Consider the following 57,373-nt stretch of genomic DNA (forward strand, 5'->3'; position numbering starts at 1 on the left):
TGCAAGTCGATCGTGACGGGCATCCTGGTCTCGGCCGGCGAAGCCCGCGGCGAGGGATCGGCGCCAACGACGGTGGCCGCCTTCCTGACCGCGCTGGTCGAGGAATGGCGCAACGCGCGCTCAGCGCGCACGCTCTACTTCACCAACACCTTCGGCGAGGACGTCGCGATCGTCTCCGACATCGCGCTCAAGCAGGTGATCTTCAACGTGCTCGACAATGCCTACGAAGTCTCGCGCGACTGGGTCGAGCTTTTGGCCGAGCGGGAGGGCGACCAGCTCGTGCTGTCGATCAGCGACCGCGGCCCGGGCTTTGCACCGGAGATGCTGGCGCAGCTCGGAAAGCCCTATCAGTCGAGCAAGGGCCGCGCCGGCGGGGGCTTGGGCCTCTTCCTAGTGATGAATGTCGTGCGCAAGCTCGGGGGCACGGTGACCGCGGAGAACCACAGGAAGCGCGGCGCCACCGTGCGGCTCGTGCTGCCGCTCTCCACGCTTGCCATCGGAGGCGGTTTTGACGCCTGAGCAGTCCCTGATCATCGTTGAGGACGATTCCGGCTTTGCCCGCACGCTGAAGCGCTCGTTCGAGCGCCGCGGCTATTCCGTCGTGATCGCGGCCTCGATCGAAGAGGTCCGCAAAGAGCTCGAGGACAAATCATTCGGCCGCGCCGTCGTCGATCTCAAGCTCGGCGGTGCCTCGGGGCTTGCCTGCGTCGAGCTGCTGCACACCAGCAATCCCGACATGCTGATCGTGGTGCTCACCGGCTTTGCCAGCATCGCCACCGCGGTGGAGGCGATCAAGCTCGGGGCCTGCCACTATCTCGCAAAGCCCTCCAACACCGACGACATCGAAGCCGCCTTTCAGAAGGCCGAAGGCAATGCCGAGGTCGCGCTGGATGCGCGCCCCACCTCGATCAAGACGCTGGAATGGGAACGCATCCACCAGACGCTGATCGAGACGGATTTCAACATCTCGGAAGCCGCACGGCGGCTCGGCATGCACCGCCGCACGCTGGCACGGAAGCTCGAGAAGCGGCCGGTGAAGTGAGGGCGCCTCGATCGCCGTGGTTGGCGGGTTACGCTTCGCTAACCACCCTACGCACACATCAATAAGAAAAGCCCGGCACGAAGCCGGGCTTGAGTTGCGGGAACGATGAATGCCGCTGTGAATTCGGTGCAGCGCGATCAATACTTCGCGACCACCGGCCCGCCGAATTGGTACGCCAATCCGACCGACACGGCGTGGGTCTTCACGCTCTGGGTCATGAAGACGGAATCGATCGTCCGCGGGAAGAACTCGTGGTCGACATGTCCGAAATCGGCGTAGCGATATTCGACCCGCGCAAGCCAGTTGGTCCAGACCTTGGCTTCGACGCCGCCGCCCACGGTCCATCCGGTGGCGACCTTGTTGAACGTTTCGGAGCGATTGGCGACACACCACGGCCCTGCGAGCATGCAGTTCGCATTCAGCGAGACGTCCTGCCAGGCAATGCCACCGGTGCCGAACAGCATCACGCTCGGTGCCACCAGCCAGCCGACGCGGCCACGAATGCTCGCGTCCCACCCGAGCTTTACGGTGGTGTTATCGTTCGCGATGACAGAGGCGGCGGTGCCAGCCCCCCAGGTGCCGGGGACGCCGGCAAGCGTCTTCTTGTTGTCCGCCCAGGCAATATCGCCCTCGATGCCGATCACCCAGGACGGCGCGATCTGCCAGTTGTAGCCGGCGTAGCCGCCGCCACGAAACGACGTGCTGTTGAAGCTCGCGGGGTTACCCTGGGGAAGCCTGAAGGCCTCAAATGCGCTGACGGGATCTTCCAACGCGGTCGAAGTCCAGGTCGTATCGGACCAGCGGGCCCCCACGTCCGCACCGAGATAAAACCCGGTCCAGCTCTCCACCACGGCAGCCGCGGGCGCCTTGGTATAGGGACGGGCGGCAAGGTCGGCGGCGTGGGCGGCGCCGATCCCGGCAATGGCGGCAAAGGCCGCGGCGAACAGAACTCGCTTCATTTTGAGAACCTCAAGTCAGTTAGATCGGCTCGCGCCGCGGCGGTACCCGACCTCGATGGTCTCGCCTTATGTCGCCGGCAAGCTAGCAACGACCCCGTCCGCCTTCTTGGACGGACGCGAACACCATGCGGACTTGCGCGAAATCGCTAGCGGTTCTGTCACCATGTGTTGCGCGGCCGCGACACACCGGGCTGGCCGCACGACCGGAACTCCGCCTGCGGCGCCGTCGTGAGGCTGGCGCGACAACCGTCTCCGCACTATTCGTTTGTTGCGGCCGCTGACGTTCGTCAATGTGCTGCAACGGCCCACGCGAGGAGATCGCCCAGTGACCACGCTTGTCGAGCGCCTTGACTTCTCCGCCGTGCTACCGCGGGCGCGCAGCCGGCGCGATACCGAAACCGTCGCGTTCGCGCAGGCCGCGCTCGCGACGGCCAAGCAGGAAGGCCTGCGGCTGGCAGTGCAGACGCGTTATGTCGCGCTCTCGGTCATTGCCTGCCTACTGCTCATCATCAATCCGACATGGGACCAGTTTTACTACGTGGTGCTGCTTGGCCTGTTTGCGCTGATCGGCTGGGCCCAGGTCAAGGTCGGGCGGGTCGGCGTCTCAAGGGCGGAGCTTGCACTGCTGTTCTGCGACCTCGCGCTGCTGACATTCATCCTCGTGGTGCCGAATCCGTTCAGCTCCGCGCACTGGCCGGTGGCGGTGCAGTTCCATTTCGGCAACTTCATCTATTTCTTCGTGCTGCTGTCCGGAGCGACGCTGGCCTACTCCTGGCGCACGGTCATCGCGATGGGAACGTGGACTGCGGCGCTCTGGATGATCGGCGTCGCCTGGGTGTGGTGGCAGCCGGATCGCGCTCCCGAGTTGACGGCTCGCATCGCCGCCGCTGTCGGCAGCGACCACAATCTGTTTCGACTGATCTCGCCGAGCTCGATCAACTTCGGTGGGCGCATCCAGGAGATCGTCGTGTTCATGATCGTCGCGGTGACGCTCGCCGTGGCGGTACGTCGCAGCAACGATCTGCTCATTCGCCATGCCGCGGTGGAGCGCGAGCGCGGCAATCTCGCGCGCTATTTTTCGCCGAACGTGGTCGAGGAGTTGTCGGGGCATGACGAGCCGCTAAAGCAGGTGCGTACCCAGAACGTGGCGGTGCTGTTCGTCGACATCGTCGGCTTCACGGCCTTTGCCGACGCGCGCACGCCGGAAGAGGTGGTGGGCACCTTGCGCGAATTCCACGCGCTGATGGAGCAGGAGGTGTTCCGCCACAGCGGCACGCTGGACAAATATCTCGGCGACGGTCTGATGGCGACCTTCGGTACGCCCTTCGTCGGCAAGACCGACGCCATCAACGCGCTACGCTGCGCCCAGGCGATGATGGCAGCCGCGGATCGCTGGAGCGAAAAGCGCCGAGCGGCCGGCGAGGTACCGATGCGCGTCAGCTTTGGCCTGCATTACGGGCCGGTCGTGCTCGGCGATATCGGGCTGACCTGTCTCGAATTTGCAGTGATCGGCTCAACCGTGAACGCGGCAAGCCGGCTCGAAGCCTTGACCCGCACGCTCGACTGCGCGCTGGTGGCGAGCGACGATCTTGTCAGGCGCGCCAGGATCGAGCTCGGCGGCGCAGATGCGGTGTTTCGCCCGCTGATCGCGCAGGCTCCGCAGACCATACGCGGGCTCGAGCGGCCGATCGCGATCTGGACTCAGGCAGGGACTTCGTAGCGTAGCCTGTCGGCCGGGGCGCTACAGTCCGCCCGGCGGCGTCAACCCGATTTTCTTGCCTGGGCTCGTATGCCAGTCGGCGACTCGCCAAAGCGCGAGTGAAACGATCGATTGAAGTAGGAGATATCGGAAAAGCCGGCCTCCAATGCGATGTCCGAAATCAATCTCGGGCTCGCAACCGGGTCCGTGAGAAGCGCGAAGGCTCGTTGCAGGCGCAACTCATTCACCTGAGCGGTGAACGATGATCCCGAGGTTTCGAGCAGCCGCTGCAGATAACGCGGAGAGACGCCCTGGCTATGGGCAACCGTTTCCAGGTTGAGCTCCGGATCGTCAAAATGGGCAGCGATGTACTCCAATACGGCGGCCAATCGGATCGCCACGACCGCGCTGGCGTTAGTCTCACCTGATAGACGGTCACGGCTTAGCATCATTGCCGCAAGATCATGAACGTGCGTCGCCACCAGGGAACGCAAATCGGACGTGGCCAGGCGAAGTTCGTCCCATAGCGGACGCATGTAGCTTCTAACGAGCCGCAGGGTGGTCTGCTCGCGCGGGATAGGCCGCATCGTCGGCTCGTCGATATTGCTCAGGCGCGCTGCAAGCTCGGCGCGCGGGATCACCAGAGCGAAGTAGCTTCCTTGTGCAAAGCTCACGCTCCCTTTGCTTCTGTGATGCACCGCGACGGCATCGCCCGCGCGGAGCGTTACCTCCCGCCCGCGCTGTACCACGACGCAATCCTTCGTCATGTTTATGATGAGGGCAATGGATCCGTCAGCGTCGGCCGCATCGCGGGTGCGGCGGAATCGAAGCGGCGATGAGGCGGAGGAGAACGCATTCAACCCCGGCAGGACGCGCAACGTCGATCTTGCGTGAAATGGAAGATCCGACAGCGGCTCGATATCGACGCGAAGGATCTTGTCGCCGAATTCCTCGCGCCACATGGACAGGCGCCGTTGCTCGGGAAACTTGTCAGTCGAAAGTCGAAATGTTGCGAGTTCAGGCAAGCATTCCGACGTCTGGTGCTTTCCTGTTTCACTCATGGGCTTCGACCTCAGACGCGTGTCAGCACCTCGCGAAGCAAGAGGGAGGTGTGAGATGTTGAATAAGACCCTGTTGCTGCAGGCACCGAGTCGCACGCGACTCCAGGAGAGCGTCGAGGTATCTGCTGATTGAGTCGATTCCCAGAGCCACGTCAGTCGCTCCTTCGATCAGAACGCTGTGCCGGCAACCTGTTCAGCCGAACCACAATCCGGGCGTGTTGACAATTCGCGTACCCGGATTCAGCGCCGCCGTTCGCAATTGACCAAGAAGATTCGCCGTTGGTGTGGCAAGTTACGGTGCGCAGGAAAATAACATATTTCAATTTGTCGTGGCGGGATGTGAGCTGTTTCACTCTTCGCGCATAGCCGACGGAAGGAGATTGCCATGAGGAAAATGTTCTTGATGGTCACGATTGTGCCGGCAATGGCAGTTGGCTTCTCTGCGGGGGCAGCAGAACTTCCCAGCTTTGAACTCATGGGCTTTCCGATTACCGGGCACCAGGTCGCGGTAATGGGGGCATCCGGTGTTGAGGAGCGGTCTCCCGCTCCGACGCTGGAGTCTGCGGGTATGCCTGCTTCCCCCCATCAGATCGTGGTCCTGACTCCGCGCCAGAGTATGATTGCGCAACAGAAGGCGCCGAAACTGACTACAGTCGGGTACTCTCCGCGGTAGTCGCGCGGACTGTGGATCCCCATTATCCCGCTACCAGTCTCAGCATTTGCCGATGCCATTTTGACGCAAGATGATTTCAGGAGCCGCCTCGGATCTTTTATCCGGGGTGGCGGCAACAGAGTACGGTGCGCCGTTTCGCCACACACTGACCTGGCTGCCTACGTTGCGCGATCAACTTCACACGCCACGCGTCGTCCTGAGCCGACGCATGTAAGGTACAACCCGAACGAGGACCGCCATGCGCAAGTGTGTCTGGATCCTGGCGGTGCTGGCCGCGGGCGCTATCGCTGGAGGCGACGTCGCCAGTACTGCCGTCGGTAATCTCGGGCATCAATTGGTCGACAAGGATGCGCTGCGAACCGTCGATGTCGAGCTCGTCATTGCCGTTGACGTCTCTTATTCGATGGATGAGGACGAGCTTGTTGTCCAGCGCGAGGGTTATGCGCAGGCCGTCACCTCCGAGGAATTTCTCCAGGCGCTCAAGGCCGGGCCGAGCAAGAAGTTGGCCGTGACCTATTTCGAGTGGTCCGGCTCTGATGATCAGAAGGTCATCGTGCCCTGGAGGCTGATCGACGGTCCGGAGTCCGCAGATGCGCTCGCCGCCGAGATCATGCGAACGCCGGTTCGCCGGGGCTCCCGCACGTCGATTTCCGGCGCAATCCGTTTTGCAATACCGCTGTTCGACCAAAATCGGTACCACGGGCTGCGACGTGTGATCGATATTTCCGGTGATGGCGCGAACAACGAGGGCCCCCCGGTTACCAAGGCGCGGGACGCGGCGCTGGAGAAGGGCATCACGATTAACGGCCTACCGATCATGATGAAACGAACGACCGTCTCGATGATGGATATCGATAACCTTGATTCATACTACGAGGATTGCGTGATCGGAGGCCCCGGCTCGTTTGCGTTGACAATCAAGGAGCGCGAGAAGTTCAAGGAAGCAATCCGGACCAAGCTCACACTGGAGGTCGCCGGCCGAACGCCGGCTTATCGGATCGTCTCGGCGGCCGAAAGCGGTCCGAGGGTTTCCTGTGGCATCGGCGAGGAAATATGGGAGAGGCGCAGCCGTTGGTGAAAGCCGCTTGCCACGGCCCGTTTCCCTACCGCGTTCCGTACGCGCGGTCGCCGGCATCACCTAAGCCCGGCAGGATGTAGCCGTGCTCGTCGAGCCCTTCATCGATGGCCGCCGTCCAGATCGGGACATCCGGATGCAGGCCGCGAATGCGCTCGAGGCCTTCGGGTGCGGCGATCAGGCAGGCAAGCCGGATATCCTTCGCGCCGCGCTCCTTCAACCGGTCGACTGCGGCTACCGCCGTGTTGGCCGTTGCAACCACCGGCGTCACCACGATCGCGAGCCGTTCGCCGAGGTCGGACGGCGACTTGAAGAAATATTCGACGGCCGCGAAGCTGTGCGGTTCGCGATAGAGCCCGATATGCGCGATGCGCGCGGTCGGGACCAGATCCATCATGCCATCGACGAACGTCGTGCCGGCGCGCAGGACCGGAACGAACACCAGCTTCTTGCCGGCGATCTTGGCCGATTGCATGCGCGCAAGCGGCGTGTCGACGACGACCTCGGCGAGCGGAAGATCGCGCGTGACCTCGTAGCACAGGAGCATCCCGATCTCCTTGACGAGCTCGCGGAAGGATTTTGTCGAGATGGACTTGTCCCGCACCAGCGTCAGCTTGTGCTGGACCAGGGGATGATCGACGACGGTGACGCCTTCCATGGTGTGATGCCTTTCTTCCTTCTCCCCTTGTGGGAGAAGGTGGCGCGACGCGCCGGATGAGGGGTCGTTTCCGCGAACTCTAGTGAGAGATGCTCTCGCGGAAGCAACCCCTCACCCGCCTCGCTTCGCGAGGCACCCTCTCCCACAGGGGGAGAGGGTTAGAAAACCGTGCCATCGCTGATGACTTTGATCGGCGGCGCGCCGTCCGGGCGTCGCGCGAAGGCGGCGGCGCGGCCTGCGGCCCAAGTGCCGCCCTCCAAAATGCTTGCAAGCGGCAGCGAGGTGCGATCGCGGCCGAGCCGCGCGCGGACATGCTCGGCGAGGCGATCCAGCAGGGCGACCGTCAGCGCCCGCCACTCCACGACGAGAAGGGAGTCGACGGCGTGAGAGCGCTCGACATCCGCGAGGTCGCGCAGGCGCAGCACATCGAGATCGACGAACAAGCCGCCGTTGCGGTATTCGGCGAGCCCGGTGAGGCCGTCGATGTCGGTCACGTCAAAGCCGGCGCGCTGCAAGGGCTCGATCAGCGAATAGCTCAACCATTGCGACAGCTTGTGCAGGGGCACGAGACCTGTGGTCGCGTCATCGGTCTTGATCGCGCCGTGGCGCCAGCAATCGCCGAGCGGAATGCCGGCGAGCTCGAGCCGCGACGGCCAGATCGGACCGAGCTGGCTCAGCACTTCGGCGAGAATGACGGGTGCGGCGATCGCGCCATTGGCAGCTCGGGCCGCAAGATGATCGAACAATCCGCCCGGACGCGGCCGATCGTGTGTGCCGAAGACCTGCGGACGAGACGTTACCAGCTGCCCTAGGCGCCGCAACAAATCCACGCGTCCCTCAAGGCCCAGCAGCGGATTGTTGTCCGTGACCTGGAAACCAGACTGGAGCCGCGCGAGCTGGAGCTGCGCAATCACATCCGCATCGACGCGGAAGGGCGAGCGCGGGTCACCGGAGAATGCACCACCTGCGAACATGTCGAGGCTTGCCAGCGCAAGTCCCTCGGAGCGGCCGATGTCCTGCCCCGTCATGGCATCGCGGTAGCGCCAGGCAGCGCCGGCGCCCGCATCCAGCAGCACGCTGGCGATGGCAAGATCGAACTCGGCACGCGCCCGCGCGGCGCGATCCGCCCAGGACATCGTGTCCGCGAGGCGCGACCAACGGTCGACGCCGCCGAGAACGAAGTGCCGCCATCGTGCGTGAAACGGGATGTTCAGATCGGGATAGGACCGCCGTGTGGCCGCGAGCACGGCATCCACGACAGCGTCCATGCGATCGAGATGAACCGTGAAATGCGCCAGTCCATCGCCCAGGCCGATATCGAGCATCTGCGCGGCGCGCGCGCGGACCGCTTCCGCTGAGAGCAGCGATCGAGCCTCTCGTTCTGTGGCCGCCGCCATCACGTAACTCAATATTTCTCCAGCGAGCGTCCGACCGTGTCGGTCAAATCCTTCGCCGTCGGAGTCTCTTCGGCGTAATAGCCGGCCGCCTTCTTGGCGGCGATCTCGACATGCGCATCGGCCGGGATGAGCTCCAGCGGGATCGGCACGCGTTCGACGATATCGATGCCCTGCCCCGTGAGCGCGTCATATTTCATGTCGCTCATCGACAGGAAACGATCGATGCGCTTCAACCCGAGCCAGTGGATCGTGTCCGGCATCAGTTGCTGGAAACGCGCGTCCTGCACGCCGGCAACGCATTCGGTCCGCTCGAAATAGGCGGCGGCCGCGTCGCCGTCCTCCTGGCGCTTGCGCGCATTGTAGACCAGGAATTTGGTGACCTCGCCGAGCGCGCGGCCTTCCTTGCGGTTGTAGACGACGAGCCCAAGCCCGCCCTCCTGCGCGCCGCGCGCGCATTCCTCGATGCCGTGAATGAGGTAGGGGCGGCAGGTGCAGATGTCGGAGCCGAATACGTCGGAGCCGTTGCATTCGTCGTGCACGCGGCAGGTGATCTTGGTGCGATGATCGGGCAACTTGGTCACGTCGCCGAACAGATAGACCGTGGTACCGCCGATCGGCGGCAGGAACACCTTCATGTCGGGCCGCGTCACGAGCTCGGGGAACATGCCGGCGGTCTGCTCGAACAGCGTCCGCCGCAGCTCGGCCTCCGTCGTGCCGAAGCGCTTCGCAAGGCCGGGCAGATACCAGACCGGATCGATCGCGATCTTGACCACCGACACGCTGCCATTGGCGTGCACGACCTCGCCGTCGGCGCGCAGCCGTTTTGCCGCCATTGCTTCGCGGATTTCCGGCAGATCCAGCCGCGCGCGCGTTACCGCAATGCTCGGCCGGATGTCGGCACCCTCGGCGATCTCCTGGCGGAAATTCTCGGCGACGAGGTGCCCCCAGGGATCGAGCGCGACGATCTTTTCCGGGTCGCTCCATTGCGGGAACGGCCCGATGGTCGCGGCCGGAAACGTGTTGGTGAGATCGGGTCGCCGGATCGGATCGAGCGCGCCGGCGGAGACTGCGAGCGCACGATAGACGGCGTAGGAACCGCCATGGCTGCCGATGACGTTGCGATCCTGGGCTCGCGACACCGTGCCGACGATCGGCCCGCGAGCGCGCGCATCCGCGGCGCCCCAATGGATCGGGAAGGCCGCCTTTCCGCCCGGCTCCGGATGGGAGGTGAGGCGGATATGTTCGGTACGGTTCGAGCGGCTCATCACCGGGCTCCTATAAAGCCAACGGCCCGCCTATCAGACGGGCCTGGACCATCCTACCGTGCGGTCATGACGCAAAGCCGTTCACGACCGAATTGAATAGCATAAGGGCTGACAGACCTGTTCGCTAGATGTCCTTTGCGCATCCAGAACGATCAGGCCACCGGCTCCTCTTGCATAGCTCAGGCCTTCGAGGGCGATCGCCCTCGCACCAAAACGAACAAGCCCGGCCGTTCGGCCGGGCTTTGGATTTGCTGACCGCGAGCAAGGGTGCTTTACGCGGCCTCGTCGGCGACTGCCGTATCGTCGCCATCGGTATCGTCGATATCACCCTCGGTGTCCGCATCGGCCTCGCCTTCGGCGGCTTCGGCCTTGGCACCGGTGCGGCGCGGGCTCTTGGCGAGCTGGGCCTCGATCTCCTTGACCGCTTCGGTCTCGGTCGAGTGCTGCACCACCGCGATCTCGCGGGAGAGACGATCGAGCGCCGCTTCATAGAGCTGGCGCTCCGAGTAGGACTGCTCGGGCTGCGATTCGGAGCGGTAGAGGTCGCGCACGACTTCCGCGATCGCGACGATGTCGCCCGAATTGATCTTCGCTTCGTATTCCTGGGCGCGGCGCGACCACATGGTGCGCTTGACGCGGGCGCGGCCCTTGAGGGTCTCGAGCGCCTTCTTGACCAGCGCGGGCTCGGACAGCTTGCGCATGCCGACATTGGCGACCTTGGCGGTCGGAACGCGCAGCGTCATCTTGTCCTTGATGAAGTTGATGACGAACAGCTCGAGCTTGGCCCCGGCGATCTCCTGCTCCTCGATGGCCAGGATCTGGCCGACGCCGTGAGCGGGATAAACGACGAATTCATTGGCCTTGAAGCCCTGACGCTGGGTCACGACCTTCTTTTCCTCGACCTTCGGCGCAGCGGCAGCCGGCTTCACCGCGGGCTTGGCGGCAGCGACGGGGGCTTTGGCAGCGACGGGCGCCTTCGGAGCGGCGGCAACAGGAGCTTTCACGGCAGGCTTGACCGCAGCCTTGGCAGCTGCGGGCTTGGCAGCGGTCGCTTTCGCGGCCGGTTTGGCAGTCTTGTTAGGCATTGCGCTTCTTTTGTTCTTCGAGGACTTTGCAGCCGTGTGCTTAGTCGCGCCACGACCCTTGGATGCGCTACGGCTGGCCGCGGCGACTTTTTTGGCATCCTTATGTGACGCCTTAGCAGAAGTACTCTTTTTACGCGTTTTCTGTGACACAGCCTGCGCGCGGAAAACTGCCACGCCCCTGTTCGACATGAGGTTTCACGGGAACCCAGAGGGGCCAACGGGGCTGACGGGGTTCAGCTTAATGTGCCCAATATAGCACATTTCCCGCAAAAATCAATGATTTAGGGGTCTTTTGGCCTGTTTGCAGCGCTGACTAAGGTATTAGGGTTAAGTTTGACCCGAGTTAGTCTCCAGAACCGGGGTTTTTAGAAAAATATTTCTCGAACTTGCCGTCCTGGCCGTCGAATTCCTTCGCGTCCTCGGGCGAATCTTTCTTCTGGGTGATGTTCGGCCAGCTTTTGGCGTATTCGGCGTTCACTTCCAGCCACTTTTCGAGGCCCGGTTCCGTGTCCGGCTTGATGGCGTCCGCCGGGCATTCCGGCTCGCACACGCCGCAGTCGATACATTCGTCAGGATGGATGACCAGCATGTTCTCGCCCTCGTAGAAGCAATCTACCGGGCAGACCTCGACGCAGTCGGTGTACTTGCACTTGATGCAGTTTTCAGTGACGACGTAAGTCATCCAACGCTCCGAAAAGCTCTCGCAAATTCGCGGCTTGCGTAGCGCGTAAATACCCACGCCGCAAGGTCGGCAAGGGCTGATCATGACGGGTTTTCGTCAGAGATCGCCCAAGAAATGAATAGAACGCGCAATTAATTACGCTTTGCGCTCGCCCAGCTCCTCATAGAGCACGCGCGCCGAGTTTGCATCGCCGCGCCGCTCGTTGAAGGCGACTACCTTCATCACCCGCACGGTGCGATCGAGGGCGATGGTCAACACGTCGCCGATCTTGATGGCGTGCCCCGGTGAGGTCTCGCGCACGCCATTGACGCGAACATGCCCGGACTCGACCAGCTCGGCCGCAGACGTGCGCGCTTTCACCACGCGAGCGTGCCACAGCCATTTGTCGATCCGCTGCCGCTCGGTCGTCGTGGGATCACTCCTTGCGGCCGGCGAGCTGCTCTTTCAGCGCGGCGAGCTTTGCGAAGGGCGAGTTCGGATCAATCGGCCGATCGCGCTCGCGCGGGTTCGCACTGGAGGCATAGGGGCGATGCGACGGACCGGATTCGCGGTCACGGCGATCGCGGCCCTTGTCGCGGTCGCGGCCACGGCCGCCGTCGCGATCGCCGAACTTGCCCTTGTTGCGATCGCGATCCTTGTCGCGATCCTGGTTACGATCCTTGCCCTCGAAACGACGGCCCTTGTCGTCGCGTTGCTCGCGGCGTTCGCCGCCTTGCCGCTCGCCGCCTTGGCCCTCTTCGCGTCCCTTGCGGAAATCCTTGCGCCCGCCGCCATGACGATGGCGCTCGCCGGGCTTCGCGCCCTCTGCGGCAGCGGCCTCGCCCTCGGCGGGCGCGGCCTGCGCGCCTTCCTGCGGGCGCGGCTGGTGGTGATGGCGGGGGCGGTGCCGCTCGTGGCGCGGCTTGCGGTCCTCGTGACGGCCGCCGGGACGCCAGACCTCGACGAGCTGCGGCTCGGCGGGGGCAGCTTCTGCCGCTGCTTCCGCTGGAGCTGCGGCATCGGCCGATGCGGCGGCTTCCACTGCGGCGGCAGTATCGGCCGGCGCGGCATCGGTGGCGGCTTCGACGCTTACAGCTTCATCCGCCGGCGGCGCGATGCCGGGCGCATCCTCGGGCGTCACCGGCGCATCGGGCGTAGCCTCGAGCGCGGGCTCGGCATGAGGCTCGTCCTCATGCTGCTCCATGCCCGGCGCGTCCTCGACGGTAACCGGCTCGGCCGCCGCGTCAACGGGCGCCTCTGTGGCAGGCGCCGCGTCGTCCGCCGGCAATTCGGCAACGGCCTCAGTCGCCGTCTCGCTCGACGTCTCAGCCGCAGCTTCAGCAGCCGGCGTTTCGGTCGCGACCGTCTCTGCCGCGACAGGCTTCGGCGGCAGCGGCGCGCGCTTCTCCATGCGATAGCCGAGCGCGCGCAGCACCGAGGCAAAGTCTTCGCCGGCCGAGCCCGTGAGCGAGGTCATCGCCTGCGTCACGACGAAGCTGCGGCCGTCGAACGCGCCGGCCGGCTTCTCGCCGGGCGAGGTCTCGCGCCAGGCCAGCGCAGGGCGGATCAGATCGGCAAGGCGCTCCAGAATGTCGACGCGCACCGCGCGCTCGCCGCACTGCTTGTAGCCGAGCACGCGATAGGCATCGCGCGGGAGCTGCTTGTCGGTGGGGAACGAGGTGCGGCCCGAGCTCGCCAGGTGCTGCGCGCCGGACAGCGCCGACAGATCGACATTGTCGTGCTTCAGCGCCCAGAGCAGCGCGGCCAGCGCGCGCCCGGCGGGCTTGAGCAGCTGCGGGAAATAGAGGTGATAGGCGCCGAACCGCACGCCATATTTGCGCAGCGTCGCGCGCGAGGGCTGGTCGAGATCCTTCAGCTCGTTGGCGATCTTCGGCCGCTCCAGAACGCCGAGCGCCTCGACGAGCTGATAGGCGATGCCGCGCGCGATGCCGGTGACATCCTCGGCCTTCGACAGCTCGAACATCGGCCCGAGCAGCTTTTCGATATGCGTCTTGAGCCAGAGCTCGAGCCGCGCCTGCACTTTCTCACGCGGCGCCCCGGTGAGGCGCTCGTCGGAGATGATGCGCAATCGCGGATGCAGCGCTTCCTCTGCGGCAACGAGACGCGCCACGGCGTCACCGGTCCAGCGGATCGTGCCTTCCGAAGTCAGCACGAACTGCTCGTCGGGAGCCGCGCCCAATTTCTCGGCACGCGTATTGATCTCGCCGGCGAGCACCGCCTGCGCCGCAGCCTGCAAGGCTTTCGCATCGGATCCTGCTTCCGCAGCATCCGGTGCAAAGGTGAACCCATCGAGACGGCCGATGACGTGGCCTTCGACGATGACTTCGCCGGTCTTGCCGATTTCAGTATTCAAGCTCGTGTTCTCCCGCAGGCGGCGCATCAATACACTGGTACGACGATCAACGAAACGCTCTGTAAGCCGTTCATGGAGCGCATCTGACAATTTATTTTCGACCTCCCGCGTGACCCCTTGCCAGCGTTCGGGGTCTTTCAGCCAGTCCGGGCGGTTGGCGACGAAGGTCCAGGTGCGGATCTGTGCGATCCGTCCCGACAGCGTATCGATATCGCCATCGATGCGGTCGGACTGGTCGACCTGGGCGGCGAACCATGAATCGGGGATGCAGCCCTTGTTCATCAGGAAGCCGTAGAGCGTGGTGACGAGCTCGGCATGGGCCGCCGGCGACAGTTTTCGGTAATCGGGGACCTGGCAGGCCTCCCACAACCGTTCCACGGCCGCCTTGCCGTGGGCCTTGTCGCGGACCTCGCCGTCGCGGGCGGCGTGATCGAGAACGCGCATGTCCTCGGCGATCGGCGCGCGCGTCAGCGCCTCATGACCGGGGGCCAAGTTCAGCGACACCTGGAGCGCGCCGAGCGAGGAGAAATCGAGCTTCGAATTGCGCCACTGCAATACCTTCACCGCATCGAAGGTGTGGTTCTGGAGCGCGTTGACGAGCTCGGGCTCGAACGGCGCGCAGCGGCCCGTCGTTCCGAACGTGCCGTTGCGCGTGGCGCGACCGGCACGGCCTGCGATCTGCGCGAACTCGGCCGGCGTCAGACGGCGGAACTGATAGCCGTCGAACTTGCGGTCGGACGCAAACGCAACGTGATCGACGTCGAGATTGAGGCCCATGCCGATCGCATCGGTGGCGACGAGATAATCGACGTCGCCGTTCTGGTACATCGCGACCTGCGCGTTGCGCGTGCGCGGCGAGAGCGAGCCGAGCACGACGGCGGCGCCGCCATGCTGGCGGCGGATCAGCTCGGCGATCGCATAGACTTCATCGGCGGAGAACGCGACGATCGCGGTGCGCCGCGGCTGCCGCGTGATCTTGCGGTCGCCGGCAAATTCAAGCTGCGACAGCCGCGGCCGCGTGATCATGGAGGCGCCGGGCAACAGGCGCTCGATGATCGGGCGCATGGTCGCAGCACCGAGCAGCAGCGTCTCGTCGCGGCCGCGGCGGTTGAGGATGCGGTCGCTGAAGACGTGGCCACGCTCGAGGTCGGCGGCGATCTGCACTTCGTCCACCGCGAGGAAAGACACATCAAGATCGCGCGGCATGGCCTCGACGGTCGAGACCCAGTAGCGCGGATTCCTCGGCTTGATCTTCTCCTCGCCGGTCACCAGCGCGACGCTCTCGATGCCGGCGCGATCGGCGATCTTGTTATAGACCTCGCGCGCGAGCAGCCGCAGCGGCAGCCCGATCATGCCGGACGAATGCGAGAGCATCCGCTCGATGGCGAGATGCGTCTTGCCCGTGTTGGTCGGCCCGAGCACCGCAGTGACGCCGGCGCCCGGCGCGCGCTCGGAAGCGAAGGAGGAGGGAGGAAAGGCCATTCTGGGGGGACTAGGTAATCGCGATTGGGGCGAATGTCAGTGGCGTTTGGAGGTGGAGTACTCGCCACACACACCACTGTCATCGCCCGGCTTGACCGGGCGATCCAGTATTCCAGAGGCGGCTGTGCTCGAACCGAGGAGCCGCGGCGTACTGGATGCCCCGGTCAAGCCGGGCCATGACGGCGGAATGTGTGCAGGCAACTCCCACCTCCCCCGCAACTGTCTCATTTTGCAACGCTTTCTCGGCTGCACTTAAGCTTCGGAACGACTCCGGAACGAATCGCGGCCGAATCGCTGACTCCCCTTGGCTTCCGGATTCGTTCACGCAACATCTCGCGCCAAGTCGATTTCAGGCGCACTAGATGGAGTTTTGACCGTCGGCACAAGCGGCGTTTTCGGGGCGAGTTCCTTAATGTTGGGGACGGGCCGGAGTCGAATCAGAATCGCGCGGGAGTCAAATGGATTCACGCGCCGACGCGGCCAAAACAAAATCTCGAAAACAACCCCATGCAAAGGAGTCGGAGCCCTTCCCTCCCCCCTTGTGGGGGAGGGTGGATCGCCGGCGCGAAAGCGGCGGCGAGACGGGTGAGGGGTATCTCTCCACAGATGAGATCGGAGGAGGGAAACCCCTCATCCGGCGCTTCGCGCCACCTTCTCCCACAAGGGGAGAAGGGACGTCAGCGCGCAAGACCCGGACAAATCACTGCGTCTTGGCGACCTTGGGCGGCTGGGGGGCGGTGATGAAGCTGGTGGCTTCCAGCATGGCGGGGCCGAGCGGCGTCGGGATCTTCACCCAGAACGGCACCAGGATGCGGGTGCCCGCGACGGGGGCGAAGGCGATCTCGATGCTGCGTTGGGCGGCGAGGTATTTAATTACCGGCCGATCAGGGATGTAGCCGGCCACCGGCACGAAATACAGCGCGCAGACCACGACCGGGCCGCGATAGCCCTTCTCCGCCTTCACGCTCTCCATGCGCTTGAAATCGAGCTTGAGGTCGTAGCGCATGCGGCCGTCGAACACGGGGGCACCCGTGTGGCAGGCCTCCGGCGACACCGGCTCGCCGGTGCCGGGCACGCGCAACAGCGAGGCCGTCATCGGATCCCAGACGCCGCGGCGATGCGCCTCGGTGACGACGATGCGATCAGGATCGACCGGCGGCTCCGGCGCGATGCCGAACTCCTTCACATTGCCCTTGTCGAGGACGATGTGGATCTCCTCGGTCTTCTTCGAGGTGGTGGTGGAGGCCTGGTAGCCGGTCGCCACCAGCGCGCCGTTGACCACGCGCCCCTGCGAGGCGCCGGTGCCGGACCCGCCGGTGAAGGATTTCAAAATGCCGATGGTGCCGCCGCTTGCCGCGGCCGAGAACACATCGTCCTGGATGTCGATCGTCCAGGCGCCGCGGCCGACCGGAATGCCCGACAGCGTCGCCTCATACTGCGCCTCGAGCCGCCCTTGCGCGGCCGCAGGTGCCACGTCCCAGCCGAGGCCAAGACCGCAAAACGCAGCGAACGCCAGCCAGCCGCGCCGGCGCGACGAGAGCGCGACGGGGACCGGCCCGGGCGGAAGGGGGGATGGCGTGATCACGTTCAGGTGCAATCCAGTCGGTGCGCTAGTCTTTGTTACTTAAGCCAAAACCTGCGGCAAGCAATGTGCGCGGCGACAAACGGGACGTGCCGGGACATGGAACCGCTATCCTCTGTCGGCCCCGATTGCGCCCTTTATGTGATGGTAAGGCGTTTCAATCATTGCCGTTTTCGTGAGCGGCGCCGCATACTCGAAAACCTCTCCCGCGTGCGGGAGAGGTCGGCGCGAAGCGCCGGGTGAGGGCTCTCTCCACCCGGGGACACCCTCGGTGAGCCTCGAAGGCCCTCGCCCGGGGAAGCAACCCTCACCCATAGCCGATGCTCCGCATCGGCGTTCTCCTTTAAGAACGGCGGCCGACGGCCGCCTATGCCTCTCCCGCAAGCGGGAGAGGGGGAACGGCAGCGGCGCAAGCGCCCAAATCCTTGACTACCCGCCCCTTCCCCCCTATACGTCCGCCCGCTCCCTGCAAGGACAGAGAATTTATGACCCCCGTGGCGCCCCGAATGGCCGCCGCAAATCGCTGGGGGAACGGAAAGGGTTTTTAACATGTCTCGCCGCTGCGAACTGACGGCCAAGGGCCCCCTGACGGGCCACAAGGTCAGCCACTCCAACATCAAGACCAAGCGCCGCTTCCTGCCGAACCTCGTCAACGTGACGTTCATCTCGGAAGCCCTGGAGCGCAACGTGCGCCTGCGCGTCTCCACCAACGCGGTCAAGAGCGTCGACCACAATGGCGGCCTCGACGCCTACCTGCTCAAGGCCAAAGCCGACGCCCTGTCGCCGCGCGCCCTCGAACTGAAGCGCCAGATCCAGAAGAAGGTCGGCGGCGCTGCGCCCGAGAAGAAGGCGAGCTAAGAGTTTTCCGAGCTGGGGCTAGGGCGAGTAAGCGTCTAGTCGAGTAAGCTTAGAGAGTTGAGTTTGAGTAACGGCCGGGTCGAAAGATCCGGCCGTTTTTGTTGTCGCGTCATGAGGCGCCGAATCTATTTCTATGTAAGATTGTGTCGATTTCAGTTGTGGCTACTTTCGATAGGGTCCGAAGGGTGGCGGGAACGAGACAGCCAAGCGAGGCAGCCGAGAAAGAGCTTAAGGGCGACTCTCCGCTTCAGTCCCTAGAGGATGATGAATTCGGCCTTGCTGAGATTACGCTCAGCATTTCTAGAATTCTCGCAACACGCATATCAGCCGACGGTTACGTCTTAGGCTTGGAAGGCGCTTGGGGAAGCGGAAAATCTACGCTAGCCAATTTCATAGCCGAACAGCTCGCAAAATATAACGAGCATGTCGTTGTGCGATTCGAGCCTTGGCTTATTGGCGAGAGGAATGCACTTATTGCTGCATTCCTCGGCCAGCTAGCACAAAAAATAGAAGTCGTTGAGAGCCAACAAAACCACTCATGGCACCCGTCAAGATGGCGGCTTGGGCGGCTTTCCAAACGGCTATCTGGCAAAATGCGACGTTACGGCGAATACATGGGAGCCTTTGCTGTGCCCATTGGGAGCGCGAGCGCATTGGATCCAACGGGCTCGACGGCTCTCGCGGCGACCGGTCTCAAGACTGCTAGTGTCTTTGCCAAGTTCTTTGGCAAAGCTCCTTCCATTGAGCAACTGAAGGCAGAGATTGTGAGCGGGCTGCACGCCATCCGTGACCTGCTCGCAAACATCCGCTTCACAGTCATCATCGACGATACTGATCGCTTAGAACCCTACGAAGCAGTGGAGCTTTTGCGGCTAGTTCGAAAGGTCGCGGACTTCCCATTTGTTACTTATGTCATTTGCTTTGATGCGAACGTGCTGTCTCAGCAGGTGAACCACGCCCTGGAAATTCAAGATGGACGCCTTTACATCGAAAAAATATTTCAAGACGTTGTTCACGTTCCTCCGCAAGAGCCGTTTGCTTTGCGAAGATATCTCCAGAGGCTCTTGAAGCAGTCCTTTCCGATCGAGATGGGAAGCAGCCTCGACGATCACGAAGTTCAATTCCGAAAAGAGGCGCTGTTCAATCGTTGGTGCGGGTTGCTAGTGAACACGCCAAGAGATGTCGTGCGATTGTATCAAGCAGTTGAGCTTGCTTGGCCGTATGTTCCCAAAGGGCTCGATTTCCTTGACTTCGTTTGGCTTCAGCTGTTGAAGCTCAAGTGGCCGGACCTCTACTTGTGGACGCGGGACTATCTACGAGACGTCGGAAGCTATCGCGATCGCGGGAGGGTCGCCGACAAGGAGCGTGCAGCAGAGGCTCAAAGATTGCTCAAGTTGCTTGAGCTACCATCCGTTGCATGAGCAGTATATTCGCTATTTTGCGGACCCTGGTGAAACGCTGGAGCGCTTACGACAATTGGCGACAAAATCACGCCGCGGCGCGGACTCGAGAGCAGCGCAGAAGTTGCTTTCGGCTTGGGTTCCGCTGCCTAGTGAGACCCTAAAGAGCGAGCTTCAAGGTGATGTTGATGATGCCACTAGCTGACGGCATGCATCCAAAAGATCACTCCTCCCCATTTTGCGCTATGCTCGCCCCGGTAGCACAGCGGAGGGTATGCTTCGATGGAGCACGAGCAAAAACGAATCCAAGGCCAAACCCAAGACCAACGTCATCTGCTGCGACGGCACGGGCAATGAAATCAGCGAGAACATCTCCAACGTCCTGAAGCTCTATCGCTGCCAGCGCAAGACCGACAAAGCGCGGCCGCGGCAGCCGGAGTTCTATGATCCCGGCCTCTCGCACGACGGCTCGAACGGCGTCGTAGAAGCGTCGACATTGGATCGCTTTGCGAAGGCCGCTTCCCGCTCATACGGACGCGGGGGATCGCGTTCGTCAGCGTGTCGGCGGTCAAAGGTGGACCGGAACAACCGGACTGCCCCCGAAAACAACGCGAATGCCCCAAAGCGTTAGCGCCGGGCCCGCGCGTTAACCGTCCATTAACCAACGCAGCCTAGCCTCCAGTCATCGTCCAGTCATCATTAGCCCGAAATGCCTCCCCGGTTCGCTCCAGGAGAAGAGCCGATGCGCGTTGAGTTGCTGACGTATGCCGATCTAGGTGTCCGCCTCGGAATCTCGCGCGAGGCGGCTCGTTCGCTTGCGAGGCGGCGCCGGTTGCCGCGCTTGCGTTCGGATGAGGGCAAGGCCCTGGTGAGCGTTGATTTCTCCGAACTGCGGCATACGCCCCGCCCGCGACGCGGTCGGCAGGCGGACCCCGTCGCCGCCTCCATGGCGAAGATCGAGGCATTCAGGAGCGAGGCATTCAAGGCGGAGATCGCGCGGCTGGAGGCAGAGGCAGCCGGCTACAGGGCGGATTTCGAGCGCGAGCGCGAGCGCGCCGATCGCCTGGCCGTCGAGCTGCTGCAGGCGGCTGCCGAGACGACGGCCGCCGATGAGTGGGCGGCGCGATTGGAAGACGAAGTGGCCGCTTTGCGGACCGGTCGCCGGGCTGGCGGCTGGATCGCCGGACAAGCCGCGCTTCGATTGGGACGTTTGGCCGCTTCCATCGTGGAATCAGATCGCGCGGCCCGCAGGTAGCACCCGATACTTTCTCAAATCCCCAGTCTGCCGGAGCAACCGAGGACAGAATGACTGACATCACCGATATCCGCGAAATGAGGGCGCGCATCGTCGTGTTCGGGGTCGGCGGCGCCGGCGGCAATGCCGTCAACAACATGATCACGGCCGGGCTGGAAGGGGTCGACTTCGTCGTCGCCAATACCGACGCGCAGGCGCTTGCCATGTCGAAGGCCATGCGACTCATCCAGCTGGGCACCCACGTGACCAAGGGCCTTGGCGCCGGCTCCCAGCCCGACCTGGGACGCGCCGCAGCCGAAGAGGCCATCGATACGATCCGCGATCATTTGAAGGGCGCACACATGGTGTTCGTGACCGCCGGCATGGGCGGCGGCACCGGCACCGGGGCTGCACCCATCATCGCCAGGACCGCGCGCGAGCTTGGCATTCTCACCATCGGCGTGGTCACCAAGCCGTTCTACTTCGAGGGCCAGCGCCGCATGCGCTCCGCCGAAGCCGGCATCGAGGAGCTGCTGAAGACGGTCGATACCCTCTTGATCATCCCGAACCAGAACCTGTTCCGGGTGGCCAGCGCGAAGACCACATTCGCCGATGCCTTCGCCCTTGCCGACCAGGTGCTTTATTCGGGCGTGGCCTGCATCAGCGACCTCATCGTCAAGGAAGGCCTGATCAACCTCGATTTCGCCGACGTGCTCTCCGTCATGCGCGAGAAGGGCAAGGCCATGATGGGACGGGGCGAGGCGTCCGGCGAGAAGCGCGTGCTCGCCGCTGCTGTCGCCGCAATATCCAATCCGTTGATCGAGAACCCCTCGATCAAGCGCGCCAGTGGCCTCATCATCTCCATCACCGGCGGCAAGGATCTCATGCTGTACGAGGTCGACGAAGCCGCGACCCGGATTCGCGACGAGGCTGACCCGGACGCCAACATCATCGTCGGCGCGTCCTTCGATGAAAGCCTCGAAGGCATCGTCCGCGTCTCGGTGGTGGCGACCGGCATCGATAATCTCGACGCGGCGCAGCAGACCGAACCGGCGGAAAGCCCGCTGACGCAGCTCGCCGGCCGGCTGCGCAACGACAGCCGCCGCATCGCCGATCGCATCGAGCGCAGCGCACCGCTGCCGCAAGTCGAGAGCCCGCCGCTCCGCCCGGCGGCTGCCCGCCCCGCGGGGCCACCGCCAAGGCCAAATCCGGACCATGCGCGCCACGCGGCGCCGCGGCCGGTCGATCCCTACGGCCGCCCCTCTCCGCGCAATGCGCCCGACGACGGCATTCTCGATATCCCCGCCTTCCTGCGCCGCACCGCGAACTGAGCGGGCGCGAGAGCGGGGTTGCCTGCCTGGCAACCAGCGAGCCCAACACAGCTCGTCATCCCGGGGCATCGCGAAGCGATGAGCCCGGGATCCATTGGACCGCAGTGAGTGTTGAGCAATGGATTCCGGGCTTGCGCTGACGCGCGCCCCGGAATGACGGAGCAAAACAACAACTCTCCGATGCTGGAAATGGGCCGCTGCTAAAGCGCGATGAGATTAGGATGAATCATCATCGCGCTTTAGGTTGTTGTTTGCGCATGATCTTTTCGGAAAACCGTTTCACACTTTTCCGGATCATGCTTTAGGCAACTCGAGAGCAGAATGTCTTTTGCTTGACTCGATCGAGCCGCGGGCTCGCTCAACCTCTCCCGCTTGCGGGGGAGGTCGCGCGAAGCGCCGGGTGGGGGCTCTCTCCGCATTGGAGTCCCGATTGCGGAAGCCCCCTCTCCCCGACCCTCTCCCGCAAGCGGGAGAGGGAGCACACCCCCGTGCGCAATTGCGCACTAAAGCGCGATGAGATTGGGATGAATCGTCATCGCGCTTTAGGTTGTCGTTTGAGCATGATCTCCGCGCAAACGCGTTCCGCGTTTGTCGCGAGGGAAAACCGCTTCGCACTTTTCCGGATCATGCTCTAGGCCGGGACGACAACTCTATTCACGCTGCCCTGCTACGCGGATTCTGTTTCCTTTTTCTCCGCCTCCTTGTCGCGAGATAGCCAGGCCGGGAAACGCAGCATGCGCTCGTTGTTGTCTCTTGGTTCGACGGGCGGCACGATGGGGGCCTCATAGGCCAGGCTCGGGAGGTCTAGTGCGGGGTCGCCGGCTCGCACCGCATCAGCGCGCTGATCCAGTCCGCGGAGCAGGGGATCGAGAACGGTGTCGATTTCGGTCGCCACCGACAACAGGAAGCTGTTGAGCTCGCGCGCCTCGGGCATCACTGCCGCGGCCGGCTCGATCGCCTTGCAGAGACCGTCGACGACCGGTGTAAACGCGCTGGAGGCGTGCTTGATTCGCGTTTTGATCGCTTCGATTTCACCGAGGACGCGATCACGCTCCCGCCTTTTTTTCTCCTCCGAAAGGCGGGCTTCGAGTTCGGCGATATGAGCCGTCAGGGTCGTGGCTTCGGATGCAAGTGCATCGCGTCTTCCGCGCACGCGATCGAGATCGCGGCTGAGGTTGTCCACTAAGTCGTCCTTTCCGAACATGGGTTTGCTCCGTAGGACAGCCGTCGCGCGAACCGCCAGCCAGTCAAGCAAACGAAAAGCTTGATCGGCCGAAACCGGCATCAACTTCGGTCGCGTCGCATGGGCCGACATGGTGACCCCCAATCACCCGCATTAGGCGACCGCATGGTTAACAAGTGGTTAATTCCCACAGCCGATGCGGCAATGGAGCCGCGGATGCGATCGAAAACGCGCGGAGCTTGCGCAAACCGGAATCCTCAATCCGACGTCGCGTTCTCACCCGCTAATGGCGCATTCGCGGATGGAGGAGCCCGGCGCGTCGCCCCCTACCCCCTGAAATCAATGCTCCGCAGCACGATGCCCGGCGGGGTGCCTTCGAACTCGGTCGCGCGGTATTTGCTGGCGGCGCAGGACTCGATGCGGTCGCGCAGGCGGATGAACTGGGCTTCGCGCTGCTCGGGCCTCGCCTGCGGGCCGCGTTCGAGATAGTCCATCGCGGAGGTCGAGATCGCGCAAGGGATCTCCTTACCTCCGTCGTGCATCGAGAACAGCACGATCATCCGGTCGTATTCGTGGCCGATGTAGCGGCCGCTCGTGAGCGTCATGGCTTTCTCCCTTACGCGATCGCTGCCTTATTCAATCGCTGGCCTGTGCGATCGTTCCTCAAGGACCCACGGCCGGCCGCCCGCCTGCCGCGCGCGATCGCTTTAGGGCTCGCTATTAGCCTGGCGCGGGCGTAGGCTCCTGCATCACCGCACTTCCAGACGGCATCGACCGGTGACTGAGGGTCACGAAGGAGACGGGTGACATGGCCAAGGGACAGCAACGCAGCAATCGCGAAGCCAAGAAACCGAAGAAGGAGAAAGCCAAGGTGATCGCCGCGGCGCCAAGCCGCAAGGAGGTCGCCTGGCAGCCGGATTTCGGGCCGGCGAAGAAGAAGTAGGACGACACCGCCCCGACGGCATCGTCGCCTTTCCGTCGCGTTTTTCGCTATACTCGCCCCGGTAGTATCACCGAGGGGCGCGCGATGGAGCACGAACAAAGAAGCGAAGCCAAAAGCGAGCCCAAGACCGAACCCAAGAACATCGTCATCTGCTGCGACGGCACGGGCAACGAGATCAGCGAGAACATCTCCAATGTGCTGAAGCTCTATCGCTGCCTGCGCAAGACCGACAAGACGCGGCCGCGGCAGCTGGTGTTCTATGATCCCGGCGTCGGCACGGTGACGGAGCCGACGACGTGGCACCGCTGGAAAGCCAACATCAACATGGTGCTGGGGCTCGCCACCGGCTACGGGCTCGATGACAACGTGCTTTCGGCCTACTGCTTCCTGGTTCAGCATTACGCGCCGGGCGATCAGATCTACCTGTTCGGCTTCTCGCGCGGCGCCTACACCGTGCGGGTGCTGGCGGGACTGATCCACAAGGTGGGGCTGATCTCGCCGGAGCAGGCGAACCTCGCAGGCTCGGGCCTGATCGCCTACAAGCAATATTCGGGGACGGGGCGCGGCAATGACCTGCCCGATCTCACCGATGTCGGCAGCGACGAGGACGGGCCGCTGCCGACCGACCGCTTCGATCTTGCCGCGCAGTTCGCGCGCATCACCTCCTCTCGCTGGCCGACGATCCGCTTCATCGGCGTCTGGGACACGGTTGCGAGCGTGATCGTGCCGCGGCCGGACCGGCTATATTGGCCGAGCCTGGAGGAGCTCGCCTTCACGCTGCAAAATCCGAGCGTAAAGATTTTTCGCCAGGCGATCGCGATCGACGAGCGACGCTGCATGTTCCGCCTGAAGGAGTGGATCGAGCCGCAGCAGTATTGGAGCAACCGCTTCGTGCCCGACGACAGGAAGGAGCCGCAGGACATCCTGCAGGTGTATTTCGCCGGCGTGCATTGCGACGTCGGCGGCGGCTATGCCGAGAGCGAATCGGGCCTGTCGAAATATCCGCTGCTGTGGATGATCGACGAGGCGATCAAGTGCGGGCTGCACTTCAACCCGCGCACCGTGAACCAGCTCGCCTGGGGCGTCCAGCGCAAGAACAGCCCGTTCACCTATGTGGCGCCGGGCGTGAGCGAGATGCACAATTCGATGACGCCGGCCTGGCGCGTGCTCGAATACATTCCGAAGAGCGCGAAATACAAGGAATGGCCGGAGCGGCAGGTCCATCTCGGCTTCTACATCCCCGACTGCGAGCCGCGCCTCATCCCCGAAGGCGCGCATGTGCATGAGAGCGTGGTGAGGCGGATGACTGAGGTGCCGGACTACAGGCCGGTGAATCTGCCGAAGGATTTCGTCACGGTGCCGATGCCGGTCGGGCCGGAGAAGCCGACGACGGTGGAGGCGGCGTAGCGTTGGAGGGCGGGGCGAGAGCGCGCCATACATTCAGTGTCGTCCCGGCCTAGTGCGCAATTGCGCACGGGGGCCGGGACGACAATGGGGAGAAAGCACAGCGCTCCTGCAGCGCTGTCGGCTGGCGGTGACGCGCTGCGCATAGCTAATGCTTTCTTAATCGCGGCGAAGAATCGCTAAAATTCTTACGCATTCCTTAGCGTGATGGTGCGACACTCCGTACCATTCTTTCCCGAAGCGCATTCGCGTGAGGAGGACGAGCGACATGCAGCATCAGCGCCGATTTGCCCGCGTCAAGCCGAGCGGACTGGTGTCGCGACAGGCCAAGATCATCACGGACCCGAAGGCGCCGGTGATCAACTGCACGCTGATCGACTATTCGCCCGGCGGAGCCTGCGTCGATCTCGGCGGCCAGGTGAAAATCCCCGACCGCTTCGAGCTGCTGCACGTCAACACCCGCAAACGCTGCCGCGTCGCGTGGCGGCGGGGGACGAAGGTGGGTGTGGTGTTTTAAGGGAACGCAAGGGGCGGCCAGTTACTCCGCCGTCGTCCTGGCGAAAACCCATTACCCCAGGAAGGAGTTTGGCGAAGACTCGTCGTTCGGGATTAACGCCATCCGCGATCGATAGACCTCGCGGTATGGGTCCTGTCTTTCGCCAGAACGACGACTGAATGTGCGGCGCACATCGCGTGCCAATTACTTCCGCCACCTCGCCTTCGCGCCGGCCACGATCTGCATGGCGACGCCAGCGAGCCAGGCGAAGAGAACGAGCCAGGTCCACGCGATGTCCGGGTTCTCGCGCAGCACGATGACGCCGACGGAGGCGAAGGCGGCCAGCGTGGCGCAGAGGGTGCCGGCGGAGCTCAGGAATTCCGCGGCGTCGATCGCGGCATGCGCGTCGTCGAACGGCATCTGCGGCGTGTCGATGCCGAGATAAAAGCCGACGGCACCCAGCATCATCATCAGCAGCAGGAAGCCCTGCGTGGTCAGCATCGGGATCGCCGATCCGACATAGGCGCCGACGAACAGGCCGCACGCCGCCCCCGCCAGCGCCAGCCCGCAACGCTCCAGCACGTGGGCAGACTTCCGGACACCATAGCGCATGGCAGGCCTCGCGGGGGTTTTGCGCTCGCGAGGTTAGGCCAATTCGGCTGATGGCGGAAGGTAAGTAGAGTCACGGAGGGGTGATGTGATGCGCATGAGGAGTGTGTGAGCCGCCACACTTCGTCGTCCTGGCGAAAGCCAGGACGACATCGTTATTGGGATCACGTCATCGTACCTCACCCGCGTCGATCGTGGCTGCAGCGTCGCACCTCGCGCGCAGCGTTGCCCTCACCTCGCCCCGAACGTCGTCTTGCCGAACAGCGCCTTCTGCGTCGAGGGCTGCGAGCGCCAATATTGCGGCGGGGCGTCGACGACACCGCCGAGTTCGGCGGCGGCGTGCCAACCCCAGCGCGGGTCGTAGAGCATGGCGCGCGCCAGCGCGACCATGTCGGCCTTCCCTGAGGCGACGATCTCCTCGGCGAGCTTTGCTTCCGTGATCAGGCCGACCGCGATCGTCGTCACGCCGGTCTCGCGCTTGATGGCCTCCGCGAACGGCACCTGGTAGCCGGGGCCGAGCGGAATCTTCTGAAGCGGCGACACGCCGCCGGAGGAGGCATCGACCCAGTCGATGCCGCGCGTCTTCAACTCGCGCACGAACTCGATGGTCTGCGGCAAGTCCCAACCGCCCTCGACCCAGTCGGTCGACGACACCCGCATGCCGACCGGCCTGTCATGCGGAAACGCGGCGCGCACGGCATCGAACAGTTCGAGCGGGAAGCGCATGCGGTTTTCGAGCGAGCCGCCATATTCATCGGTGCGTCGGTTGGAGATCGGCGAGAGGAATTGATGCATGAGATAGCCGTGCGCGCCGTGCAGCTCGATCGCATCGATGCCGAGCCGCATCGCGCGCTTCGTGCACGCGACGAAGGCGTCGCGGATTCGCACCATGCCGGCGCGGTCGAGCGCGTGCGGTGCCGCCTCGCCCTCCTTGTGCGGCACGGCGGATGGCGCCACCGTCTGCCAGCCGCCATGCCCTTCCGCCAGCAACTGCCCGCCGTCCCAGGGTCGGGCGCTGGAACCTTTCCGCCCCGCATGCGCGAGCTGCATCGCGACCGCCGCGGTGGAATGCTTGCGCACCGAGGCGATGATCTGCTTCAGCGTCGCCTCGCAGGCATCGCTATAGAGCCCGAGGCAGCCCGGCGTGATGCGCCCGATCGCCTCGACATGCGTCGCCTCGATACAGAACACCGACGCGCCCGACAGCGACAGCGAATTGATGTGGGTGAAGTGCCAGTCGGTGGCGACGCCGTCGTCGGCCGAATACTGGCACATCGGCGACACCATGATGCGGTTCTTGAGTTTCAGGCCACGCAGCTCGATCGGGGAAAACAGGGCGCTCATGCGGATGTTCCGGCAGATGGAGGGCGATGCGGGGAGTGTAGTCGGCGGGCGCGGGAATGCTAGCGGCATGGCCGACATGGCCCGCGCGGCTGCCATGCACTCAACCGCGCGTTTGGCGAGGGCCGTCAGCCCACCCTCCGCCGTCGTGGGGCGAAGGCCGCCGTCTGTTCTCCGCCGTCGTCCCGGACAAGCGAACTCCTGGCAAACGCGTAGCGTTTGTCCAGAGTGAGCGCTGATCCGGGACGACGAGGGTGCGCTATTCCACCAACGTGAACTGGAGCAGCAGCGTGCGCTGGAGAAACGAAAAATTGTCGTCGGAGACGAGCGTCAGCACGGTCTCGCCCCCGGCCGTGACGTGCGCGTCGATGCCTTCCATGTTGTCGATCTCGTGGCCGAGATCGGCAGCGAAGAGCTCGGGGCCGTCGACCAGCGCGCCCGGCGCGATCGACTTCAGCTGTAGCGCGCGGATGCGGATGTTGACGCCCGTGAACCAGGAGAATTTGCGCTCCAGGATCAGAAGCTCGCCGGAGGGCAGCAGCACCGCATCGCTGATGTCATAGTTCTCGGTGCGGCGCACGCTGAACTGGCCGGGCGAGGAACCGCCGATCAAGAACGCGATCAGATTGCCGTCGCGATCGAGCCCGCGCTCGGAGAACGCGAGCAAGGTGCCCGCGAGCGGCTGCCCCTTCGGCACGAACACCAGCGCCTCGAGCCCCTTGTTGTAGGGCAGCTTCCTGGCGGCTGCCGGCAACGGCAGCACCTCGCCGCGCGCCCGCGTAAAACCTTTCGCGAGATCGAAGCGCATCAGCGCGTTGACGCGCTCGAGCCCGACATAAGCGAACGAGCCGTCGAGCGCGATCGACTCCGTGTCGTACCACAAGCGCTTGTCGGTGATCGGCCGCCCGTCTGCGTTCAGCATCGGCGCGGCCTCGACGTTATCGAGCCCGACCATGTCGCGCCCGGAATAGCGGATGGTTCCGCTGAACCATGCGCCCTGATCGGAGATCGCGATGAAGCGCTCGCCACCTTTGCGCTCACCTTGGGCGTCGAGGAAGCGGATGCCGGAGAGCCCGCCAAAGCCGCGATAGGGCGAGGTCAGCACCAGGCCGCTGCGATATTCCAACGCGCCGAAGCGGGTGCGCGCGCGATCGCGCGGCTCGAATGCGGGAATCGGCCGCGCGTTGACCTCGATGCTGACAGTCTCGGCGACGGTGCGCTCGGCCTGGCCGACAGATTTCGGCGACGGCTGGGCGCGCAAAGTTGCGGGAAGCGCAAGCGTCGCCGCTCCCGCCGCCGCATGGCCGAGGAATTGGCGGCGGGAGCAGCGCGCGGTCACGAATGCAGTTTGCGGCGCGGCCGGCTCGGGGCTTGCGCAGGCGCTGAGTGCGTCTCGCTGAACAGCTCGGCGAGCTTTTCGGTGATGGCCCCGCCGAGCTCTTCGGCATCCACGATCGTCACCGCGCGGCGGTAGTAACGCGTGACGTCATGGCCGATGCCGATCGCGATCAGCTCCACCGGCGAGCGCGTCTCGATCTCCTCGATGATGTGCCGCAGGTGCCGCTCGAGATAGTTGCCGGGATTGACCGACAGCGTGGAATCGTCGACCGGCGCGCCGTCCGAGATCATCATCAGGATCTTGCGCTGCTCGGTACGGCCGAGCAGGCGCTTGTGCGCCCAGTCGAGCGCCTCGCCGTCGATGTTCTCCTTGAGCAGCCCCTCGCGCATCATCAGCCCGAGATTTTTTCGCGCACGACGCCAGGGTGCGTCCGCCGACTTGTAGATGATGTGGCGGAGATCGTTGAGACGGCCCGGATTGGCTGGCTTGCCGGCGGCAAGCCAGGCCTCGCGGGACTGGCCGCCCTTCCAGGCGCGGGTGGTGAAGCCGAGAATCTCGACCTTGACGCCGCAACGCTCCAGCGTGCGCGCCAGGATGTCGGCACAGGTCGCCGCGACCGTGATGGGGCGTCCCCGCATCGAGCCGGAATTGTCGAGCAGCAGCGTCACCACGGTGTCGCGGAAGGTCGCTTCCTTCTCGCGCATGAAGGACAGCGGGTGATAGGGATCGGTCACCACGCGCGACAGGCGCGCGGGATCCAGAATGCCCTCTTCGAGATCGAACTCCCAGGCGCGGTTCTGCTGCGCCATCAGGCGGCGCTGCAAGCGGTTGGCGAGGCGCGCGACGATGCCTTGCAGATGCGCGAGCTGCTTGTCGAGGTAGGAGCGCAGCCGCTCCAATTCGTCATGGTCGCAGAGGTCCTCGGCGGCGATCACCTCGTCGAACTTCGGCGCGAAGGCGTGATATTCCGGCCCGCGCGGCTCGTTGGCCCCGCGCGAATTCGGCCGCGTCGCTTCCCCCGGCGTCTCGTCGTCGCCGAGCTCACCGTCGTCGAAGGAGTCGGAGGTCGAGGCCTGCGCGCTTTCCATCGCGCTCTCGCTCATCTCCTCCGTCGTCGCCTGCGCCTGGTCGGCGCTCATCTCCTGCGCAGCGTCGGAATCGGGCGAGCCCTCCGCACCGGCCTGATCGTTGTCGCCGTCGCGGTTGTCGTCCTGATTGTCGTCCTCGTCGGAATCGGCATTGCGCTCGTCACCGAGGTCGAGCGCGGACAACAGGTCATGCACGGCATCGCCGAACCGGGTCTGGTCCTCGACCAGCCGATCGAGCCGATCCAGCCGCGCGCCGATCCTGTCCTCCAGCGTCGGCCGCCAGAGATCGACCATCTTCTTCGCCGCCGCCGGCGGCGCCATCCCGGTCAGGCGTTCGCGCACCAGCATGGCGAGCGCGTCCGCCAGCGGCGCATCGGCGCGGTCGGTGATCTCGTCGAACTTGCCGCGATGGAAATGATCATCGAGCATCGCGGTGAGATTCTTCGCAACGCCCGCCATGCGGCGCGCGCCGATCGCCTCGACCCGCGCCTGCTCCACCGCCTCGAACACGCCGCGTGCCTGCGGATTGCCGGGCATCAGCTTGCGATGCAGCTTTGGATCATGACAGGCGAGCTTGAGCGCGATCGAGTCGGCATGGCCGCGCACGATCGCCGCATCACGCTTGGTCATTTTCCGCGCCGGCTCCGGCAGCCGCGCCTTGCCCGGCGCAAGGCCGGGGCGCTCGGCAGCAAAGCTGACGTCGAGCTCGGGCGCCTTGGCGATCGCCTTCAGGCATGACGCTACCGAGCGCTTGAACGGCTCGGTCGGCGCTTCCTTGGTGTTGCGGAATTTCGAGTTGGATGTGCTGCTCATAGCGACTTCGTAAACCAATGGCGCGTCACGCCGCCTGGATAGCCGTCAATGGCGCCGAATTCTTCGTAGCCGCAGGAGCGGTAGAAGCCCGGCGCCTGGAAACTCATCGTGTCGACGTAAGAGCGCGTCGCCCCTAACCGCCGCGCCTCGTCCTCGATCGCGGCGATCAGCTTGGAGCCCTGATCCTGGCCGCGCATCTTCTGCTCGATCCAGAACCACTGGATGAACAGCACCGTGGTCCAGATCTGCCCCACGATCCCGCCGACGATCTTGCCGCGGTCCTTCAGTGAGACCGCGACGCCCTTCAGCCTCTGCGTGCCCATGTGCTCGTGGTTGTAACCGGCGAGCCCGGCGAGCACAGCCTTCTTGGTCGTCCCAATGGTGCGCTCGACGGTGATGGTGGCCATGGGTCTAGCTGAGCGCCACGTTGACCGCCGACTCCGGCAGCTCCGCATTGAAGCAGCGCTGGTAGAACTCGGCGACCAGGGGACGCTCGAGCTCGTCGCACTTGTTGAGGAAGGTGACGCGGAAGGCGAAGCCGATATCGCCGAAGATGTCGGCGTTCTCCGCCCAGGTGATCACCGTGCGCGGGCTCATCACCGTCGACAGGTCGCCATTGGCGAATGCGTTGCGGGTGAGATCGGCAAGGCGAACCATCTTGTTGACGATGTCGCGGCCTTCCTGGGTGCGATAGTGCCTGGCCTTCGCCAGCACGATCTCCACTTCCTCGTCATGGCCGAGATAGTTGAGCGTGGTGACGATCGACCAGCGGTCCATCTGGCCCTGGTTGATCTGCTGGGTGCCGTGATAGAGGCCCGAGGTGTCGCCGAGGCCGACGGTGTTCGCCGTCGAGAACAAGCGGAACGCCGGATGCGGCTTGATCACCTTGTTCTGGTCCAAGAGCGTCAGGCGGCCGGAGACCTCCAGCACGCGCTGGATCACGAACATCACGTCCGGGCGGCCGGCGTCGTATTCGTCGAACACCAGCGCGACGTTGTGCTGGAGCGCCCAGGGCAGGATGCCGTCGCGGAATTCAGTGACCTGCTTGCCGTCCTTGACCACGATCGAGTCCTTGCCGACGAGGTCGATACGGCTGATGTGGCTGTCGAGGTTGACGCGCACGCAGGGCCAGTTGAGCCGCGCGGCGACCTGCTCGATATGGGTCGATTTGCCGGTGCCGTGATAGCCGGTGACCATGACGCGACGGTTCTTGGCGAAGCCTGCGAGGATCGCGAGCGTGGTGGCGCGGTCGAAGCGGTAATCGGCATCGACTTCGGGTACGTGAGGATCGACCTCGGAATAGGCCGGTACTTCGAGATCGCTGTCGATCCCAAAGACCTGGCGGACCGACACCTTCATGTCGGGCATTCCGTTGACTTCCTCAACTTTGGACAGGGCGGCGGTCGTCATTCATCCTCCGAGGCCCCGGGCGGTCCCGAGACCAGTAATTTGCACTTTGGCTGCGGCTGGGTGCAGGTGCGAACCTATCAGAGACCACGAGCCGGAAGAAGCCCGCGCCCCAATCAAAGTTCCGTTGTCTTTTCATTTAGATAGGCAAGGAACGCGATTTTTGGAAGGCTGCCCTGCGAATCACGCCGAAATTTCGCCTCGGGCAGGTGCCTTTGCCTGCGTCTTTGGCTCCGCGTCTTTGGTACTTTTTCCAGCCCACCTTACTTATGTATGGTCTGAACCCCAGTGCCTCCGCGCGACACAGAGACGACGTGACGTCCATTCTTGATCCCCTCATCGCGTTCGTCTCGGCCCATGCGTGGCTGGCTTATCTGACTCTGTTCCTCGCGGCCCTCCTGGAAGCCGTGCCGGTGGTGGGCTCGGTGATTCCAGGCTCGACCATCATCCTGGCGCTGAGCGCCCTGGTTCCGGGCGGCGAACTCCGCCTGCAATGGGTGCTGCTGGCGGCCGCCCTCGGCGCGGTGCTGGGTGACGGCTCGGCCTATTGGATCGGGCACAAGCAGCAGCGCGAGATCCTCAGCACCTGGCCGCTGACCAACTATCCCCGCGTGGTCGCGGAGAGCGAGACCTTCTTCCACCGCTTCGGTACCTGGGCAGTGTTCTTCGCACGCTTCGTGCCACCGATCCGCGCCTTCGTGCCGGTCACGGCCGGCGCACTCGGCATGCAGCCCGCACGCTTCTACGCGGTGAACATCCCCGCGATCCTGGTCTGGGCGCCCGCCCATGTGCTGCCCGGCGTGCTCGCGGTCTCCGCGCTGCACGAATATGCCGGGCTGCCGCATCATGAGCATGTCGGCAAGCACATCTGGATGTTCACCGTCGCCGGTGTCGCGATCGTCCTCGGCCTCGCGATCTGGACCATCCGCCGCCGCCACGGCAGCGGGATCGCACCGGCCAAGCCGGAGGGCTAAGGCGCGAGGATCGATCGCTTGGAGGCAAGCTCCCGCCACACCACAAGTGTCGTCCCGGCGCAGGCCGGGACCCATACCCCCAGGGAGTGGTTTGGCGAAGATTCGTAGTTCGGTACTCCCAGCGCCGACAGTCGATAGATTTCGCGGTATGGGTCCCGGCCCCCGTGCGCAATTGCGCACTAGGCCGGGACAACGCCGCGAACATGGCTACAGCCAACTACCCTACGGCAGAGGTGAACCGAGTCCCTCGGCTCGCACTGTTTCAACTGACTTAGCTCTTGGGCGGGGCGCCTGTCGTCCGCCGCCCCGGCGCGGGCCCCACATAGCGGGCACGCGGGCGGATCAGGCGGCCGTGCTGTAACTGCTCGCTGGCGTGGGCGATCCAGCCGACGCTGCGGGCCATTGCGAACAGCGCGAGCTCGCTGCCGGACGGCAGGCGCAGGGCGTGCACGAGCACGGCGAGCGCATAGTCGATATTGACGAGCTCGCCGGTCGCCTCCGCAATCCGCTCCGGCACCTCTCTGGTGAATTTGCGCGGCGCGCCGGCCCGCGCCAGCGCATTGAGCAGCGACTGCGCGCGCGGATCGCCGCGCTTGTAGACCCCGTGGCCGAAGCCGGCGAAATGCTCGCCGAGCGCGACGCGCTCGCGCACCATCGGCTCGACGTCCCGATCCACCAGCGTCTTCACGAGCTGCGAGGCCAGCACGCCGGCGCCGCCATGCTTGGGCCCCTTGAGCGCCGCAAGGCCCGCAATGACGGCATCGTAGAGATTGAGGCCGGTCGAGGCGGCGCAGCGCGCGGTGAAGGTCGAGGCATTCAATTCGTGTTCGGCGAGCAGCACCAGCGCGCGGCGGATGAGATCGGCGGCATGCTTGTTGTCGGGGGCCCAGGCGAGCGCGATCTGCTGATGCAAGGGCTCTGCCGAGGGCTCGGCATTGAGCATGGTCGCAACCAGCAGCCGAACGATGCGGGCTCCGACCATCGCGCGGCCATCTGCCGCGCGGGTGAAGGCGCGGGGATCGGCGCTCGCGGCGAGCGCCAGCACCGCGATGGCCCGGTCGATCGGCGCGGCGCGGCGCGCGGCCTCCGCGATCGCGCGCATCTCGCCGGAGACGTGGGGGCAATTGTCTGATGCAAAGGGATCGACGCCGGAGACGTCCCAGAGCAGCGTCGCGGCATGCTCGAGCGTGTCCCGCTCGGCGAGATCGACGCAGTTCACGCCGCGATAGATCGCGCCCTCCTCGGTGATGGTCGCGATCTCCGTGTCCATGACCGGCAGGTCGGCGTCGAAGCTGCGCAGGCCCCGCGGCTCGGGCGACGGGGCGCGGCGCTCCTTCAGGCCGCGGACGTCCTCGGCGCGATACCGGTTCTTGCGCGAATCCGGTGTCGGCTCGGAGCGGATCAGGCCCCGGCTGACATAGGCGTAGAGGGTCGCCGGCGAGATCGCGAGCTCGGCGGCGGCCTCGCGGGCCGAAAGGTATAGCTCCTCGGAATTTTTCATATTGATTTATGTAATCAAGATTGATCAATCTGTCGAGAGGCCTGACCTTTCTCCTCGTGAAAGGAGACAGGCCATGAACATCCATCTCAATAAAAGTCAGATCGGGCTGGACGGGGTTCCCGCCGCCGAGACCGTACTCAGCCATGTCGACGGCGAGCGCGGCGAGCTGATCATCGCCGGCGAGCATGTCGGCACCCTCGCCCGCCAGTCGAGTTTCGAGGGCGTCACCGCCCGGCTCTGGAACGGCGCCGCTGGGGGCACGCTCAGCGAAGCCAATGTGCGCGCGAACCTCGGGCTTGCACGCGAGCGCGCCTTTGCACGGCTGCCGGATCTTTTGCCGGCAACCCGCGGCATGGGCATCATCGACGGCTTTCGCACTGGTGTCGCAGGCTTGCGCGCCGAGAACGGGCTGGAGCATGAGGCGACCATCGTCGGCGCGTTTCCGGTGATTGCCGGCGCGCTGGTGCGGCGCGCGAAAGGGCTCGATCCGGTCGCACCCGATGCGAATGCGAGCCATGCCGCCGACACGCTCAGAATGCTGCGTGGCGCTGCGCCCGAGCCACGCGAGGTTGCGGCGCTCGATGCGTATCTCGTCACGGTCTGCGATCACGGCATGAACGCCTCGACCTTCGCCACGCGCGTAGTGGCCTCGACGCAGGCCGATCTGTTCGCCGCCGTCACCGCCGGCTATTGCGCGCTCACGGGCCCGCTGCATGGCGGTGCGCCGGAGCCGGTGCTGGAGATGCTGGATGCAATCGGCTCGCGCGAACGGATCAAGCCGTGGGTCGATGCGGCGCTGGCGCGCGGCGAACGGCTGATGGGTTTTGGCCATCGCGTCTATCGCGTGCGCGATCCGCGCGCCGACGTGCTCAAGGCCGCGATCGAGCGGCTTGCCGCCGACGGCGCCGACCTGCCGTTTGCCGGCGAGGTCGAGGCCTATATCCGCGCCGCGCTGCGCAAGAAGAACCCGGAGCGTCCGCTGGAGACCAATGTCGAGTTCTTCACCGCGATCCTGCTCGATGCGCTCGCAATCCCGCGCCAGGCATTCACGCCGATCTTCGCCGTAGCGCGTGCCGCGGGCTGGACCGCGCATGCGCTCGAGCATCGCCGGACAGGACGGCTGATCCGGCCAAGCTCGTCATATGTGGGGGCGATGCCGAAGGAGTGAGGAAAGCGTAGCCGGGTGGAGCGAAGCATGATCCGGGAGAGCCGTTGCGAGCTGCGAGAAAGACCCAGATTACGGTTGCGCTCCATCCGGGCTGCAGGCCTGAGTTTGTGGTGCGGCCTTGCCAAATATTCAAGTGTCGTGCCGGCGAAGGCCGGGACCCATACCGTGTGATACTTCGGTAAGCGCAGGTGTCTGTACCGCGGGAAAGACCCGTTCACTACGAGTCTTCGCCAAACCTCTCCCTGTGGCTATGGGTCCCGGATCGGCGCTCCGCTTCGCTGCGCTTGTCCGGGACAACACGGGAGAGTTTGGCAGGACCTACGGTGCAGGAGGCCTACGCCTCCTTCACCACCGTCTTCAGGTAATTATACGCCTTGATGATCTCGATCAGGCGGTCTTCGGTGGAGCGGTCGCCGCCGTTGGCGTCGGGGTGGTGCTGCTTCACCAGCGCCTTGTACTTGGTCTTGACGTCGGCGAGCGTGGCGCTGGGGCCGAGCCCCATCACCTGGAGCGCCTTGCGCTCGGCGTTCATCACCTTGCGCGTTTCAGCCTTCGGCTGGGCCTCCGGCCCGCGCCGCCAGTTGGCGCGGCCGTTGATCTCGCTGAACATGCTGAACGGATCGAAGGCGCCATCGATCTCGGCTTCCGCCCCCTTCTTGACGCCGCCATTGGCGCCCATCTTCCAGGTCGGACGGTGGCCGGTGAGCGCATCCTTCTGGTAGCGCGCAACCGCGTCGGCATTCATGCCGGAGAAGAAATTGTAATTCTGGTTGTACTCGCGCACGTGATCGAGGCAGAAGTGCCAGTACTCGCGGGAATTTTCGCGGCCCTTCGGCGCGCGATGGCTGCCCTTGTTCTGGCAGCCCGTCCATTCGCAGGCGACCACGGTTTCGCGCGGCTTCGCTTCCGGCTGTTTGCCTCGCGGCTTGACGCGGATGGAGTCGAAGAATTTTGATGAATCGATCGGCATGACTGACTTTGACTACGCAATGCAAAAACCTTCAAGTCTTGACATTGCGAATGGCGTAGAACTCGTAGCCGAAACTTCGTGTCGGCGTTCTCAAGAACGGCCGCCAAAGGCGGCCTATGCATTGACGCAACGAAATCGCGCGACTTAATGGCTCACATGACAGGCAACGACATGGCTACCCAAGACACTATCAGCAACAAGTTGCGCGAAGCTTTCTCGCCGGACAGCCTGCAAGTGGTCGATGAATCACATTTGCATGAAGGCCACGCCGGCCACCGCGCGGGCGGCGAGACGCATTTCCGGGTTTATATCGTGTCGAACGCCTTCAAAGGGAAGAGCCGGGTCGAGCGCCACCGCATGATTAATTCGACGCTGGCCGCGGAACTCTCGGGCGGCGTGCACGCCCTCGCGATACACGCGCAGGCGCCGGGGGAAGGCGGGACGTAACCCGTCAATTCGAGCAACAAATCAGGCGATTTCCCTCATCCTGAGGAGCGCGCCCTTGCGCGCGTCTCGAAGGATGAAGGCCCCGCTGCAGCGTCCCGGCTTTCATGGTTCGAGACGGCGCTTGCGCGCCTCCTCACCATGAGGATCGAGAGGAGAGCGAGAGGCTCAAAACGACGTCCCGGCCCGCCGCGGCTTGGCTTCCTCCACTTCCGCCTCGCGCGGCACCGGTGAAATACGGAGTGCGGTGATGCGGTTGCGCTCGCGGCGCAGCACGCGGAAGCGGAAGCCGTGGAAGGTGAAGCTCTGGCCACGGTCCGGGATCGAGCGCGCCTCGTGAATGACGAGGCCGGCAACCGTGGTTGCCTCTTCGTCAGGCAGGCGCCAGTCCATGGCGCGGTTGAGATCGCGGATCGGCACCGAGCCGTCGACGACGACCGAACCGTCGGGCTGGGCGCGCACGCCCGCGACGACCACGTCGTGCTCGTCGGAGATATCGCCGACGATCTCCTCCAAAATGTCTTCCAGCGTCACAAGACCTTCAACTTCGCCGTACTCGTCGACGACGAGCGCGAAATGGGTCTTGCGGCGGCGGAAGGCTTTGAGCTGCTCGGAGACCGGCCGCATCTCCGGCACGAACCAGGGCGGCAGCGCGATGGTCGAGGCGTCGATGCGCGAGGTATCGCCTTCGGAGGCGCGAATGGCGCGCAACAGGTCCTTGGCGTGCAACACGCCGATGATGTTTTCGGGCTTGTCGCGCCACAGCGGAATGCGGGTGTATTCGGTCGCCAGCACCTCGCGCACCAGATCCTCCGGCGGCAGGTCGGCGTTGATCATCATCATCTCGGTGCGATGGATCATGACGTCCGAGACCTGGAGCTCGCGCAGGTCCAGCAGGCCGCCGAGCATGTCGCGGTCCTGCTTTTCGACCTTGCCCTCGTGGTGCAAGAGGTCGACCGCGCCACGCAGGCGCTCGGTCGGCGACAGGATCGCCTGGTGCTCGCCGGCGAGGCCAAACAGCCGCATCAACAGGCGGACGATGACTTCCACCACCGTCAGCAACGGCCCGAGCACGTACATCGTCAGCCGCATCGGCCGCGCCACGGCGAGCGCAACGCGGTCGGGCGCGTTGATGGCGATGGTCTTGGGCAGGACTTCGGCGAAGATCACGACCAGTGCGGTCATCACGCCGGTCGCGTAGAGCACGCCGACCTCGCCGAACCAATTGGTGAAGATGCCGGTCGCGATCGCCGACGCGCCGATGTTGGCGATGTTGTTGCCGAGCAGCAGCGCGCCGATCAGCCGCTCGCGCATGTCGAGCAAGCGCGATACGACGTCGGCCTCGTGATGACCCTGCCTGGATAGCCGCAGCATGCTGGCGCGCGAGGCGCCGGTCAGCGCGGTCTCGCTCGCGGCGAAGAACGCCGAGACCAGCAGGCAGAAGACGACGATGGAGAATCCGAGCCAGTCCATGACCCAACCGCCGATGTCAGTCGCCCATCACGCCTTGCGCGCGAGCTTGTCGTTGAGGAAGTCGCGTACCAGCTGTGGCTCGACGTCCTTGGCGATCACAGCGCGCCCGACGGCTTCGAGCAGGATGAAGGTGAGCTTGCCGCGCTTGACCTTCTTGTCCTGCGCCATCAGCGCCAGCAGCGCGTCGGCGTCGGCAAGCCCTTCCTGCGCGAAGCCGGCAATGTCCTGGAGCCGCGTCGGCAGCCCTGCTTCCGCAAGGTGACGTTCAACCCGCGCCGCGTCCGTCGCACCGATCATGCCAAGCTTTGCGGAAAACTCCGCTGCCAGCACCATGCCGATGGACACGCCCTCGCCGTGGAACAGCCGGTCGGAGAAGCCGGTGGCGGCTTCCAGCGCGTGACCAAAAGTGTGGCCGAGATTGAGCAGCGCGCGCTCGCCGGTCTCGCGCTCGTCGCGCGAGACGACGCCCGCCTTGGCGCGGCAGGAGGTCGCAATCGCATGCTCGCGCGCCGAGCCGCCCTTGAAGATGTCGGAATGGTTCTTCTCCAGCCAGGCGAAGAAGGCCTCGTCGCCGAGCACGCCATATTTGGCGACCTCGGCATAGCCGGCGCGGAACTGCCGCGGCGACAGCGTATCGAGCACGGCGGTGTCGGCAATCACCAGCACCGGCTGGTGGAAGGCGCCGAGCAGATTCTTGCCCTGCGGCGAGTTGATGCCGGTCTTGCCGCCGACGGAGGAATCGACCTGCGCCAGCAGCGAGGTCGGCACCTGAACGAAATCGACGCCACGGCGCAGGATCGCGGCCGCAAAGCCGGCGAGATCGCCGACCACGCCGCCGCCGAGCGCGATGACGAGATCGTTGCGCTCGATCTTTGCCGCGATCAGCGCCTCGCTGACTTTTTCGAGCCCGGCATAGGTCTTGGAGATCTCGCCTTCCTCGACGACGATGCGCGAGGTCGGGATGCCAGCGGACGCGAGCGAGGCTTCGGTCGGCTCCAGCCAATGTTTGGCGACGGTGCGATCGGTCACAACAGCGGTGCGCACGCCGGGGCGCAAGGCCGCGATCCGCGCGCCGACCGAAGCCAGCACGTCGCGGCCGATGACGATGTCGTAGGCGCGCTCGCCGAGCGCGACGTCGACGATAACGGGATCTGAATGTTTCAACGGCGCGGTCATCTGGCGGCACTCGCTACATCGTCAGGTGGGTCGCCGCAAAGATGGTGGCGCAGCGTCTCGAGGCACTCCTCCACGATCCGGTCATGCGGCACGTCGCGTGAGGAGATCGTGAGGTCGGCGTTCTGGTAGATCGGCTCACGCTCGCTGAGCAGCCGGGTCACCGTCCCCTCGGGATCGGCGGTTTGCAGCAGCGGGCGATCGGCGCGGCGGCGCACCCGCCGCATGATGACGTCATGATCGGCCCTGAGCCAGATCGAGACCGCCTTGGCCGCAATGCGCGCCCGCGTCTCCTCGCGCATGAAGGCGCCGCCGCCGGTCGCAAGCACCAGCGGCCCACCATCCAGGAGGCGCGCGATCACCCGCATCTCGCCGTCGCGAAAATAAGGCTCGCCGTGGCGCTCGAAAATTTCCGGTATGGTCATGCCGGCGGCCGCCTCGATCTCGGTGTCGGCATCGACGAAGGGCAGCTTGAGCCGGGCCGCGAGGCGCCGGCCGATGGTGGATTTGCCGACCCCCATCATGCCGACCAGCACGATCGAGCGGCCCGCAAGCGCCGACAGGATGTCGGGCTCGGGCGAGCTTGCGGCTGGCATGGCGGCGTCGGACATGGATCTCGCTCAATTTGCCGCCAAAGGCGGCATGTTGGGCCACCTATACGACCCCCAACGGGCCCTCGCCAGAGACTCTTGCCACGAAACGGCGAACATGTTGGATGATTTCATTGGTTAATTCGTCCCGACGAGACCCCTACCGAGACCTCGCCCGATGCCCAGCCTGTTCCGCTTCCTGACGGTCGTCGCCGTGCTTGCCGGCATCGTCTATGGCGTGATCTTCGCGCTGGCCAATTTCGTCAATCCAAAGCCGCGGGAAATGTCGGTCACCATCCCGCCTGACAAATTTCTCAAGAAATAGCGGCTAGCCTGCAGGGCATGTCAGCAAAGCCCTCCGATACCCAACTGACCAGCCTGTTCCTCGATATGCTCGCGGCGGAACAGGGCGCCGGCCCCAACACGCTCGACGCCTACCGGCGCGACCTCACCGATTTCTCCGACTTTCTCGGCCACAAGGGCCAGGATTTCATCGGCGCGGACACGCAAGGCTTGCGCGACTATCTCGCCGATCTCGACACGCGCGGCTTCAAGTCCTCAAGCGTCGCGCGCCGCCTCTCGGCTATGCGGCACCTGTTTCGCTTCCTGCTCAACGAGCGGATCCGCAGCGACGATCCCGCCGCGATCCTGTCGGGGCCAAAGCGCGGCCGCGGCCTGCCAAAGGTGCTGTCGATCGCGGACGTCGATCGCATGCTGAGGCGCGCCAAGGAGCTGAGCGAGGCGGCTGATGCATCGCCCTCGCAGCGGCTGCGCAGCCTGCGGCTCTACTGCCTGTTGGAAGTGCTCTACGCCACCGGCCTGCGCGTCTCCGAGCTGGTGTCGCTGCCGCGCACGGCGGCAAAGCGCGACGCGCGCATGATCGTGGTGCGCGGCAAGGGCAACAAAGAGCGGCTGGTGCCGCTCAACGAGGCCGCGCGTCAGGCGATGGCGGATTATCTCGTGGCGACGGACGCCGCCAAAGGCGACACCAAGGGTGACGGCAAGTCGAGCAAGAAAGGCAGCATCTCGGTTTCGAAATGGTTGTTTCCTTCCTTCGGCGAAAGCGGCCACCTGACGCGGCAGCATTTTGCCCGCGACCTGAAGGAGCTCGCGGTCGCCTCCGGGCTTCAAGCGCGGCTCGTTTCCCCGCACGTGCTGCGCCACGCCTTCGCCAGCCACCTCCTGCACAACGGCGCCGATTTGCGCATCGTGCAGACCCTGCTCGGCCACACCGACATCTCGACGACGCAGATCTACACTCACGTCGTGGAGGAGCGGCTGAAGAGCCTGGTGCGCGACCTGCACCCGCTGGCGGAGAAGTAGGTGTTTGCGTCGTAGATGGGATAGCGCGCTGCGATTTGCTTTGCTCGGCCCTCTCCCAATCGTCGTCCCGGCGAAGGCCGGGACGACCCGCTAAACAACCATCCGCCTTGACTTCGGCCGTTTCTCCGCAGAAAGAGCCGTCTCCTGCCCGTGATTTGGCGCGCTGCGTCGGTGCGCACAAGCCAACTCATTGAAGAAGCTACACTTCTACCCGCAACCTCAAATCCGTTTCGCCTCCACGCCCTGTCCTCCTTATATTGAACCGATGCCAGACCTCATGCGCAGCTATCTCGACTTCGAAAAGCCCGTCGCCGAGCTCGATTCCAAGCTCGACGAATTGCGCGCGCTCTCGGCTTCCGGCACCGACATCGCCGAGGAGGTCGACAAGATCGAGGACAAGGCGGCGCAGGCGCTCGCCGACCTGTATGCGAATTTGACGCCGTGGCAGAAGACGCTGGTCGCCCGCCATCCGCAGCGGCCGCACTTCTCCGATTTCATCAAGGGCCTGGTCACCGAATTCACCCCGCTCGCCGGCGACCGCAAGTTCGGCGAGGACGAGGCGCTGGTGGCGGGCTTCGGCCGCTTCCGCGGCGAAGCCATCTGCGTGATGGGCCAGGAAAAGGGCGATTCCACCGAGAGCCGCATCAAGCACAATTTTGGCATGGCGCGGCCCGAAGGCTATCGCAAGGCGGTGCGGCTGATGGAGATGGCCGAGCGGTTTGGCCTGCCCGTGCTGTCGCTCGCCGATTCGGCCGGTGCCTATCCCGGCATCGGCGCCGAAGAGCGCGGACAGGCCGAGGCCATCGCGCGCTCGACGGACGCCTGCCTGTCGCTGGGCGTGCCGAACGTCGCGATCATCACCGGCGAGGGCATGTCGGGCGGCGCGATCGCGATCACCACGGCGAACCGCGTCTTGATGCTGGAGCATGCGATCTACAGCGTGATCTCGCCGGAGGCCGCCTCCTCGATCCTCTGGCGTGACGGCACCAAGGCCCAGGAAGCCGCCAACAGCATGAAGATCACCGCCCAGGACATGCTGCGCTTCGGCGTCATCGACAGCATTTTGAAGGAGCCGGTCGGCGGCGCCCATCGCGACCCCGCCGCCATGATCGCCACCACGGGCGACGCGATCGAGCAGGCCTTCGTCGAGCTGCGCAATCTGGACGCCGACGCCATCCGCAAGCAGCGCCGGCAGAAATTCCTCGAAATCGGCCGCAAACTGGGATGAATTGACCCCTTCGTGTCCCGGACGCGCTGCAGCGCGGAGCGATGCTGCGCAGAGCCGGGACCCAGCCTCACACACCAGTCAAGAATGGGCCCCGGCTCTGCGACGCACCACTACGTGCTGCGTCGCGTCCGGCGCACGAGTCGCAAAGCCCCCGGTAAACCCCCATTAACCCTTTTTTGGCCCGAATCGGCGATCCCGGCCGTAATTGGGCCGCTACGCCCTGATTTAGTCTTTGTTGACCATCCCTATGGGGCAACGCCCTCGTGATCCGCGCCTGGGTTGCGACGGTTTGGCCCAGAGGGTAAGATTTTAATCAATGGCTTCAGGGCATAAGCGCTGGGGTTTGGTCTGCAAAAAGCCCGCTCGCCGCGGGTCCGGATCGCCGGTCAGGCCACGCTCCAAGACTTGGGGTTTTCGCTGACTTGCCCGGTGAGTGTGGGGTCCGTCTTGATTTCTAGCTCGCTTGCACGCGCGCTTTTGACGTCGGTTGCGCTTGTCGCCAGCGTGATGCTGGCTGGCTGCGACACCGACCAGGTCTCGCTCGCGACCAACGCCAAGGCCAACCAGCCCGTCTCGCCAAAGCTTCTCGCCGCGATGACCGAGAAGGACATGGATCTGCAATCGCCGATCCTGGTCCGCCTGTTCAAGCAGGAGGCCGAGCTCGAGGTCTGGAAGCAGACCCGCTCCGGCCAGTTCGCACTGCTCAAAACCTATCCGATCTGCCGCTGGTCCGGTGATCTCGGCCCGAAGGTGCGCGAAGGCGACCGCCAGGCGCCCGAGGGCTTCTATTCGATCAACCCCAGCCAGATGAATCCGCAGTCGGCCTATTACCTCTCCTTCAACACCGGCTATCCGAACGCGTTCGACCGCGCGCTCGGCCGGTCCGGCTCGCAGCTGATGGTGCATGGCGATTGCTCGTCGCGCGGCTGCTACGCGATGACGGATGAGCAGATCGCGGAAATCTATTCGCTCGGGCGCGAGTCCTTTTTCGGCGGCCAGAAAGCGTTCCAGTTCCAGGCGTATCCTTTCAAGATGACGCCGGTGAACATGGCCAAGCACCGCAACAATCCGAACATGGCCTTCTGGAAGATGATCAAGGAAGGCAATGATCATTTCGAGGTGACGCGGCAGGAGCCGAAGGTCGATTTCTGCGAAAAGAAATACGTCTTCGACGCCGCCAAGACGCCGGATGCCAAGCGCGATCCCGTGTTCGACGCTTCCGCCAAGTGCCCGGCCTATGTGATCCCCGAGGACGTTGCGCAGGCCGTGCGCGAGAAGCAGGAAAAAGACGAGGCGGAATACAACAAGCTCGTCGCCAAGGGCATTGCGGTCGCGCGCATGAACACCGGCATCGACGGCGGCATGAACAAGGTGTTCGCCGCCAAGATTCCGGAAGGCTCGACGGGCCTGTCCGAGGGCGCCGAAGGCAACACGCTTCAGATGTTAGCGATGTCGAAGGCGCCCGGCACGATCCCCGGCACCGTCAACCCGCCAAAGCCGAACCTCGAGCCTGCCGCTGCAGCACCGCAGAGTGAGCCGGTCGTCGCCGCCCCCGCGCAGGCCAGCAACACCCGCGTCGCATCAGCTGCTCCGGTCGAGAAATCCGAAGGCGGTGGCTTCTTCTCGGGCCTCGCCCGCAAGATGGGCATGGGCTCCGCCGACACCACAGCGACCACATCGCCGCCGCCGGCCACCACTTCGGCAACCCCGCCAACGGCAGCGTCCAGGCTGAAGGCCGCGGTGACCCGGTTCGTGCCCGGCCGCGACGCGAGCAAGGACGCGAAGGACGCACCCAAGGAAACGGCCAAGCCGGTCGCAGCCGCCAAGCCCGCCGATCCGAAGCCGGCCGACACCCGCGTTGCCGCATCACGCCCGCCGCTGAAGCCGTCGGTGTCGGATAGCGCAGCTGCTGCCGGCAACAAGGACGCGCAGCTTGCCGGCGCGGCACCGGTGATGTCGTCGAACTCGTTCGACAGCCGGTTCGGGGCGGTGAAGTAGGCGACGTCTTCGTCGCGGCCAGCAACACACTCAGCCGTCATTCCCCGCGAAAGCGGGGAATCCAGTATTCCAGAGACAGCGCGAGGATCCGGAGAGGCCACGGCGTATTGGGTGGCCCGGTCAAGCCGGGCGACGACCGCGGTAGGTTAAAGCATCGAGCCGTCTTCGATCAGAGCTACGGCGCCAGATACCGCAGCAGCTCCGGATTCCCCCTCACATCCCCCGCCGCGCCCTGCAGCGCGACCCTTCCGCGGTCGAGGACGTAGGCGTAGTCGGCGACGCGGAGCGCGAGGTCGAGGTGCTGCTCGACGATGATCACCGCGATCTGCTTGGCGAGCTCGATCAGGCGCTCGGTGATCTCCTCGATGACGCCGATCCAGACGCCCTCGGTCGGCTCGTCCAGCAGCAGCAGCTTTGGATCGCCGAGCATGGCGCGGCCGATGGCGAGCATCTTGCGCTCGCCGCCGGAGAGCGTGCCGGCGGGCTGGTCGAGGCGCTCGCCGAGTTTTGGGAAGATCGTCAGCACGCGATCGACGGCGCTGGAGTCCTTGGCTGCGAGCGAGCCGACGGCGAGATTGTCGCGCACCGACAGGCGGGCGAACACCGAATGCTCCTGCGGCACGTAGCCGATGCCGGCGCGCACCCGCTCCTGGGTAGCGCGGCGGCTGATGTCGCGGCCGTCGAAGGCGACCTCGCCCTTCCACGCCGGCAGTTCGCCGACGATGGTCTTCATCAACGTGGTCTTGCCGGCACCGTTGCGCCCCAACACGGCGACGCCTCCGCGCCAGGGTATGCCGAGGCTGACGTCGAACAGCACCTGGCTGCGGCCGTAGCCGGCGTCGAGATGTCTGATGTCGAGAAATTCTTGCTCAGGCACGGCGCAGATAAATCTCCTGGACGGACTTGTTGGCCTGGATCTCGGACACCGTGCCCGATGCCAGCACCTTGCCCTGGTCGAGCACGGTGAGGCGGTCGCAGATGTCGCGGATGAAGTCGAGGTCATGTTCGACGATAACAAGCGAACAGTGATTTTTGATTGGCTGCAAAAGCTCGCCGGTGACGCGGCGTTCCTCGAGGCTCATGCCGCCGGTCGGCTCGTCGAGCAGCAACAGCCGCGGCTTGCCCGCCAGCGCCATTGCGATCTCCAGCCATTGCTGCTGGCCGTGCGACAGCGTCGCGGCGGCATCGAAGGCGCGGTCGGCGAGACGGAACTGGGTCAGCATCGTCATGACCTGGTCGTGCAGGAACCCGCGCGTGCGCGAGAACACGAGATCGAACAGCGAGGACTGCGCCTGCAGCGCGAGCAGAATGTTGTCGTAGAGCGTGAGCGTCGGCAGCACGGATGTGATCTGGAATTTCAGGCTCATGCCTGCGCGGGCGCGCTCGGTCGGCGTGAAGGCGGTGATGTCGGCGTTGACGAAAGAGACCTTGCCTTGGGTCGGCACCTCGGCGCCCGCGATGCATTTCATCAGCGTGCTCTTGCCCGAGCCGTTCGGCCCGATCAGGCCGTGAAACTCGTTCTCGCCGACGGTGAGCGCGGCGCCGTCGAGCGCGGTGAGCTTGCCGAAGATTTTTGTGATGCCGGCGGCCTCAAGAAGCGGCATTGCGCTTCTCCTTTTCGTTCTCCTTGGGTTTCGCACCAAAGCTGCCGACGCGCTCGCGCTCAGCGAGTACGAAGCTGATCAGGCCCAGCGGGCGGAACAGAATGACGAGCAGCAGCAGCACGCCCAGAATGATCGGCCAGATGTCGCGATAATTGTCCGACAGCCAGAAGCTGACGCCTTCGATGATGACGGTGCCGATGACCGCGCCGATCAGCGTGCCGGAGCCGCCGAACAGCACGTAGAGCACGACCTGGGTGGAGACGACGACGCCGACCATGTTGGGCCAGACGAACCCCTCGTGGAAGGCATAGAGGCTGCCGGCAAGACCGGCGATGGTGCCCCCGACCGCGAACACGATCGCCTTGAGATGCTGCGCCTTGTAGCCGAAGAAGGCGATGCGCTGCTCGTTCTCGCGAAGCCCTGCGAGCGCCAGGCCGAATTGCGAGCGCACCAGGAAACGGCACAACAGATAGACGACGACGAGAATGCCGAGCGTGAGATAATAGAAGACCGGCCCTTCCGAGAATTCGTAACCGCCGAGCGTCATCGGCGAGATCGAGGGGATGCCGTTCTGGCCGCCGAGATAATACCAGCCGCGCGCGAGGCGGTCGGCGGCATAGGAACCGGTGAGCGTACCGAGCGCAACGAAGATCACGCTCGACGGGTGCCGGCCGAGCAGCAGGAAGCCGCCGAGCAGGAGCGCGAAGGTGAGGCCGATGATCGTGCCCGCAGGGAGCACCAGGAAGATGTTGGTGATGTCGAGATCACGCGCGAGCAGTGCCACGCCATAGCCGGCCGAGCCGAAGAACAAGGCCTGGCCGAAGCTCATGATGCCGGCATAGCCCCAGACGAGGTCGAACGACAGCGCGAACAGCGCCAGGATGATGACGCGGGTCGCGAACACCGTGAGATAGTCCTGGAGCACGAGCGGCGCGATCAGCGCCGCGAGCAACACCAGGCCTTCGACGATCGGCAGGACCTTTCGCCCGGAGGCGGCCTGCCGCGCTTCGCTCTCAGCCATCGCACCGTCCGGTTCGTCGCCGACATCGGCATCGATGGCTTCTCTTACCACACTCATCGACTTCAGCATTCCGTCTCAGGATCCTGCTCAGCACTCTTTGGGATCGACGAGCCCGTCGCTGCGGCCGACGATCTCGTAATTGCCGCCCTTGGCGACCGCCGTGTACATCTTCATCTTGCAGTGGCGCTGGCCCGGCACCATCTCGGCCGGCCCGCCCGGACCTTCCGCGATCTTGGCGTGGTCGAGCGCCGCGGCGACCGACTCGCGGTCGATCTTGCCGGCCTCCTTGACGGCGGCTTCCCACAGCTTCAGGCCGCGATAGGTGCCGGTCGCGGCGCTACCGGCGGCGAACAGGAAGTTGCCGGGGAAATCCTTCTCATAGGCCGCCTGGATCTTTGCGTTGACCGGATCCTCCTTGGTCAGCACCTTGAAATAATCGAGGCAGCTCGCGAGGCCCTCGATCTCGTTCGCCTGGTTGATGTTGAGCGTGTTCTCGTCATAGTAGACGCAGGCAAGCCGCCCGCCGTTCTTGAGGAAGCCCGCTTCATAGAGCTGCTTGAAGAATGGGCCGACGCCGGGCGGGATGACGGTATTAAAGACGACGTCGACCTTGTTGGAGATGATGCGGTTGACGGTCGCCGAGAAGTCGATCTGGTCGAGCGGGTAGTATTCCTCGAACACGACCTCGCCGCCGTTGGATTCGATCACCTTGCGGGCGTAGACGTTGAGCGTATGCGGCCAGACATAGTTGGCGCTCGGCAGCGCGAACTTCTTGCCGCCGTTCTTGATCAGCCAGGGAATGAACTCGTCGCACTGCTGCGCCGGCGTCGGTCCGGTGCAGAACAGATACGGCGTGCACTCCTTGCCCTCGTAGAGCTGCGGATAAATGTAGAGCGTCTTGCCGCGCGCCACGATCGGGTCCTTGATCGCGTTGCGCATCGACGAGGTGATGCCGCCCAGCACCATGTCGACCTTATCGCGCTGGATCAGCTTGCGCACGTTGCCGACGGCCACGGATTCGTTCGAGGCGGTATCTTCGATGTAGAGCTCGAGCGGACGGCCGAGCAGGCCGCCGGAATTGTTGATCTCCTTGATCACCATTTTGGCGACGTTGGCGTCGGCATTGCCGGCATAGGCGATGGGTCCGGTGAGGTCGGTCGCGATCCCGACCTTGATCGGGCCTTCCGCGGCGTTGGCCCAGTCGGGCCGGATCACCCAGCTTCCGACACCGGTTGCGATCGCGCCGGAGGCAAAGGCGAGGTTGGAAAGAAAGCGGCGGCGGGTGAGATTGACGCGATCGAACATGACTAAACCCCTTTTCCAGCGATGAGGCCTTGCGGCCGGAATTTGATGAAGGCAATTGCAAGGACGAAGACGAGGACGTCGGCAATGACGGGCGCCATGACCCAGGGCAGCGCGGCGCTGAGCGTCCCGATCACACCGGCGCCCGCGACCGGACCGATGAACGATCCGACGCCACCGACCATGACGGCGACGAAGCCCTGGATCAGGAAGCGGATGCCGAGATCGGCGAACAGGCTGAACACCGGCACGATCAGCGCGCCGGCAAGGCCCGCGAGCGCCGCACCGAAGGCAAAGGTGGCGCCGTAGATCAGCGGCGTCGAGATGCCGGAGGCCCGCGCCAGCGCCGGGTTCTCCAGCGTCGCGCGCACGCGCAACCCAAAGCTCGTGCGCGACAGCAGGAGATAGCAGGCGCCCATCACCAAGAGCGTGATCACGATGATGATGAAGCGCCAGGTCGAGATGTGCACGGTGCCGATGTCGATCGAGCCGCCGATCGGCTCGGGCACGGTCAGATAGAAGCCGCCGATCAGCCCGCGCACGGATTCGCGGATGATCAGGCCGAGCGCATAGGTGCCGAGCATGGCGACGATCGGCGCGGCGTAGAAGCGGCGGATGATCAGCCCCTCCAGCACGAAGCCGAGCGCGCCGACCGCGAAGGGCGCGGCGACCATACCGGCCCAGATCGGCAGGCCGTGGCTGTAGGCGAGATAGGTGATGTAGGCCCCGAGCAGGACGAACTCGCCTTGCGCGAAGTTGAAGATGCCCATCATGCTGGCGATGATCCCGAGCCCCAGCACGATCAGGACGATGATCGCGCCAAAGCTCAGGATTTCGAACGCCGCGACGAATGCGTTAGCCATACGTTGCGATCCACCCAGCCAGCATTACGTCTCGCCTCACATCTTCTTCCAGTCGCCGATCTGCTCGAACGCGTGCGCGGCGCGGTAGATCGTCGTTTCCTCGAAGTGACGGCCGACCAGCATCAACCCGACCGGCAGGCCGTCGACCATGCCACAGGGCAGCGACATCGCAGGGTGGTGGGTGATGTCGAACGGCGCGGTGTTGGAGATCATCTCGAGCGCGCGGGCGACATACTCCTCGCGGCTTGCGGTCGGCTCCGGCAGCTTCGTCGCCTTCATCGGCGTGGTCGGCATCAGCAACAGATCGTAATCCCCAAACGCCTTGTCGTAGGCCGCGGTGAGCCGCCGCGAGATGTTCAGCGCCTTGCCGTAGAAGCGCGGACCGAAATTGTTGTTGATGTAGGTGCCGAGCATCATGAACAGCTTGGTGGTCTCGGACAGCGAATCCGCCTGGCGGCGCCAGCCGCGATGGAAATCCATCAGCGATGTCGAATAGAGGTCGCCGCGGCTGAGGCCGTAGCCGTCACCGAACATCATGGTCTGGGTCAGGCCTTCGGTGCCGATCGGGGTCCAGATCGCGCCGCCCATCAGGTGCATCGGGATCGACACCGTCTCGACCGAGGCGCCGAGATCCTTGAAGCGTTTCGCCGCCTCGCGCACGCTTTCGTTGACGGCAGCTTCCGCAGTCGGCTGCTCAAAGCCTTCCCTCAGGATGCCGATCTTCATGCCCTTGACGCCGGCGCCGAGCGCCTTGGTGTACTCGTCGACCTTGGGCGACTTGATGCGGGGATCGTAGCCATCGTCGCCGGCGATCACCTCGAGCAGCAACGCGTTGTCGGCAACCGTCGCCGTCATCGGACCGGTGTGGTCGACAAAAATCTCGATCGGCATAATGCCGGTATAGGGCACGAGGCCCCAGGTCGGCTTCATGCCATAGATGCCGCAGAACGAGGACGGCATGCGGATCGAGCCACCCTGGTCGCCGCCGATCGCCATGTCGACCTCGCCGAGCGCGACCACGACGCCCGAGCCCGACGAGGAGCCGCCCGCCGAATAACCCATCTTGTGCGGATTGTGCACCGGCCCGTAGGAGCCGGTGTGGCTGCCGCCGGACAGGCAGAAGTGCTCGCAATGCACCTTGCCGGCGATCTCGGCGCCAGCATCCAGCATGCGCGTGACGATGGTGGCGTCGAAGTCGGGGACATAGCCTTCCAGCGTCGACGAGCCATTGGTCATGGGCACGCCGGCCAGCATGATGTTGTCCTTCAGCGCGACCGTCTTACCCTTGAGCTTGCCCGACGCCGCGCCCTTCACGACCGACTTGCGGTACCAGGCGTTGCGCGGGTTTTCCTCCGCCGAGGGCCGGTAGCCGGGCGTGCGCGGATATTTCACCGGCGGCACCTCGTCCGGCATCGCGGCGACGAGATTGTAGGCATCGATCGAGCCCTGCATCAGGCCGCGGAACGAAGCCACGTCCTCCTCGGTCAGTGACAGGCCGCACTGGTCGGCGACCGCGCGAAGTTGGGCGGGGGTTGGAAGGGCGACGGACATGGCTGCTCTCCTGAAACTTTTTTCTTGGGCGTGCGGCCGCCGCTCACGCGTCTCGCGCGCGAGCCCTCGACCTCGTCGCAACATTCAAAACGGAAATATTTTCCTTTTCAAGTATTATTTTGCGTCGATGCGCTGGCGAATGTTCGCGGCCGCGTCAGATCGGCTTGATCAGCTTGAAGTCGAGACCATCGGCCTCGGCGAGATACATCGGCATCCGCGCATGCCCGTCGCGCACGGTCACGGGGCCACGCGCGCCGCTATAAACGACGTTGCGCGCTGCCGCGAGCATCGGTCCCATCGCCAAGGTGCCGGCCTTGGCCGCGACGGCTTCGAGAAAGCGCAGCCCCTCATAGCTGGATTGCCCGAGCGAGCCGATCGGCGGAGCGTTCGGGCCGAACATCGCGCTGTAGCGACTCTGGAAGTCGTCGTTGGCGCGCGAGCCGACGGCCGGGAAATAGCCGGAGGCGCAGAACATGTTCTCGGAATTGTCGGCGCCGATGCCGAGCAGCACGGTCTCGTCCATCGCCCCGGCGAGCCGCAGCGAGGTCGCGCCGAGGCCACATTCGCCAAACGAGCGGTTGAAGGTGATGCTGTCGGTACCGATCAACGAGATCAGCACGACGTCGGGCTTGGCGGCGCATATCCGCGCCAGATGCGGCTCGTGATTGTCCTCGCCAAGCGGCACGAACTCCTCGCCCACGACGTGCCCGCCAGTCTCCTTGATGTAGCGCTTCACCGCGCGATGCGACTGCCAGGGCCAGACATAGTCGCTGCCGATCAGATACCAGCGCGTAGCCTTCTTCTCTTGGGCCAGCCAGTGAATCGACGGCCGGCTCTGCCAGCGCGGGGTCTCGCCGATCGCCATTACACCCGGCGTGCGCTCGCCGCCCTCATAGACCGGCGTGTAGATGTAGGGGATGCGATGACGGGTGATGACGTGGCGCAGCGCGACCCGAACCGCGCTGGTGTGGAGGCCGACGACAAGATCGAGCTCGTCGAACGCAATCGCCTGCTCGGCCCGTTCAACCACTTCTTCGGTCGGGCCGCCGGCATCATAGATCGACATCTCGATCTCGCGCCCGAGGATGCCGCCGCGCTTGTTGATCTCGGCGACCGCAAGCTGCGCGCTCGAGGTGGCGCAGGGCCCCCAGATGCCGGGCGAGCCGCTGCAGCAGATAAAACCGCCGATCCGGAGCTTGCCGCTGGCACCGCGTCGCCGGAAATACACGTCATCGCTTGGCGACAGAGCGCGATCGTCCGCCGTCGACGACAGGTTCCGAAGCAGCAGGGACGGCGGCAACGCAGGCCCAACACGAGCCGAAAAGTCACGATCCGGGAAGTTGATCGTCGAGCCCACACCAACTCCTGTCAGGCACCAGACCCCAAAGCATATTCGGCGGGCGGCCGCGGCATCCGCCCTTTTGTTGGGCAATCATCCTATTTTGAAAATATTGAATATTCAAGAATTGAAGTGCATATAGAAGCAGCATCGATTGCAAGACATTCACTCATTTGGATCAAGACGAAGTCTAAGCCGTGGCCAAACCGCCAAAAGAGAACTCCCCCATCACCGAACATCTCGCCTACCTGCTGGCGCAAGCCAACCGGGAGATCAACCGGCAGTTGGAACTGCGGTTGAGCAAGGAAGGCGTCCCGGTCGAGCAGTGGCGCATCCTGAAGGTTCTGTCCGACGGCGACGGCCATTCGATGGGCGAGCTCGCGGACGCCGTGCTGCTCAACCATCCGACGCTGACCAAGATGATCGACCGCATGGTCTCCGACGCGCTGGTCTATCGCGTGCAGGACCCCAACGACCGCCGCAAGGTCCTGATGTTTATCTCCGACCGCGGCAAGGTGCTGTGCAAGAAGCTCAACTCGCTCGCAGTCGACCAGGAGGAGCACATCCTGGAGAGCTACGGCGACAAGTCGACGAGCGAATTGAAGCGGCTGCTGGAGAGCCTGATCGACAGCTCGAATTGAAGCGGCGCAGTGCTCTGGCTGCCGTCAGAACGACCGCAATGAGCGGAACACTGCAAGCCCAACAAAGACCGTCGTCCCGGCGCAGGCCGGGACCTATAACCACAGGAAGCAGTTTGGCGAAAAGACGTCGTCGTGGGACTACCACCATCCGCGACCGTTAGATTCCGCGGTATGGGTCCCGGCCTGCGCCGGGACGACAGCAGAATATGCGGCAACGCCTTCGCGATTAACCAGCGCCGTCGTGTACTGGATGCCCCGCTTTCGCGGGGCACGACAGCATCACCTAATCGCTAAGCATACCGGCCGTGGCAGTGCTTGTACTTCTTGCCGCTGCCGCAGGGGCAATCCTCGTTGCGGCCGACCTTGCCCCAGCTTGCCGGGTTCTTCGGATCGCGCTGCGCGGCGTTGGCCTGTGGGGCCAACGTCACGTTGGCGAAGGCCATCTCGTCCTCGCCGGTATCGGGGTTGAGCTTGTGTGCTTCCATCGCGGGCAGCACAGGTGCCTCCTGCTCCGGCGGGATGATCTCGACGCGCATGAGCTGCGCGGTGACGGCCTCACGCAGATGCGCGCTCATCTCCTGGAAGAGGTTGAAGGCCTCGGTCTTGTACTCCTGCAATGGATCGCGCTGGCCGTAACCGCGCAGCCCGATGACCTGGCGCAGATGATCGAGCATGATGAGGTGCTCGCGCCAGAGATGATCGAGCGTCTGAAGCAGAATGGTCTTCTCGACGTAACGCATCACGTCGGGACCCCACTGCGCGACCTTCGCCGCCATGTGCTCGTCGGCGCGGGTCTCGATGCGGTTGAGCAGCTCCTCGTCGGCGATGCCCTCTTCCTTGGCCCAGTCGTCGACCGGCAGATCGAGATCGAGCACGCGCTTCAGTTCTTCCTTGAGGCCGCTCACGTCCCACTGCTCGGCATAGACATGCTCGGGCACGTGCTTGGCGACGAGGTCGTCGATGAAGGCATGGCGCATGTCGGCGACGGTCTCGGCGACGCTCTCGTCCTTCATCAGATCGACGCGCTGGTCGAAGATCACCTTGCGCTGGTCGTTCTGGACGTTGTCGAACTTGAGCAGGTTCTTGCGGATGTCGAAGTTGCGCGCCTCGACCTTCTGCTGCGCCTTCTCCAGCGCCTTGTTGATCCAGGGATGGATGATGGCCTCGCCCTCTTTGAGGCCGAGCCGCTGCAACATGCTGTCGAGACGATCCGAGCCGAAGATGCGCATCAGATCGTCTTCCAGCGACAGGAAGAACTTCGAGCGACCGGGGTCGCCCTGGCGGCCGGAGCGGCCGCGAAGCTGGTTGTCGATGCGGCGGGATTCATGCCGCTCGGAGCCGATGATGTAGAGGCCGCCCGGCTTCTTCACGGTCTTGGCGGGCTTCGAACCCTTCGCCGGCTCGATCTCGACGGTCTCCTCCGCCTTCAGCACGATGTCGCGGAAGTGCTCGATGTCGGCTTTGATCTGCTCGATCTTGCTGGCCTTCTCGGCCTCGTCCTCGATCCCCGCGGTTTCCTGCTGGATACGCATCTCCAGGGAGCCGCCGAGCTTGATGTCGGTACCGCGGCCGGCCATGTTGGTCGCGATCGTGATCGCGCCGGGGACGCCGGCTTCCGCGACGATATAGGCTTCCTGCTCGTGGAAGCGCGCATTCAAGACCGCGAACAGTTTTGCGGGCTTGCCGGCGCGGGCGGCGGCGTAGAGCTTCTCCAGCGCGCTCTCCTTGCCGAAATCGATCTGCTTGTAGCCGTTCTGCTTCAAGAATTCGGCGAGCACTTCCGACTTCTCGATGGAGGCCGTGCCGACCAGCACCGGCTGGAGCCGTGCATTGGCGCGCTCGATCTCGGCGAGGATGGCGACGTATTTTTCCTTCTGCGTGCGGTAGACTTCGTCGTCTTCGTCCAGACGCGCCACCGGCAGGTTGGTCGGGATCTCGACGACTTCGAGCTTATAGATGTCGAACAATTCGTCGGCTTCGGTCGCCGCCGTGCCGGTCATGCCCGCCAGCTTCTCGTACATGCGGAAGTAGTTCTGGAAGGTGATCGAGGCGAGCGTCTGGTTCTCGGGCTGAACCGCGACGTGCTCCTTGGCCTCCAGCGCCTGGTGCAGGCCTTCCGAATAGCGCCGGCCCGGCATCATGCGTCCGGTGAACTCGTCGATGATCACCACCTCGCCGTCGCGGACGATGTAGTCCTTGTCGCGGGTGAACAGCGTGTGGGCGCGCAGCGCCTGGTTGACGTGGTGCACGACGGAGACGTTCTCGACGTCGTAGAGCGATTCGCCCTTGAGCTGGCCGGCGTCGCGCAGCAGCGTCTCCAGCTTCTCCATGCCGCCTTCAGTCAGGGTCACCGTGCGCTGCTTCTCGTCGACCTCGTAGTCGGCAACCTTCTCCAGCTTCGGCATGAAGGTGTCGATGGTGTTGTAGAAATCCGAACGGTCGTCGAGCGGGCCGGAGATGATCAGCGGCGTGCGCGCTTCGTCGATCAGGATCGAGTCCACTTCGTCGACGATTGCGTAGTAGTGCGGCCGCTGGACCATGTCCTCGAGCCGGTACTTCATGTTGTCGCGCAAATAGTCGAAGCCGTATTCGTTGTTGGTGCCGTAGGTGATGTCGCAGGCATAGGCGGCCTTGCGCTCGGCATCGTCGAGCCCGTGCACGATCACGCCGGTGGTCATGCCGAGGAAGCCGTAGATCTGGCCCATCCAGCCGGAGTCGCGGCGGGCGAGGTAATCGTTGACGGTGACGACGTGGACGCCCTTGCCGGCGAGCGCGTTCAGATAGACCGCGAGGGTTGCGACCAGCGTCTTGCCTTCGCCGGTCTTCATCTCGGCGATGTCGCCCTCATGCAGCACGATACCGCCGATGAGCTGGACGTCGAAATGGCGCTGGCCGAGCGTGCGCTTGGCGGCCTCGCGCACCGTGGCGAAGGCCGGTACCAGGATGTCGTCAAGCGTCATGCCGTTCGCGAGCTGCTGCTTGAATTCGGCGGTGCGGGCCTTCAGGGCCTCGTCGGAGAGTTTGGCGAGTTCCGGCTCCAGCGCGTTGATCGCGTTGACGCGGGCCTGGTAACCCTTAACCCGCCGGTCGTTGGCGGAGCCGAAAAACTTGCGGGCGAGCGCGCCGATCATACCGAATTCCTTGCCAAATTCCTGTGTTCGCGATTACCGCGTTGCAGCCAAGAGGTTGTCACCAACTTGCCTATCAACTCACCGTGACGCTTCGCGGCTAGGACCCCGTTGTGGGGTCATCCGCCATATAGGTGGAAATTGAGCAAATCTGGGTTCAACGGCCAAAAACGCAGCAAAATAAACGCTATCGCCATGGACGCGACCGCGCAGAGATATGGCCCACCCTGAGCCTTGTCAACGGCGGCCGGCTTTCCGCCAATTCATCATTTTGACAGGTTTTTCGCGTTGCCAAGGCACCCCGATTGGGCGAGTGTCCGCCCCGCCCAAATACCCCCTTCAGGATAAGGATTTTCCATGACCACCTCGTTCCCGGTAACGAAAACCGGCCTGCGCTTCGGCCTTGCCACCGCTCTTGCGGGCTGCCTCGCACTGGCGCTGATCGCAGGTCCCGGCCGGGCCGCCGACGACCCGGTCCTGGCCAAGGTCAATGGCGCGGAGATCAAGAAGAGCGACGTCGCGCTCGCCGAGGAGGAACTTGGGCCGAGCCTGGCGCAGATGGACCCGGCGACCAAGGACGAGAACGTGCTGGCCTTCCTGATCGACATGAAGATCGTCGCCAA

Annotated in this window: 51 protein-coding genes and 1 pseudogene (2 of these 52 running past the window's edge); 21 read left to right on the plus strand and 31 right to left on the minus strand. The window is 64.4% G+C overall.

All coding sequences use genetic code 11. From position 1 onward, the window contains the following. Positions 1–519, plus strand: partial view of an ATP-binding protein gene (locus QQL28_RS02840; protein WP_284260791.1) — the final stretch only. 879 nt of this gene lie to the left of the window's left edge; only the last 519 of its 1,398 coding nucleotides appear in the window; the start codon falls outside the window, past its left edge; it ends in the stop codon at positions 517–519. Further along, a complete protein-coding gene (locus QQL28_RS02845) occupies positions 509–1,042 on the plus strand; it encodes a response regulator transcription factor (protein ID WP_284260793.1) in 534 nt (177 codons plus the stop codon). The genes QQL28_RS02840 and QQL28_RS02845 overlap by 11 nt, the downstream gene beginning before the upstream one ends. A 137-nt stretch (positions 1,043–1,179) precedes the next feature. Here QQL28_RS02845 and QQL28_RS02850 read toward each other — a convergent pair whose 3' ends face one another. Beyond that, on the minus strand, positions 1,180–2,001 hold the full coding sequence (locus QQL28_RS02850; RefSeq protein WP_284260795.1) for an outer membrane protein: 822 nt from the start codon (positions 1,999–2,001) through the stop codon (positions 1,180–1,182). Positions 2,002–2,326: 325 nt separating this feature from the next. On the opposite strand from QQL28_RS02850, the gene QQL28_RS02855 reads away from it, so the two are divergent. Beyond that, a complete protein-coding gene (locus QQL28_RS02855) occupies positions 2,327–3,721 on the plus strand; it encodes an adenylate/guanylate cyclase domain-containing protein (RefSeq protein WP_284260797.1) in 1,395 nt (464 codons plus the stop codon). A 41-nt stretch (positions 3,722–3,762) separates the two neighbouring features. On the opposite strand, the gene QQL28_RS02860 is transcribed toward QQL28_RS02855, so the two are convergent. Next, on the minus strand, positions 3,763–4,761 hold the full coding sequence (locus QQL28_RS02860; protein WP_284260799.1) for a helix-turn-helix transcriptional regulator: 999 nt from the start codon (positions 4,759–4,761) through the stop codon (positions 3,763–3,765). A 911-nt stretch (positions 4,762–5,672) separates the two neighbouring features. Between QQL28_RS02860 and QQL28_RS02865 the strand changes: the two genes are divergently transcribed. Continuing rightward, complete coding sequence (locus QQL28_RS02865) at positions 5,673–6,512, plus strand: DUF1194 domain-containing protein (RefSeq protein WP_284260802.1); 840 nt, start codon at positions 5,673–5,675, stop codon at positions 6,510–6,512. 25 nt (positions 6,513–6,537) lie between these two features. On the opposite strand, the gene upp is transcribed toward QQL28_RS02865, so the two are convergent. The 8 genes from upp to QQL28_RS02905 all read right to left on the minus strand — a co-directional run bounded on the left by upp (position 6,538) and on the right by QQL28_RS02905 (position 16,947). Continuing rightward, positions 6,538–7,167: a uracil phosphoribosyltransferase gene (gene upp / locus QQL28_RS02870; protein WP_284260804.1), complete on the minus strand. Its 630-nt coding sequence runs from the start codon at positions 7,165–7,167 to the stop codon at positions 6,538–6,540. A 158-nt stretch (positions 7,168–7,325) separates the two neighbouring features. Beyond that, positions 7,326–8,564: a DUF1688 family protein gene (locus tag QQL28_RS02875; RefSeq protein ID WP_284260806.1), complete on the minus strand. Its 1,239-nt coding sequence runs from the start codon at positions 8,562–8,564 to the stop codon at positions 7,326–7,328. An 8-nt stretch (positions 8,565–8,572) separates the two neighbouring features. Then, complete coding sequence (locus QQL28_RS02880) at positions 8,573–9,829, minus strand: GTP cyclohydrolase II (RefSeq protein ID WP_284260808.1); 1,257 nt, start codon at positions 9,827–9,829, stop codon at positions 8,573–8,575. A 272-nt stretch (positions 9,830–10,101) separates the two neighbouring features. Next, entirely contained in the window at positions 10,102–10,914 is an 813-nt protein-coding gene (locus QQL28_RS02885; protein ID WP_284260810.1) for a CarD family transcriptional regulator, read from the minus strand. A gap of 343 nt (positions 10,915–11,257) precedes the next feature. Continuing rightward, the gene (gene fdxA, locus QQL28_RS02890; RefSeq protein WP_284260812.1) at positions 11,258–11,596 is read right to left on the minus strand and encodes a ferredoxin FdxA; all 339 of its coding nucleotides are present in this window, start codon (positions 11,594–11,596) and stop codon (positions 11,258–11,260) included. A 135-nt stretch (positions 11,597–11,731) separates the two neighbouring features. Further along, on the minus strand, positions 11,732–11,986 hold the full coding sequence (locus tag QQL28_RS02895; RefSeq protein WP_284261531.1) for an RNA-binding S4 domain-containing protein: 255 nt from the start codon (positions 11,984–11,986) through the stop codon (positions 11,732–11,734). Positions 11,987–12,011: 25 nt separating this feature from the next. After that, positions 12,012–15,431: a helicase-related protein gene (locus tag QQL28_RS02900; protein WP_284260813.1), complete on the minus strand. Its 3,420-nt coding sequence runs from the start codon at positions 15,429–15,431 to the stop codon at positions 12,012–12,014. 700 nt (positions 15,432–16,131) lie between these two features. Beyond that, a complete protein-coding gene (locus QQL28_RS02905) occupies positions 16,132–16,947 on the minus strand; it encodes a DUF3108 domain-containing protein (protein ID WP_284261534.1) in 816 nt (271 codons plus the stop codon). Positions 16,948–17,562: 615 nt separating this feature from the next. Here QQL28_RS02905 and rpmB point away from each other — a divergent pair. The 5 genes and pseudogenes from rpmB (at position 17,563) to ftsZ (ending at position 21,836) form a co-directional block, all read left to right on the plus strand. Continuing rightward, a complete protein-coding gene (gene rpmB, locus QQL28_RS02910) occupies positions 17,563–17,871 on the plus strand; it encodes a 50S ribosomal protein L28 (RefSeq protein WP_284260816.1) in 309 nt (102 codons plus the stop codon). Positions 17,872–18,056: 185 nt separating this feature from the next. After that, entirely contained in the window at positions 18,057–19,292 is a 1,236-nt protein-coding gene (locus QQL28_RS02915; protein ID WP_284260818.1) for a KAP family P-loop NTPase fold protein, read from the plus strand. 253 nt (positions 19,293–19,545) lie between these two features. Then, positions 19,546–19,728, plus strand: a pseudogene (locus tag QQL28_RS46075) (phospholipase effector Tle1 domain-containing protein); the annotation flags it as partial. A gap of 285 nt (positions 19,729–20,013) precedes the next feature. Next, positions 20,014–20,526 carry a hypothetical protein gene (locus QQL28_RS02925; protein WP_284260820.1) on the plus strand — a complete coding sequence of 171 codons (513 nt, stop codon included), beginning with the start codon at positions 20,014–20,016 and terminating at the stop codon, positions 20,524–20,526. A 50-nt stretch (positions 20,527–20,576) separates the two neighbouring features. Beyond that, a complete protein-coding gene (gene ftsZ, locus QQL28_RS02930; RefSeq protein WP_284260822.1) occupies positions 20,577–21,836 on the plus strand; it encodes a cell division protein FtsZ in 1,260 nt (419 codons plus the stop codon). A gap of 667 nt (positions 21,837–22,503) precedes the next feature. Here ftsZ and QQL28_RS02935 read toward each other — a convergent pair. Both QQL28_RS02935 and QQL28_RS02940 read right to left on the minus strand, forming a co-directional pair. Then, a complete protein-coding gene (locus QQL28_RS02935; protein WP_284260824.1) occupies positions 22,504–23,040 on the minus strand; it encodes a nucleotide exchange factor GrpE in 537 nt (178 codons plus the stop codon). A gap of 305 nt (positions 23,041–23,345) precedes the next feature. After that, positions 23,346–23,624, minus strand: coding sequence for a DUF1488 family protein (locus QQL28_RS02940; RefSeq protein WP_284260826.1), 279 nt, complete (start codon positions 23,622–23,624; stop codon positions 23,346–23,348). A gap of 203 nt (positions 23,625–23,827) precedes the next feature. Between QQL28_RS02940 and QQL28_RS02945 the strand changes: the two genes are divergently transcribed. The 3 genes from QQL28_RS02945 (at position 23,828) to QQL28_RS02955 (ending at position 25,883) form a co-directional block, all read left to right on the plus strand. Beyond that, a complete protein-coding gene (locus QQL28_RS02945; protein WP_284260828.1) occupies positions 23,828–23,962 on the plus strand; it encodes a hypothetical protein in 135 nt (44 codons plus the stop codon). Between the two features lie 84 nt (positions 23,963–24,046). Then, the gene (locus tag QQL28_RS02950; RefSeq protein ID WP_284260830.1) at positions 24,047–25,369 is read left to right on the plus strand and encodes a T6SS phospholipase effector Tle1-like catalytic domain-containing protein; all 1,323 of its coding nucleotides are present in this window, start codon (positions 24,047–24,049) and stop codon (positions 25,367–25,369) included. 265 nt (positions 25,370–25,634) lie between these two features. Further along, the gene (locus tag QQL28_RS02955; RefSeq protein WP_284260832.1) at positions 25,635–25,883 is read left to right on the plus strand and encodes a PilZ domain-containing protein; all 249 of its coding nucleotides are present in this window, start codon (positions 25,635–25,637) and stop codon (positions 25,881–25,883) included. 183 nt (positions 25,884–26,066) lie between these two features. Here QQL28_RS02955 and QQL28_RS02960 read toward each other — a convergent pair whose 3' ends face one another. The 6 genes from QQL28_RS02960 to cobS form a co-directional block, all read right to left on the minus strand. Then, positions 26,067–26,474 carry a hypothetical protein gene (locus tag QQL28_RS02960; RefSeq protein ID WP_284260834.1) on the minus strand — a complete coding sequence of 136 codons (408 nt, stop codon included), beginning with the start codon at positions 26,472–26,474 and terminating at the stop codon, positions 26,067–26,069. Between the two features lie 228 nt (positions 26,475–26,702). Continuing rightward, the gene (locus tag QQL28_RS02965; protein ID WP_284260836.1) at positions 26,703–27,815 is read right to left on the minus strand and encodes an NADH:flavin oxidoreductase/NADH oxidase; all 1,113 of its coding nucleotides are present in this window, start codon (positions 27,813–27,815) and stop codon (positions 26,703–26,705) included. A 256-nt stretch (positions 27,816–28,071) separates the two neighbouring features. Beyond that, positions 28,072–29,151, minus strand: coding sequence for an esterase-like activity of phytase family protein (locus tag QQL28_RS02970; protein ID WP_284260838.1), 1,080 nt, complete (start codon positions 29,149–29,151; stop codon positions 28,072–28,074). Further along, positions 29,148–31,052 (minus strand): cobaltochelatase subunit CobT, encoded by a 1,905-nt coding sequence (gene cobT / locus QQL28_RS02975; protein WP_284260840.1) that lies wholly within the window; start codon positions 31,050–31,052, stop codon positions 29,148–29,150. Before cobT ends, QQL28_RS02970 begins: the two co-directional genes overlap by 4 nt. Then, a complete protein-coding gene (locus QQL28_RS02980) occupies positions 31,049–31,459 on the minus strand; it encodes a GNAT family N-acetyltransferase (protein ID WP_284260842.1) in 411 nt (136 codons plus the stop codon). The genes cobT and QQL28_RS02980 overlap by 4 nt, the downstream gene beginning before the upstream one ends. 4 nt (positions 31,460–31,463) lie before the next feature. Continuing rightward, on the minus strand, positions 31,464–32,420 hold the full coding sequence (gene cobS / locus QQL28_RS02985; protein ID WP_431309574.1) for a cobaltochelatase subunit CobS: 957 nt from the start codon (positions 32,418–32,420) through the stop codon (positions 31,464–31,466). A 353-nt stretch (positions 32,421–32,773) separates the two neighbouring features. Here cobS and QQL28_RS02990 point away from each other — a divergent pair, with 353 nt between their 5' ends. Continuing rightward, the gene (locus tag QQL28_RS02990; protein ID WP_284260846.1) at positions 32,774–33,433 is read left to right on the plus strand and encodes a DedA family protein; all 660 of its coding nucleotides are present in this window, start codon (positions 32,774–32,776) and stop codon (positions 33,431–33,433) included. Positions 33,434–33,704: 271 nt separating this feature from the next. Here QQL28_RS02990 and QQL28_RS02995 read toward each other — a convergent pair whose 3' ends face one another. Further along, positions 33,705–34,934, minus strand: coding sequence for a citrate synthase family protein (locus QQL28_RS02995; protein ID WP_284260849.1), 1,230 nt, complete (start codon positions 34,932–34,934; stop codon positions 33,705–33,707). A 73-nt stretch (positions 34,935–35,007) separates the two neighbouring features. On the opposite strand from QQL28_RS02995, the gene QQL28_RS03000 reads away from it, so the two are divergent. After that, on the plus strand, positions 35,008–36,102 hold the full coding sequence (locus QQL28_RS03000; RefSeq protein WP_284260852.1) for a citrate synthase/methylcitrate synthase: 1,095 nt from the start codon (positions 35,008–35,010) through the stop codon (positions 36,100–36,102). Positions 36,103–36,436: 334 nt separating this feature from the next. On the opposite strand, the gene QQL28_RS03005 is transcribed toward QQL28_RS03000, so the two are convergent. Then, positions 36,437–37,072 carry a J domain-containing protein gene (locus tag QQL28_RS03005; protein WP_284260854.1) on the minus strand — a complete coding sequence of 212 codons (636 nt, stop codon included), beginning with the start codon at positions 37,070–37,072 and terminating at the stop codon, positions 36,437–36,439. Between the two features lie 171 nt (positions 37,073–37,243). Between QQL28_RS03005 and QQL28_RS03010 the strand changes: the two genes are divergently transcribed. Continuing rightward, complete coding sequence (locus QQL28_RS03010; protein ID WP_284260856.1) at positions 37,244–37,519, plus strand: BolA family protein; 276 nt, start codon at positions 37,244–37,246, stop codon at positions 37,517–37,519. 165 nt (positions 37,520–37,684) lie between these two features. Here QQL28_RS03010 and QQL28_RS03015 read toward each other — a convergent pair whose 3' ends face one another. Genes QQL28_RS03015 through QQL28_RS03025 form a run of 3 tightly spaced genes read right to left on the minus strand, consistent with a single transcriptional unit; the run spans position 37,685 to position 40,773 of the window. Further along, positions 37,685–38,989, minus strand: a complete 1,305-nt coding sequence (locus tag QQL28_RS03015; RefSeq protein ID WP_284260863.1) for an HlyC/CorC family transporter — start codon at positions 38,987–38,989, stop codon at positions 37,685–37,687. Between the two features lie 27 nt (positions 38,990–39,016). Continuing rightward, positions 39,017–40,165, minus strand: a complete 1,149-nt coding sequence (gene aroB, locus QQL28_RS03020) for a 3-dehydroquinate synthase (RefSeq protein WP_284260865.1) — start codon at positions 40,163–40,165, stop codon at positions 39,017–39,019. Beyond that, positions 40,162–40,773 carry a shikimate kinase gene (locus tag QQL28_RS03025; protein ID WP_284260867.1) on the minus strand — a complete coding sequence of 204 codons (612 nt, stop codon included), beginning with the start codon at positions 40,771–40,773 and terminating at the stop codon, positions 40,162–40,164. The genes aroB and QQL28_RS03025 overlap by 4 nt, the downstream gene beginning before the upstream one ends. A gap of 157 nt (positions 40,774–40,930) precedes the next feature. On the opposite strand from QQL28_RS03025, the gene QQL28_RS03030 reads away from it, so the two are divergent. The 4 genes from QQL28_RS03030 to QQL28_RS03045 all read left to right on the plus strand — a co-directional run bounded on the left by QQL28_RS03030 (position 40,931) and on the right by QQL28_RS03045 (position 45,301). Continuing rightward, the gene (locus QQL28_RS03030; protein ID WP_284260870.1) at positions 40,931–41,077 is read left to right on the plus strand and encodes a histidine kinase; all 147 of its coding nucleotides are present in this window, start codon (positions 40,931–40,933) and stop codon (positions 41,075–41,077) included. 17 nt (positions 41,078–41,094) lie between these two features. Further along, a complete protein-coding gene (gene xerD, locus QQL28_RS03035) occupies positions 41,095–42,075 on the plus strand; it encodes a site-specific tyrosine recombinase XerD (RefSeq protein WP_284260873.1) in 981 nt (326 codons plus the stop codon). A gap of 265 nt (positions 42,076–42,340) precedes the next feature. Then, on the plus strand, positions 42,341–43,303 hold the full coding sequence (locus QQL28_RS03040; RefSeq protein ID WP_284260876.1) for an acetyl-CoA carboxylase carboxyltransferase subunit alpha: 963 nt from the start codon (positions 42,341–42,343) through the stop codon (positions 43,301–43,303). Positions 43,304–43,750: 447 nt separating this feature from the next. Further along, positions 43,751–45,301, plus strand: a complete 1,551-nt coding sequence (locus tag QQL28_RS03045) for a L,D-transpeptidase family protein (protein WP_284260879.1) — start codon at positions 43,751–43,753, stop codon at positions 45,299–45,301. 175 nt (positions 45,302–45,476) lie between these two features. Here QQL28_RS03045 and QQL28_RS03050 read toward each other — a convergent pair whose 3' ends face one another. From QQL28_RS03050 to QQL28_RS03080, 7 genes are all read right to left on the minus strand, one after another. Continuing rightward, positions 45,477–46,178 (minus strand): ABC transporter ATP-binding protein, encoded by a 702-nt coding sequence (locus QQL28_RS03050; RefSeq protein ID WP_284260881.1) that lies wholly within the window; start codon positions 46,176–46,178, stop codon positions 45,477–45,479. Beyond that, positions 46,171–46,905, minus strand: a complete 735-nt coding sequence (locus QQL28_RS03055; RefSeq protein WP_284260883.1) for an ABC transporter ATP-binding protein — start codon at positions 46,903–46,905, stop codon at positions 46,171–46,173. Before QQL28_RS03055 ends, QQL28_RS03050 begins: the two co-directional genes overlap by 8 nt. After that, positions 46,892–47,995, minus strand: coding sequence for a branched-chain amino acid ABC transporter permease (locus QQL28_RS03060; protein ID WP_284260885.1), 1,104 nt, complete (start codon positions 47,993–47,995; stop codon positions 46,892–46,894). The genes QQL28_RS03055 and QQL28_RS03060 overlap by 14 nt, the downstream gene beginning before the upstream one ends. 18 nt (positions 47,996–48,013) lie before the next feature. Beyond that, positions 48,014–49,231, minus strand: coding sequence for a substrate-binding protein (locus QQL28_RS03065; protein ID WP_284260887.1), 1,218 nt, complete (start codon positions 49,229–49,231; stop codon positions 48,014–48,016). Between the two features lie 2 nt (positions 49,232–49,233). Then, complete coding sequence (locus tag QQL28_RS03070; protein WP_284260890.1) at positions 49,234–50,091, minus strand: branched-chain amino acid ABC transporter permease; 858 nt, start codon at positions 50,089–50,091, stop codon at positions 49,234–49,236. Positions 50,092–50,127: 36 nt separating this feature from the next. After that, complete coding sequence (locus QQL28_RS03075) at positions 50,128–51,642, minus strand: amidase (protein WP_284260892.1); 1,515 nt, start codon at positions 51,640–51,642, stop codon at positions 50,128–50,130. 154 nt (positions 51,643–51,796) lie between these two features. Continuing rightward, positions 51,797–52,999, minus strand: a complete 1,203-nt coding sequence (locus tag QQL28_RS03080; RefSeq protein WP_284260894.1) for a substrate-binding domain-containing protein — start codon at positions 52,997–52,999, stop codon at positions 51,797–51,799. Between the two features lie 179 nt (positions 53,000–53,178). On the opposite strand from QQL28_RS03080, the gene QQL28_RS03085 reads away from it, so the two are divergent. Beyond that, a complete protein-coding gene (locus tag QQL28_RS03085; RefSeq protein WP_284260896.1) occupies positions 53,179–53,622 on the plus strand; it encodes a MarR family winged helix-turn-helix transcriptional regulator in 444 nt (147 codons plus the stop codon). A gap of 290 nt (positions 53,623–53,912) precedes the next feature. Here the strand turns inward: QQL28_RS03085 and secA are convergent, their stop codons facing one another. Beyond that, a complete protein-coding gene (secA, locus tag QQL28_RS03090; RefSeq protein ID WP_284260898.1) occupies positions 53,913–56,753 on the minus strand; it encodes a preprotein translocase subunit SecA in 2,841 nt (946 codons plus the stop codon). 354 nt (positions 56,754–57,107) lie between these two features. On the opposite strand from secA, the gene QQL28_RS03095 reads away from it, so the two are divergent. After that, on the plus strand, positions 57,108–57,373 hold the beginning of the coding sequence (locus QQL28_RS03095; protein WP_284260900.1) for a peptidylprolyl isomerase. The gene runs 643 nt beyond the window's last position; 266 of the gene's 909 nt are visible here — the first part of the coding sequence; it begins with the start codon at positions 57,108–57,110; its stop codon lies off the right edge, out of view.

Source organism: Bradyrhizobium iriomotense, assembly GCF_030160715.1.
In the GTDB taxonomy this organism is placed as follows: Bacteria; Pseudomonadota; Alphaproteobacteria; order Rhizobiales; family Xanthobacteraceae; genus Bradyrhizobium; species Bradyrhizobium iriomotense.

Excerpts from the sequence above, each read along its gene's own strand:
- QQL28_RS02850 (WP_284260795.1), bottom strand. The coding sequence starts at position 2,001 with ATGAAGCGAGTTCTGTTCGCCGCGGCCTTTGCCGCCATTGCCGGGATC.
- QQL28_RS02860 (WP_284260799.1), bottom strand. The coding sequence starts at position 4,761 with ATGAGTGAAACAGGAAAGCACCAGACGTCGGAATGCTTGCCTGAACTC.
- QQL28_RS02865 (WP_284260802.1), top strand. The coding sequence starts at position 5,673 with ATGCGCAAGTGTGTCTGGATCCTGGCGGTGCTGGCCGCGGGCGCTATC.
- upp (WP_284260804.1), bottom strand. The coding sequence starts at position 7,167 with ATGGAAGGCGTCACCGTCGTCGATCATCCCCTGGTCCAGCACAAGCTG.
- QQL28_RS02875 (WP_284260806.1), bottom strand. The coding sequence starts at position 8,564 with ATGGCGGCGGCCACAGAACGAGAGGCTCGATCGCTGCTCTCAGCGGAA.
- QQL28_RS02880 (WP_284260808.1), bottom strand. The coding sequence starts at position 9,829 with ATGAGCCGCTCGAACCGTACCGAACATATCCGCCTCACCTCCCATCCG.
- QQL28_RS02885 (WP_284260810.1), bottom strand. The coding sequence starts at position 10,914 with ATGCCTAACAAGACTGCCAAACCGGCCGCGAAAGCGACCGCTGCCAAG.
- fdxA (WP_284260812.1), bottom strand. The coding sequence starts at position 11,596 with ATGACTTACGTCGTCACTGAAAACTGCATCAAGTGCAAGTACACCGAC.
- QQL28_RS02900 (WP_284260813.1), bottom strand. The coding sequence starts at position 15,431 with ATGGCCTTTCCTCCCTCCTCCTTCGCTTCCGAGCGCGCGCCGGGCGCC.
- rpmB (WP_284260816.1), top strand. The coding sequence starts at position 17,563 with ATGTCTCGCCGCTGCGAACTGACGGCCAAGGGCCCCCTGACGGGCCAC.
- QQL28_RS02925 (WP_284260820.1), top strand. The coding sequence starts at position 20,014 with ATGCGCGTTGAGTTGCTGACGTATGCCGATCTAGGTGTCCGCCTCGGA.
- ftsZ (WP_284260822.1), top strand. The coding sequence starts at position 20,577 with ATGACTGACATCACCGATATCCGCGAAATGAGGGCGCGCATCGTCGTG.
- QQL28_RS02935 (WP_284260824.1), bottom strand. The coding sequence starts at position 23,040 with ATGTTCGGAAAGGACGACTTAGTGGACAACCTCAGCCGCGATCTCGAT.
- QQL28_RS02940 (WP_284260826.1), bottom strand. The coding sequence starts at position 23,624 with ATGACGCTCACGAGCGGCCGCTACATCGGCCACGAATACGACCGGATG.
- QQL28_RS02945 (WP_284260828.1), top strand. The coding sequence starts at position 23,828 with ATGGCCAAGGGACAGCAACGCAGCAATCGCGAAGCCAAGAAACCGAAG.
- QQL28_RS02950 (WP_284260830.1), top strand. The coding sequence starts at position 24,047 with ATGGAGCACGAACAAAGAAGCGAAGCCAAAAGCGAGCCCAAGACCGAA.
- QQL28_RS02955 (WP_284260832.1), top strand. The coding sequence starts at position 25,635 with ATGCAGCATCAGCGCCGATTTGCCCGCGTCAAGCCGAGCGGACTGGTG.
- QQL28_RS02960 (WP_284260834.1), bottom strand. The coding sequence starts at position 26,474 with ATGCGCTATGGTGTCCGGAAGTCTGCCCACGTGCTGGAGCGTTGCGGG.
- QQL28_RS02965 (WP_284260836.1), bottom strand. The coding sequence starts at position 27,815 with ATGAGCGCCCTGTTTTCCCCGATCGAGCTGCGTGGCCTGAAACTCAAG.
- cobT (WP_284260840.1), bottom strand. The coding sequence starts at position 31,052 with ATGAGCAGCACATCCAACTCGAAATTCCGCAACACCAAGGAAGCGCCG.
- QQL28_RS02980 (WP_284260842.1), bottom strand. The coding sequence starts at position 31,459 with ATGGCCACCATCACCGTCGAGCGCACCATTGGGACGACCAAGAAGGCT.
- cobS (WP_431309574.1), bottom strand. The coding sequence starts at position 32,420 with ATGCCCGACATGAAGGTGTCGGTCCGCCAGGTCTTTGGGATCGACAGC.
- QQL28_RS02995 (WP_284260849.1), bottom strand. The coding sequence starts at position 34,934 with ATGAAAAATTCCGAGGAGCTATACCTTTCGGCCCGCGAGGCCGCCGCC.
- QQL28_RS03000 (WP_284260852.1), top strand. The coding sequence starts at position 35,008 with ATGAACATCCATCTCAATAAAAGTCAGATCGGGCTGGACGGGGTTCCC.
- QQL28_RS03005 (WP_284260854.1), bottom strand. The coding sequence starts at position 37,072 with ATGCCGATCGATTCATCAAAATTCTTCGACTCCATCCGCGTCAAGCCG.
- QQL28_RS03010 (WP_284260856.1), top strand. The coding sequence starts at position 37,244 with ATGGCTACCCAAGACACTATCAGCAACAAGTTGCGCGAAGCTTTCTCG.
- QQL28_RS03015 (WP_284260863.1), bottom strand. The coding sequence starts at position 38,989 with ATGGACTGGCTCGGATTCTCCATCGTCGTCTTCTGCCTGCTGGTCTCG.
- aroB (WP_284260865.1), bottom strand. The coding sequence starts at position 40,165 with ATGACCGCGCCGTTGAAACATTCAGATCCCGTTATCGTCGACGTCGCG.
- QQL28_RS03025 (WP_284260867.1), bottom strand. The coding sequence starts at position 40,773 with ATGTCCGACGCCGCCATGCCAGCCGCAAGCTCGCCCGAGCCCGACATC.
- QQL28_RS03030 (WP_284260870.1), top strand. The coding sequence starts at position 40,931 with ATGCCCAGCCTGTTCCGCTTCCTGACGGTCGTCGCCGTGCTTGCCGGC.
- xerD (WP_284260873.1), top strand. The coding sequence starts at position 41,095 with ATGTCAGCAAAGCCCTCCGATACCCAACTGACCAGCCTGTTCCTCGAT.
- QQL28_RS03040 (WP_284260876.1), top strand. The coding sequence starts at position 42,341 with ATGCCAGACCTCATGCGCAGCTATCTCGACTTCGAAAAGCCCGTCGCC.
- QQL28_RS03055 (WP_284260883.1), bottom strand. The coding sequence starts at position 46,905 with ATGCCGCTTCTTGAGGCCGCCGGCATCACAAAAATCTTCGGCAAGCTC.
- QQL28_RS03060 (WP_284260885.1), bottom strand. The coding sequence starts at position 47,995 with ATGCTGAAGTCGATGAGTGTGGTAAGAGAAGCCATCGATGCCGATGTC.
- QQL28_RS03065 (WP_284260887.1), bottom strand. The coding sequence starts at position 49,231 with ATGTTCGATCGCGTCAATCTCACCCGCCGCCGCTTTCTTTCCAACCTC.
- QQL28_RS03070 (WP_284260890.1), bottom strand. The coding sequence starts at position 50,091 with ATGGCTAACGCATTCGTCGCGGCGTTCGAAATCCTGAGCTTTGGCGCG.
- QQL28_RS03075 (WP_284260892.1), bottom strand. The coding sequence starts at position 51,642 with ATGTCCGTCGCCCTTCCAACCCCCGCCCAACTTCGCGCGGTCGCCGAC.
- secA (WP_284260898.1), bottom strand. The coding sequence starts at position 56,753 with ATGATCGGCGCGCTCGCCCGCAAGTTTTTCGGCTCCGCCAACGACCGG.